Here is a 42057-nt window from a genome sequence, read left to right as displayed (position 1 = left end):
ACGAACCGAGCCACGCGATCCCGAAGATCCAGAGAATACGGCCGACCCATCCAAGCTGGCCTCCTGCCCAGCCTGGACCTTGAATCATGATCCGCAGATATCCGGAATCCCGATTCAGCTAAGAGCGGTCACGCTCTAGGCGAGGTGCGGTGGCGTCTCGCCAGCGGGCCGCGATCGGTGCTCACCGTCGTCGTGTGTAGGTGCCGCTTGGGCCCTTCTGCTCCTAGAGTTCACACGGGCTCGGACGAAACCGGCGCCTGGCCAAGGACTTCGAGACCACGCTCGAAAGCTCAACCGCATGGCTCTTCATGGCTGCCGTTCAGCTCATGACCCGAAGCCTCGCAACCCTCTGATCAATATCAGAAACATTATGAGTCAGACTCTAAGATTAGGTGGTCGCGGGATTGAATGTAGAGACGGTCCGCCGACCGTCCTTGACGTGGTGGAACTTGAAAGCCTCCCCCTTGAAGACGGTGGCGGCGAGGTCGGCGAGAATCTCGGCCTGTCCCCCAAACGGAGCCACGAGCTCGATCAGCCACGCGCGATCGCCGTTCTGCCACTCATCGGGCCGAAGCCTGTTCGCACCAGCCTCGAGCCGCTCCTCGGTCTCTGGCGAAACATAGGCCCAGAGTGCGACGGCCGCAGGCGAGGTCGGCCCGTTGTAGATTCGGAATTGTTCCAATAGCAGGGCCGGCATGCAGAACCATTCCAGGTCCCCGATGAAGAGCTGCTTGTGGCTGGGCGACTGGGTCATGAGCCAAGTCACCTCGCCAAGCACCTGGGACACGGTCTTCTGGGGTTGAGCCGTCGGAGCTTCGGGGGCTGACATTAGGTCTCCGTGCGCTAGAGCGCCGCGACAGAACGATGGGTGGCCGCTGGCTTGTGCCATGACCCCGCAGCCAATACCCCGCCTTCGGAATCCTGGCCACCATGTCGCCAGACGGCCGGCGGACCGCCCGCCTCGTCGACGAAGCCCGCCACCGCTTGGCGCAGGAGTTGTTGGCGGCGCGCGAATTCCGCGTTCGGCGTAGGCGAGGTGGCGCTCTCGCCGGGCCCGACCTCGTCGTGCGCCATCTCCGCCATCAGGGCGGCGAGCGCGCCCTGGCCGAAACCGGCGTCCGCGGTCGCGGACCGCCACCAGCCCGTAGCAGCTCCGCCGCTCGTCGGCGCCTCGCCCATGCCGCCCTCGACCCCGGCGTGACTTGAAGGCGCATCGGGGGCGTCGATCCGGGCCGCAGGCAACCCAGCGGGCGTGCCCCCAACGCTGGCGATGTTGTTGACGGCCAGCCCGACGACGCTGTCGCCGACGCCCGGATCAGTCTCGATCGAAGCTATCGCCGCAGCCGACGACGCGCCCTTGGGCTTGGCTTCGCTCGGCCGGTCGGCCGACGCGGGTTTTGCGACCAGAGCGTCGATCATCGCCTGGTCCGTGGGCTTGAGCTTCTGTTGCTCCTTCCACTCGGCCGCCTTGGCCGGATCGAGTTTGTGCTCCCAAAGCTTCTTGGTCACGGGATCGATGTCGTCGTGATCGGAGAAGTCGACCTTTGCGGCGGCGACAACCTGATCGTAGCTTAGGGTCCGCTCCTTGAGCCCCTTGCTGGGATCGTCGGTCTTTCCCGCCTTGGTCCGGGCGTCTGATTTGGCGTCGTTGGTCACACGGCCAAGCACGCCATCCTCGTCCAGATCGCCCCACTCCTTCTGGTAGGCGCCGGCATACAGCCCTTCGGAATTGATCAGTCTCCGGGCCAAGGCGACGTCATAGGCGGTTCCGCCCTTCCCATCCTTCGTCGTGTAGCTGAGCGTGTTTTGAACGAAGCTCTCGGCCGTGAGATCCTCGGAGTAGCCGGTCGCCTGGCCCTTGAGGTTGATCGAAGTGATGCCCGCTTGGCTCAGGCTCTGGAGCTCGGCCTTCGTGGAGCGGCCATTCTGGTTCTTGTCGGTCCAGACGAGGAGTTTGCCGAAATCCTTGTCCTTGGCGTCCAGGACACCGTCGGCATTGGTGTCCCAGGCGATGAGGCCTTCGAGATCGGTTTTCGCGCCCGTCTTGTCCTGGGTGAACGAGATTTCGGAGAGCTTGTTGATCGATCCGTCGCCGTCACGATCGACGGCTAGGAAGCCCTCGCTCGGTCCGGCCCAGGCAACCCGTGACAGGGCGCCCGATGCGGTCTTGGCGACGACCCGCGTCTCGTTGATTGAGGAAATGTCCAACCCGTCGCCGTCCAGGTCCAGGATGATCGGCGCGTAGTTGGGATAGTTGGAATACTCGATCACGTTCCAGGGCAGATCGAGCTTGCGCAGGTCGATGGCGACCCCACCCGCCGTCACGAATTCGACGACGTTGTCGCCATAGTGAGAGAGGCCGGTGTCGATGTTGAGGTACTTGGTCCCGCCACCCCCGACCAAGACCTTGTTGGAGACCTGGCTGGCGGTGAGACTCGGATTGGCAGCGTCCTTAAGTCCGATATAGAGCGAGCCGTTCATGACCTCGTAAAGGAGATCCTCGGCCGCCACATTGGGGCCGTAGACAATGGTGTCCTCGCCGCCGGCATCGCTGATGTAGTCGAATTGGGCGCTGGAATCCCGATCGACGCCATAGCTGTCGTCGCCGGTCGAGCCGTACATGAGGTCGCTGCCGCGGCCGCCGACAAAGACGTGAGAGATTTGCTCGATGCCGGAACTGCGGGCCTTCATCGTGTCATCGCCGTTCATGCCGAACAGCAGATCCCCATAGCCGGCGGTCCCGTTCATCGTGTCGTTGTTGTCGGTGGACGCCACGCCGTTCAAGGCTTGGTCGAGGTCCAACTTGGCGACGCCGCCCAGGTCCAGCGTCTTCAGCTTCGGCACATTGGCGTTGGCCCAATTGCCGGCGATGCGCACCTTGTCGGTCGTGCCGCGAACGTAGATGTCGAGATAGCCGCCCGCTCCGCCGGCGGTGCCGATAATTAAATCTTGGAAGAGGATGTCCTGGCGCAGAGACAGCGTATTCCAGCCATTCGCATCCTCGTTAATTACGTCGCTGCCGTCGCCGCGATTGAAGATGAAAGTGTCGGCGCCGGCGCCGCCAGCCAGGGTGTCGTTACCCCGTCCGCCGATGAGGACCTGGACTCCGTCTCCGGCCGAAAGGTTGTCGCCGTAGGTGGAGCCCGACACCCCTTCGACCTTGACGTAGGTGTGTCCGGCCGCGAGGCCGCCAGATCCAAACCCGTCGGTAAAGCCTGTTCCGGTATAGCCTCCGATATTCAGCGTCACCCCCGCCGCGGCATCGGCATAGTCGACAAAGTCGCGGCCCTCGCCGCCGTCGAAGATGTCGGCCCCCGCCGTCGCGAGCAGCCAATCGTCGCCCGCCAACCCTTGCACGTGGTTCGCCGCGGCGTCGCCCTTGAGAAGGTCGTTGAAGCGCGATCCGGTGACATGGTCGACATTGCTGAAGGTGTCGCCCTCCGCATCGCCGCCGAACACCTCGTGGGTGCCCAGATTGACCACGACGCCGGCCGTCGAGCCCGCATAGGAGAGCGTGAGATCGGCGGCCACGTCGCCGGTGATCGAATCCGCGCCTGCGCCGCCTTCAAGGATGTCGGCTCCGGTTCGACCGTTGAGAGTGTCGGTTCCCGCACCGCCCTTGAGCACATTGGCGCCGGTCGTTCCGGTGAGTTGGTCGGCGCCGGCGGCGCCCGTGGCGTTCTCGATGCTCGTCCAGGCGTCGCCATAGTAGCTGGTGGACGCGAGATCCACGGTGACGGCGACCGCCCCGAAGCGCTCGAAATTGATCGTGTCGTTTCCGGCGCCGCCGTCCATGTAGTCGTAGACCGCGCCACCATCGCCATTGACGAGGAAGACGTCGTCGCCGCCCTCCCCGGACATGGTGTCGTTCCCGGCCTTCCCGGAGAACGAGTCGTTGCCGTCGCCGCCATAGTGGACGTCGTTCCCCGCCCCGCCGGACAGATAGTCGTCGCCGAGATCGCCATAGAGCGTGTCGTTGCCGGCGCCCCCGAGGGCCACATCCTGGTCCTTCCCGCCGAGCAGCAGGTCGTCGCCCCCGGCACCGTCCAACCAGTCCCAGCCCATCCGACCTTGCAAGGTGTCGTTGAAGGCCGACCCGACCGCGATATCGTCGCCGCCGGAATAGGTGGCTCCGCCGACCACGGCGTAGTCGTCGATCACCAGGCCGGCGCCTGCGCTCGACGCGTCCTTGAAGTTCGCGCCGGCCATATTGGCGGTGGAGTCCCAGGCCAGATATCCGGCGCCCGGCGCGCCGAAGAACTCCGTTGAGGGAAGGAGGATGGAGCGGCCGTCAGGCGCGGCGGCGCTGAGCGGCGCGAACAGGCCGATCCCGAGACCGGCCGGCGCGACGGCGAACTGAATGTTCGACCCTTGCGTCGAAACCTGGATGTCCTCGTAAGCCACGCCGACGCTGGCTGGCTGGAAGCTATCAACGAAGCCGCGGAGGCCGCCATAGAAGTCCGACGCGGCGAATTGGTCCAACTTGAGCTCGGCCGCCCGCAACAGGGTCACGGCCCAGGCCCCGGTGAACGCCGAGGTCGGCTCGGCCTCGATCGTGCGGTTGATCAGCTCGGCGTCCGATAGGTACTTGGTGTATTGGGTCGCGACGTCGAGATCGCCCGAGAGCGTCAGCATGTCGGGCGCCTGGCTGTTCAGCAGGGCCCGCTTCATCAGGAGCTGGCCCCCGACAATCTTCGTATTGCGGAGCGCCGTGAGCGTGCCGAATTCGATGGCCTGATCCGGGGAGCTGAAGTTCGTCTGGACCCCGTTGATCTTGACGTAAAGTGCCGACCCCGTATGGCCATAGCGCTGGTCGGTCGCCAGGCCGTTGAGGTTGGAGACGTATCCTGTCCCTTCGCTCGATGCGATGACCCGGGTCATGTTGTTCAGCGTGTCGCGGGCGGCGACCGCCATCGAGGTGACGAGATCCACGTTGCCGTTGTTGGCCGAGGTGATCGTGCCGAGTTCGTAGCGGGCATACGGCACCTGCAGCACGGTCTCAGCGGAGGCAGACGGCACCTTAGGCTTCTTGCGGCCGAAGAGGTTGCCGATCAGGGCGCCGAGCACGAATCCGACGAGCGACCCGATTCCCGGCGCTATCAGATTGAAGGCGAGCGACGCGGTGTTGAGCCCACCGAGGGCCGTAGAGATGGTGCCGGCCAGCGATGTCGAGATTGCGGCCCAAGCCCCGGCGGACGCGCCGAGGGACGAAAGCATGGCCGCTGCCTGGGTCTGCGGCTTGACGATGAGGGCGCCCAGCTTGGCGCCGAAAAAGGATCCGACCGCATTGGCCACCAAGAGGCCGGCGCCCGGCTGGGTGACCGGCTTGCCGTCGGCCCCGATCAGCTCGGTGCCGTCCGGATTGTAGACCTGGACGCGCTGCGAGAAGAGCTCGTTGGCCTTGAAGCCGCTCCAGATGTTGTCGACGCCGAAGTTCTGAATGTTCGAGAGCGCCGAGCCGACCAGCGAGCCTCCGACGGTGCCGAACAGTTCGGCCCCGAAGCCCTTCATGCCCAGGGCCGTGCCCAGCTCCATCGCCAGGAGAGAGGAAGTTGTGCCGATCGCAGCGGTCTTGAGGTTGGTGAAAAACTCCTGGCCGAAGTCATCGAGCACGGCATCGACCACCTGCTCGACGCTGCCGTTCGGACCCCTCAGTAGGACCGGCTTGTTGAACCCGCCGACCACGATGGCCTGACCCAGGTTCTGCCCGATCGTCTGCATGAAGCTGGTCGAAAGCGTCTGGACCATCGGGTTGCCGCCGCCCAGATAGCTTCCGATCGACGAGCCGAAAATGCCGCCCAGGGTCGATCCCATCTGGTAGGTCGCCGGATCAATCGCGTTGTCCAGCATGAAGTCGTAGTATTCTCGGAGCTTGGCCTTCTCGAACGGCGTTAAGCTGTCGAGGGTCTCCCCTGCGGACATCTTCTGATACTGGCCGCTTACGACCGCGCCCTCGAGGTCGTTCAGGAAGCGGCCAGTTCCATCTAAGAAGCGGCCCGCGCCATCCGTGGCCGCGGCTTCCGCCCGGCGTGCCGCGATCGTCATGTCGAGGACCGGAAGGCCAAGTCCCAGCATGTCGAACAACCGGGCCCGATAATAGAGTTCAGAAGCGTATATTTTCCCCTGGCGGAGATATTCCTGGGGATTGCTGATCATCAACGCAGAATCGGGCGCAAGCGGCGTTGCGTTGAGGAGTCTCGTCTTTACATCGAGTTGGACATTCTTAAAGTCAACAAGAGCTTGAATGGGAATGGTCTGGAGATTCCCCAGAACATCCAATTCGTTCCAGGTTTGCAGAAATACGAAACTGTTGAGGTCGTGGTGGAAATAGGCCTGATCCGTGGCGCGAAGATTGGCGTAGAGCGGGACATCTGTTCCGAGCGTGATCACTTTGGTCGAACCGTCGGTCCAGGTGACGGTGAACGGACCGGGCTGCGTCGTCGCGAAGTAGTTGTCGTAGGTCGCCTTCGTGATGCGCAGGTTGCGCTTCTCCAGTACGCCGAAGGCATAACCCCCGCCGCCGAAATAGCCGAACACCTGAGGTATAGGTTCGTAGCCACGGCTAATGGTGCCTGTCCCGCCGCCAGGTAGGGTCACGGTCGTTTTGCCCGCGGGCATGCGGTTGAACGGCGTCGTGACATCGGCCGAGTAGGGCAGGGGCATGGTCGCGTGTCCCGCGTCTAGCTGTTGGGCGGCAAGGAGGGATCGAGGACGATCGGCGGGTCGGCGAAGGTGATCGCGGCTCGGCCCAAGCGCTGGGGCTTCATGCCGCTGCGTTGGACGACGAAGCCGATCTCTCGCGGCGGAAACAGAGGCGGTTCGGAGATGGCGCCGAGATCGGAGGCGACGAGCGTCGTGCCGGCGGCGTCGGAGCCGACGGACCCGAGGAAGCGCTCATGATCTTCGAGGATGACCTGCGGCCCGCTTGCCCCGACACGCACCACGATCTGCGCGAAGGTCTCAGGTTCGGCCAGGGAGCCCCTGGTGTTCGAAATGAGTAGCTCGCCGTTAGCCGCTGTCCCGACCAGATAGCCGTTGTCGGTCAGCAGATGGCTCGGGAGCGACGGCTCGATGCGAGTCGGCAAGGCCCGGCCTCGCGACAGGTGGCTCAGATGGATGTGCGGATTGTCATCTCGCTGGCCGAGACCAAGGTTTGGCAGGGACCAGCCGATCTCGCCGTCTGCGTCACGGACGGACCGAACCAGCGCGGGCCCTGATCGGAAATAGAGACCGCCCTGCTCGTCGTACGCGATTGTGAGACCGCCCTGATAGGCTTGCTCCGCCAGGCGCGCTTCGCGACCTGTCGCGAGATCGGTTTCGAAAAGGGCCATCGGCTTCAAGGCGCGATTTTCGGGCGGCATCTTGGCCATGCCCGGCGCCGGCGGAGCCAGGACGTCCCGAAAATAGGCGAGCTTTCGCCCGTCGGGAGAAAATGCCGGGGCCGCGTAGAGACGTCCCGGGGCGGAGATGACCCGAACGGCGCGACCGCGAAGGTCCGTGATCCAGATGGCCGATACCCCGGTATACTCGCCGGTGTCGGACGGCAGCGAGGCCACGAACGCCAGCTGCTTGCCGTCCGGCGAAAAGGCGGGTTGGGAGAGTTCGATCCGCCGCTCGGGATGGCTGAGGACGCGGCCCTTGCGTGTCGCGATGTCGACGAGATCGAGTTCGTTGACCGGGCGGCCGGCGGTCGCCGATACGAAGAGCGCGCCATCGGGCGACACCGCCACGCCCTTTCGGAACAGATGCAAGGGCGGATGTCCTCTGTTTTCGGTCAGGGCTCGGGCGCGCACCATGCCCTGAACCGAGTTCCACGCGGGGCTGGCGTCCGATTGCGGCGGATCCCGCCCTTGCGACGGCGCCTCCGCCCGGCAGCCGGAAATGGCCGTACTACTCAAGGCGAGGATGATGGTCCAGGCCGCCAGCCAGGTTCTCGTCAACGTCACGACGAAGCTCCCGGTCGATCACGGTCAGACGCGGGCTTCTGTTCGGTCGGACATGGCCTGGGGACGATCAACAGCCGGCCGGCTTGGCCCGCCCGCGCGCCGGGCTGATAGATGTGCTGAGCACCGCAACTGGCCGCCGCGGGATCATTGCTGGCGCACGCCGTCAACGTGAGCGCCGACAGCAAGGCAGGGGTGAGCGTCCATCGAAACCGGCCTGTGGAGGCGGTCATGGTTCCCGCCCCGCCTCTGACACCGATTTGGCGATGGGGGACCACAGATAGTCGATCACCCTGCGGCGGCCGGTCACGATCTCGGCGGTGGCGGCCATGCCGGGGGAGAGGCGCATTGTTCTACTATTTGTTGCATCGCCGACGCCCGTCAACCGGATTCGCGCGGGAAAGACCAGCCCGCGTTTTTCGTCCACGACGGCGTCGGGAGACACGTGTTCGAGCACCCCCTTGAGCGTGCCGTAGCGCGTGAAGGGATAGGCCTCGAGCTTGACGGCGACCGCGGCGTCGGCTCGCAACGCGCTGATGTCCTTGTTGAGGACCAGACCCTCCAGGACCAGGCGCTCGCCGTCGGGGACGATGGTGATCAAGGTCTGCCCGACCTCGGCGACCTGACCCAAGGTGGTCACCGACACCTCCTGCACGATCCCTGAGACCGGCGCCGTGAGGGTTTGCAGCGCCTGGCGCTGGTCGGTCTTGCGCACCGCCGCACCCCGCGTGGCGACGATGGCCTCCGCCTCGGCCCGTTCCAGGGCGGCCTGGCCGGCAAACCCTTCCGCGATCTGGGCCAGTTCCCGGTTCAAGGACGCGACCTGGGCGAGGGCCTCGTCTCGGCGGGCCTGCTCGGCGCGCAGTTCCTGACGCAGGGCCACCGCGCGCTCCTGCTCTTGGATTAGCCGCAGCTTCGACGAATAGCCTTTCGCCGCCAAGGTCTCGTAGGCTTCCCGTTGCCGCGACGCGAGCGGGATCGTCTGCTCCAGCTTGGCGATATTAGCGTCCGCCAGCCGAACCGTCGCTGCGCCCGCGGCGCGGCGTTCAAGGACGCCGCCTCGGCGCGCCTGGTACTCCCGGATGGACGCGTCGATATCGATGAGGCCGTCGGCTTCGCAGGCCGTCACGCAAGCGGCCGTGAATTGCTTCGACACCGAAGCGATATAGAAGACGGTCTTGGGCGTGAGATGATCCGCCTCGGGGCCGATCCTCGCCCGCCCGATGCTCGTCCAGGACGTCACCTTGTTCCTTGCGAGCACCGCGGCGATGACGCCTGGGCCGGTCTCATCGCGGCTCCATGGCCTCAGATCGAAATCCTGGGCAGCCAAGAGGTCGCAAGCATCCTTCATGATCGCCGCCCCTCGATTTGCGATGTTTAGTATCGACGCTCGGTCGGCATGTCTGCAACGGGTCGCGAACCGGCTTTGTCCGCATGCCGGAGGGCGGGGGTTCACGTGTAAGTGGGTCGGGACGCCTGTGGTCACGAAAGAGGGACCAGCGGGTCGTAGCGCTGGTCCCTAAGTGGCTCCGTCAGGAACCGGTGTTGCTATCGAGCGTCGATCCGCTCCTGAAGCCAGTCGAGCACTTCCTGTTCGACCCACCCGACCCTTCCAGTGCCCAGACGTACCCTTATGGGGAATTGTCCGGCTGCCTCCAGGCGGGCGATGTGCTGCGGGCTGTACAAGACTATTTCGCGAACGGTTTTCTTCGATAGTAGCTTCATCGCGAGCTCCCGTAAGAGAGCGTCGCGACGCCCGGTTAAGCCCGAGCAAGCAACCATATCAGCGCCGTTTCGTACTTGGCGAGCGCCTCGCGTTTCTCGTCGAGTCGGTCGTACCGGTCGTAGATGTCATCGAGAACGGGAGGCGCGTGGTTGATGAGCACCTCCGACACGTCCCGCGAGACCTTCAATCGGGCCATGTTGGAACGGAACGTCCGGCGCAGATCACGGGCCTGCCAGCCGCCCTTCGTCCGCTAGACCACGCGGGGTGCGCGGTAATCACCCACCGGATTCCGCTCGCCCGATGTCTCAACCTGGAGTAAATCTCGCCAGAGTTGCTTCTGGGGATCGTTACAATTATGGGGGTCGCGCGCCCCGCCGATACCGCCGGCGGCAATGACAATTTTGCGGCGACCGACAGCGGCCTTCACTGCCTGGTCCTCCTGCTCGGCACCATCAGATTTCCGCCGACCCGGCCCAGTTGCGACACTCGCTCGGCAAGTCGGGCCCCACCGAACCGCCGGATCTGGTCAGATTGGCCAAGCGGCTTGGCGCGCGGGCCAAGGCGACCCGCGTCACCATCGAAAAGCTGCAGAACACGCCCCTTCCGGCGATCGCCTTGGGCCGGGACGGAGCCTATTTCCTGATCGGCGCGGTGCGGGAAGACGCGGTCCTCGTGCAAGGGCCTGCAACGGCCCCACAGCGCCTTACTTTCGAGGAACTCAGCCAGGTTTGGTCAGGTCAGCTGATCCTCCTGACGACCCGCGCTGACCTGCCGGGTGGCGCGAAGTTCGACGTGACCTGGTTCATCCCGGCGCTGGTGAAGTACCGCGGTCTCCTGGGCGAGGTTCTGCTCGCCTCGTTTGTCCTGCAGCTCTTCGCCCTCGCGACGCCGATGATCTTCCAGGTGGTGATCGACAAGGTGCTGGTGCACCATTCGCTCACCACCCTGGACGTTCTGGCCATCGGTCTGATCGCGGTCGTCACCTTCGACGCGGTGCTCGGGGGCCTGCGCGCCTACCTCTTCACCCATACGACGAGCCGTGTGGACGTGGAGTTGGGCGCAAAGCGTCGGTCATGAAGTCCCGAGAAGCCATTTACGATGTGGATCCCGAGAGCCTCGGCGGCCCATTCAATCGTGAGGTCATAGTTTGTGGTGAACACCCAGGGAGCTGATTGCCCTGGTTGACGACTACCCTGCAGTCGCGCGAGCAGTTGCACGTAGGGTTCGAGGAGTTCCTGTGCTGCCGCGGCTGAACGATCAGCCCAGAGATCGGCATTGAGCATCGCGGCCGCAATTACGGCTCGGCGAACCGAGCTGATGTGAAGATCGCCAAGGTTCTGCTTGGCGATCCAGCGCGACGTGACGAGATTCTCGCGCTCAATAGAACAACCATGCTTGATCCCGACCGTCTCTATGTTGGCCAGCCGCTTGTGCCCGACATCTCCATCACCTCGGCCTTCAGTTTGGGAAGGGCGTGGTGGGTCATGTGCCCTTCGCCCCACCGGCCGGGGAAGAAGTGCGTGGCGTTCCCCGAAGGGAACCCGCCGAGCACGTGCTGGGCGAGAGGCGCGACCGGGATGGAATGATCCCGGCCATTTTTCACGTGGGCTCCGGGGATGGTCAGAATTCCGTCCTTGAGCCACTCGCGGGCGATACAGACCGTCTCGCTGTTCCGGGTGCCCCAGAGCATCATCAGGCGGAACACGGAGCGCGGAAACACTTCTGCAGCGTTCCAGACGGCAACCAACTCCTCATCAGACAGAACCCGGCTGCCCCTATTGTCCCGACTGGGTGGCTCATAACCCTCCATCGGCGAGTGCTTGATGAAACGACGCGGAGGCCGCGTGCACCATCGAAGGAAGGTGCGCACGGCCCGATAGGCGTGCAGCTGTTCGGAAGGACGGTCGGCGAGCTTGTTGAGGGCGCGCTGTACGTCAGTGTCGGTCAAATCCGCGAGCTGTCCTCCATCGAGCGCCTTGAAGTGGAGCTTGAGAAGCCTGCTGACCTGGTATTTGGTTCGCGGTGAGCGACCCTGATAGTTCTCCTCTAGGAACATTTCCCTGGCCTTGGCGAAGGTCATGCTCGCGGCCTTCGGTTCGGGCGCCGTCGAGAGAAGCCGCTTCGCTTCCGCGCGTGCTTCGGCGAGCGAGACTTCGTCGAACTTCCCGATGGTGATGCGCTCACGAGCACGACCGCGCACCACGATGTAGGTCTTGGAACGAAGTCCAACTCGAACGCCGAAGCCCGGCGTCGTCGTGTCCATATACGACACGTATTTGTCGGTGGGCTTGAGGGCCTTCACCGAGAGCTCGGTCAACTTAAGTCGGGCCATCCAATTGGCTCCTTTCTGGCTCACAAATCGAATGTGCAAGAGCCAGAACCCATGTTCTCACATGAGCGGATCCGTAGACCGAAAAGTCAACGGGGATAAGGGATTGGTGCAGGTATGAGCAGCTATGAGAAGCGAGAAATCTAGCTTGGGAAGCTGACGCTCTACCCCTGAGCTACGCCCGCATGCGGTCCGCCTGGGCGGCGGCCGGGGGCGGAACATAGACGGGAGATCGCGCGGGGCCAAGCGCTCTCGTTGACCTTCGCGCGCCCTCGCCGCACCATGGCCTGAACAACGATAACGTAGGGAGGCCGCCATGGCCGACGACGCCACCCCCGACGCCGCCAAGTTCCACGCCATGACCGAGGGCACCCTCGAGGACTGGATGGCCATCGGCCGGGCTGGCGCGCCCTATCGCAACGAACTGCCCGACCGGATGCTGGCCCACCTGAAGATGCTGGAGGCCGATAGCGGCGGCTTCGCCGTCACCCGGCTGGAGCACTCCCTGCAGACCGCCACCCGCGCCTTCAAGGACGGCCGCGACGAGGAATATGTGGTCTGCGCCCTGGTGCACGACATCGGCGACATCCTGGGGCCGTCCAACCACGCCGAGATCGGGGCGATCATCATGAAGCCCTACGTCTCGGAGCGGAACTTCTGGATGATGGACAAGCACGGCATCTTCCAGGGCTACTACTTCTTCCACTATCTGGGCCTGGACCGCGACATGCGCGACCAGTTCCGCGGCCATCCCGACTTCGAGTACACCGCCCAGTTCTGCCACCAGTACGACCAGAACAGCTTCGACCCGGCCTACGAGTCGATGCCGCTGGAGGCCTTCGAACCGATGCTGCGCCGGGTGCTGGCCGCGCCCAAACGCTCGATCTACCGGCGGGAGGAAGTCGCCGACGCCTGACTATTGGATGCGGCGGACCTCGTAGCCCCGGGCGGCCAACAGGGTCGGCAGGCCGTCGTCGCCCACCATGTGCAGGGCGCCGACATTGACCAGATGGACCCCGCCGGGGGCGGCCATCTCGCGCTCCAGGGTCTCCGCCCAGGCGAGGTTCCGGCGGCGCAGCAGCATGTCGTAGAATTCGGGGCTGGCCTGGCGCATGCCGTCCACCAGGCCAGGGCCCAGCCGCGTCATGTCGCCGGCGATCCAGGCCTCCTCCAGGGAGGGCTCGCGGCGGCGGACCGGCGCCGAACGCTCGCGGATCACGTCGGCCAGGTACTGGACCTCCCCCGGTTCGGAGAGGCCCGCGAACATCCGGATCTGGTCCTCCAGGGTCTCGAAGGTCCGCACCGTCTTGGCGGCCTGCTTGGCCTGGCGGGTGACGGCGAGGTCGGCGCCGTCCTCCACGGTCCGGCCGCGCTGGGTCATCGGCTGCGTCGATAGCATCAGGGCGGCGACCCAGGGGCGCAGGCGATCGATCCGCTCGATCGGGACGCGGCTGCGCGCGAGCAGCGGCATCAGCGCCTTCAAGTCGTGACTGGCGAGCTTGCTGCTGAGCCGGCGACCATCGTCGACGCCGTAGCGGGCGACAAGTTCGACGAGGGCGGGCGGATCGGCGGTGGTGAGGTCGGCTTCGAACCAAATAGTCTGCGCGCGGTCGTACGCCGCGTCATAGGCCGGCGTGCGCCAGGCTGCGCCTGGAGTCAGCACATGCATGGCGCCGAACAGGTAGATCTCGGTGTCGGCGTCGCGCGCCAGCCACATGGCCGGGGCCGCGCCAGCCCATCCGGGCAGGAGGCTCAGGAGGAGCGCCACGGCGCTCGAGATCGCCGATAAACGCCCCACAGGCCCCCCTGGGGCTGAAGCCTACGACCAGACCTTGAAGTGCTTTGATAGCTTCAAACCCTGGCGCTGGTAATGCGACCCCTGGTCGCCGTAGAGCCGGGCGGGCTTCTCCGTGAGCGGTTCGTAGACCAGGCGCGCGACCGTCTGGCCGTCCTCCAGCAGGAACGGGGTCTCGTGGCTGCGGACCTCCAGCACCCCCTTGGAGCCGACGGCCTTGGCCTCCTCGGTGCCGAAGCCGGGGTCGAAGAAGCCGGCATAGTGGACGCGGAACTCGCCGACCGACGGGTCGATGGGGGTCATCTCGGCGGCCTGCAGCACCGGGATCTCCACCGCCTCCTTGGAGGCCAGGATGTAGAACTCGCCAGGGTCCAGCAGCAGCTCGCCCCGACGCGGGAACAGCGGCTCCCAGAAATCCTTCGGGTCGTGGCCGTCCACATGGTCCATGTCGACGACGCCGGCGTGGCGGCGGCCGCGGAACCCGGCGATGCCGTCGGTGAGGTCAGAGAGCTCGACCCCCACGCTGCGGATCGAGAGCTTGGGCGGGACGCCCCGCTTCAGGCGAAGCTGGTTCAGCCGGGTGTTGGTCCGAACCAGGATCGAGAAGGTCTGGGGCGCGACCTCGATATAGGTCGGGCCGGCATAGCCCTCGGCCACGTCGTCGAAGGCCACGGAATTGTTGGTCAGAAGCCTCACGAAGACGTCGACCCGGCCGGTGGAGCTCTTGGGATTGGCCCGCGCGGACACCCCCGGCGGCAGGGCCAGGCCCTCCTGTAGCTCGGCGATATAGACGCAGCCGCGCTCCAGCACCGCGCCCTTGGTCAGGTCCAGCTCGTGCATGGCCACGTCGGCGATGCGCTGGGGCACCGTGCGGCCCAGGCCCGGCAGGAAGGAGGCCCGCACCCGCCAGGCGCGCGCGCCCAGCCGCAGGTCCAGGCTGGCCGGCTGGACCTGGTCATGGTCGAAGGGGAGGACGGACGTGATCGCCCCGCTGGCGATCAGGTCGTCGATGGATTGGCAGGGCAGGATGCCGGCGGCGTCCTTGGATGGGGTGTCGGTCATCGGGGCGACACTCGCCGCCCGCTACGAGTCTGGCAAGGCGCAGACCGCGTTCGCCTGCGGGCCGCGACAGTTTTTCCGCTGTGGCGGCGGTCGTTTTCGCCGGGTAGAAGGCCGTGCCCTGTTTGAACTGGAGACCCCCCATGGCCGAAGATCCGCGCGACTGGCAGCAGGAGACCAAGCTGGTGCGGGGCGGCATGGCCCGCTCGCCCTATGGCGAGATCTCCGAGGCGATCTTCCTGACCCAGAGCTTCGCCTATGAGAGCGCCGGCGCCGCTGACAGGCGCTTCTCGGGCGAGGACCCAGGCTTCATCTACCAGCGGTTCGGCAACCCCACGACCCAGATGTTCGAGGATCGCCTGGCCCTGCTGGAGGGCGCCGAGACTTGCCGCGCCACGGCCTCGGGCATGGCCGCCGTGCACGTGGCCCTGCAGGGCCTGGTGCGGGCCGGCGACCACGTGGTGGCCGCGCGCGCGATGTTCGGCTCCTGCCGCTGGATCGTCTCGGAGTGGCTGCCGCGCTTCGGGGTGGACGTGACCTTCGTCGACGCCACGGATATCGAGGCGTGGAAGAACGCGGTGCGCCCCAACACCAAGGCCTTCCTGGTGGAGAGCCCGGCCAACCCGCTGCTGGAAGTCACCGCCATCGGGGCGGTGGCCGATGTGGCCCACGCGGCCGGCGCCAAGCTGGTTGTCGACAACGTCTTCGCCACCCCGATCTTCCAGAAGCCCTTGGCGCTCGGCGCCGACATCGTCGTCTATTCGGCCACCAAGCATATCGACGGCCAGGGCCGGGTGCTGGGCGGGGCGATCCTTGGCGCCGAGCCGCTGATGACCGAAAGCTACAAGGACATCCTGCGCCACACGGGCCCGGCCCTGTCGCCCTTCAATTCCTGGGTCCTGCTGAAGGGCCTGGAGACCTTGGAGCTGCGCGTTCGCCGCCAGACCGAGAACGCCGGCAAGGTGGCCGACGCCATCGCCGCCCATTCCAAGGCCAAGCGGGTGATCTATCCCGGCCGCCCCGACCACCCCCAAGCGGCGATCATCGCCAACCAGATGAGCGGCGGTGGCAATGTGGTGGCCTTCGACCTGGGGAGCCGCGAGGCGGCCTGGCGGTTCCTGGACATGCTCGCCATCGTCGACATCTCCAACAACCTGGGTGACGCCAAATCGATGGCGACCCATCCGTCCACCACCACCCACCGCTCGATGCCCGAGGAACAGCGCCTGGAGATCGGCCTGACCGAGGGCTGGGTGCGGATGAGCGTCGGGCTGGAAGGCTCCGGCGACCTGGTCCGCGACGTCAGCCGGGCGCTGGACGCGGCGTAGGGGTCCGATCTGGCCGGCGAAGCCGGATTCGAACCATGAACCTCACGAACGACACGAACAGGGCAGACCCCGACGGTCGGTGAAGCTGCGCGTTCGTGCTGTTCGTGAGGTTCGTGGTTCCTGCCTTTTGGAGGTTCGCAGCTGCGCCGCCGTCAGCGCCGCGACGTCGTCCTCAGCCAGTCCAGGATCTCCGGGTTCAGCTCCCGCGGGTAGGTGTGGCTGAGGTCGGCGATCTCGCGATAGGTCACCGCGGCGCCCGCCGCCGCCAGGGCCTCGCGAGCCTGGCGCGCCACGTCGATGGGGAACATCCAGTCCAGCTCGCCGTGCGCCAGATGGATCGGCAGGCCCCGAATCCGATCGGGGTCGGCGATCTGGGCGATCATCGGGTGGAATGAGGCGGCGATCGGGGCCAGGTGAGTGAAGGGCGAGTCCCGCTCCAAGCCGGTCACATAGCTGAAGGTCCCACCATCGCTCAGGCCGGTCAGCAGCAGGCGGGCGGGATCGATGTTCCATTGGGCGCGCACGCCCTGCACGATCCGATTGAGGTTCGGGGTGTCGAGGTCGGGGCCCGCCAGGGCCCAGGTCCCTCCGACGGCCGTGGGGGCGATCAGGACAGCCCCGTGACTGCGGGCGTCGCGCAGCCAGCTCCACAGGAAGGCCCGGCCATTGCCGCTGCCCCCGTGCAGCGCCACCACCAGCGGCCAGGCGACATCCGGCGTGTAGGTCTCCGGGACGTACATGGAGAAACCGCCTCGCGAGCCGGGCTCGTTGTCGACGTGCATGACGCCGGTGTCCGGACGCGGCGGCGCCTGGGCGAAACGCGCCTGCAGCTCGGCGTCGCCCCGCGCCGCCGGATCGAGGAAGAAGCGGCTGACCGGGGGCAGGACGGCGGCCAACGGATAGAGCGCCTCCTGGGCGCGCGGCGGGTGGCGCAGGGCGCGGAAGATCGCCTGCAGGTCGCCCGCCTCTCGCAGCTCGTCGAAGGCGGCCAGGGCCTCGCCGCCGGCGGCTTCCAGCGGACCTCGAAGCTGGTCCAGGTTCTCGGGCCAGGCGGCGAGGCGGCCGAGGGCGGCGCGCAGATCGGCGTCCCGCCCCTCGACGGCCTGCATGACCTGCGGCAAGTCCGGCGGGTTCAGGTAACGGGCGACGAAGCCGAGCGCCTCCAGGGCCTGGAGCAGGGCCGGCGCCACGACGGCCAGGTCTTCGAGCTCATGATCTTCCACATCCGCCTCCCGCGCCCGGTCACCCTGACCGCCGAGGCGGCCCTAGGCCAGCCCGAAAACCCGCCGCGCATTGCCGCCCAGGAACAGGTCGCGGGCCTGGTCGTCGAGGCCGAGCTCGTCCAGCCGTTCCAGGCAGCGCTTGGGCGAGAGCATCGGCCAGTTGGTGCCGAACATCACCCGCGTGCGGCCCTGGCCACGCATGAACTCCACCAGGGCGGCCGGCAGCCGGTGGACGCTGTAGGCCGAGGTGTCGACATAGAAGTTCGGGTACTTGCGGGCGAGCGACAGCACCTCCTCGACCCAGGGATAGCCCGCATGGCCGCCGATCACCTTGAGTTCGGGGAAGTCCAGCAGCACCTCGTCCAGATAGGGGATCGGCCGGCCCGGCTCGGAACGGCAGAGGGGACCGGTGTGGCCGATCTGGGTGCAGAACGACACGCCCGCCTCCACGCAGGCCACATAGACTGGATAGTAGCGGCGGTCGTTGGGCGGCAGGTCCCACAGCCAGGGGACGATGCGAACCCCCACGAACTTGCCGCCCGCCGTATGCTCGCGGATAGCTCGGACCGCGCCCATGGGATCGTTGAGGTCGACGCTGACCAGGCCTCGGAAACGGTCGGGCGCGGCGTCGACCATGGCGGCGACCTCGTCGTTGGAGATCAGGTCGCCCTTCGGGCCATGCCAGGCCGACAGCAGGGCGATCTCGACGCCGCCCGCGTCCATGGCCGCCAGGGTCTGGGCCGCGGTGGTGGCCATCCGCTCGCCGGTCTTGCCGGTCCAGCGCAGCAGGGTGGCGAGCCAGGGCTCCTCGGCGAACCGTTGCGTGGGCATCTGAGCCCAGACGTCGACAGCGCCCATGGCGCGGCTCCTTCCATTGCTTCACTAGTGAAGTATATCGGAGCATTGAGCCGCCTTGTCAACGCAAGATAGGGTCGCCCTATGAGCGCCGCCAGCGACCACCGCGTCTTCCACCTGCTGCAACTGGCGGCCCACCGGGTGAAGACCCACGCCGATCGCAACTCGCTGGCCAAGGCCGGGGTGACCGCCGCCCAGGCCGCCGTCCTGCACGTGCTCTCGCGCACCCCGGGCGCCACCCAGCGGGTGGTGGCCGAGCAACTCCAGCAGCAGGAGTCGGCGATCACAGCCATGGCCGCGCGGCTGGCCGACGCCGGCCTGCTGGTCCGCACCCCCAGCGCCGTCGACCGCCGGGCCTGGGCGTTGAACCTGACCCCAGCGGGCGAGGCGGCGCTCAGCGGCTTCCGCGCGCCGCTGGACGAACTCAACGCCACGCTGACCGAGGCCCTGGGTGGCGACGCCCAGGTGGACGCGTTCGCCCTGTCGCTGAAGGCCATACTGGACGCCGATCTATAAGCTCCACTCGTGAAGCACATCATGGCATGATCCAGGCGTCGCGCGAGATCACCCCATGTCCCGCACAGAGTCGCTTCTCGGATCCGCCGCCTTCCTGATCCTGGCGCCCGGCACGATCGCGGGACTACTGCCCTGGCTGATCCGGCGGTGGTCACCCCCCTCGCCGCTGCTGGAAGGACCGCTGCCGACGCTGGCAGGCGTCCTGCTCTGCCTGGCCGGTCTCGCGGGCCTGATCGCTTGTTTCCTGCGCTTCGCCTGGCAAGGCCGCGGCACGCCGGCGCCGATCGCACCGCCGGTGGTCCTGGTGGTCACCGGCCTCTACAGGCACGTGCGCAATCCGATGTACGTGGCGGTGACAGCCCTGATCCTCGGCCAGGCCCTGGTCTTCGCGAGCCCCTGGACCCTGGCCTATGGGGCGGTCATCTGGGCGCTCTTCCACGCCTTCATTCTGACATACGAGGAACCAACCCTACGGCGCAGCTTCCCCCATCAGTACGGCGCATATGTGAGCAATGTCCCGCGCTGGCTCCCGCGCCTGAAACCCTGGAGTCCTCCATGAGACCCGCGCTCGCCGCCTCGATCCTGGCCCTCGCCGCCACTCCGGCCATGGCCCAACCCGCCACTCCGGCCACGATCCCGACTATCTATGTGATCCACTACAAGACCGGTCCCGCCTGGCTGGTCGGCAAACCCTTGCGCGACCAGCCGATGGGGCCGCACGGCGCCTATATGCGAAAGCTTTTCGCCGAGGGCCGGATGCTGGCCGCCGGGCCGACTGTGGACGCCGAGGGCGCCGTTCCCCTGGTCGACGGCGGAGTGATCCTGCTGCGCGCGGCCAGCCTGGACGAGGCCAAGGCCGTCATGGCCGCCGACCCGGCCATAACCGCCGGCCTATTCGTCGGCGAGGTCCGCACTTGGCGGGTGGCGTTCTCGAAGGGCGAGCCCCTGGCGCCGCCTTCCTAGAGCAACGGGGGCCTAGGCCGCGGCGATGGTCTCGGGCTCGACCACATAGACGGTGGAGCAGTACTCGCAGGTCACCCTGATCTTGCCGTCGGGCTCGACCATGTCGGCCTGTTCGTCGGCGCCGAACGAGCGCAGCACGCCCTCGATGCGCGTCTGCGAGCAGCGGCAGAAGGCCTGCAGGGCCTTGGACTCGAACACCCGCACCCCGTCCTCATGGAACAGGCGGAACAGCAGGGTCTCGGCCGAGATGGTCGGGTCCAGCAGCTCGTCCTCGCCGATGGTCTCGAAGAAGGCCTGGGTGCGGCGCCAGGCTTCGCCGTGGGAGCCGCGCGCCTCGTCCTCGGCGATGTTCTGAATCAACATGCCGCCCGCCCGCCAGTGTGGCCCATCGCCGGCGTCGGCCTGGCCCACCGCCAGGCGCACCCGGGTGGGGGTCTGCTCGGACTGGGCGAAGTATTGTTCGGCGCAGAGCGCCAGGGTCTCGCCCTCGATGGGGGTGACGCCCTGGTAGCGGTCCATGTCCGCGCCCTGGTCCACGGTCATGATGAACACCCCGCCGCCCAGCAGGGTCTTGGCGCCAGGACGGATGAAACCCTTGGCCGCCTCGGCGACGGCGTCTGGGTCGAAGCGGCAATAGCCGCGCAGGGCGCCGGAGGTGTCGTAGTCGGCCACCACATAGCGAACCGGGCCGTCGCCCTGGGCCTGGATGATCAACCGGCCCTCGAACTTCAGGCTGGAGCCCACCAGGCCCGCCAGCGCGCAGGCCTCGCCCAGCAGGTTGGCGACCGCTTCCGGATAGGCGTGGGCCCTGAGGATCGTGTCGACGGCCGGACCCAGGCGTACCAGACGTCCGCGCACGGTTTCGCCCTCGATCTGGAACGGGGCGACAAGGTCGTCAGGAGCGATGGGCAGCGGCGAGTTCGGCATGGTGCGGGGATATAGGGCGACGAGCCCGCGTTTGCGAGCGCGGCGTTCCGTCGCCCAAACCGACTGAAGTCCTACCCGATCTTCCCGAAGCACCAGGCCAGGATCGACTTCTGGGCGTGGATGCGGTTCTCCGCCTCGTCCCAGACCAGGCTGCGCGGACCGTCGATGACCGCGTCGGTCACCTCCTCGCCGCGGTGGGCCGGCAGGCAGTGCAGGAACACGCTCTCCGGTGCGGCCAGGGACATCAGGGCCCCGTCGACCTGGTAGGGCTCGAGCGCCTCCAGGCGTTCGTCATGGTCGGTGTCGCCCATCGACACCCAGGTGTCGGTGATCACGCAGTCGGCGCCCTCGACGGCGGCGCGCGGGTCGTCGGTGGCCTCAACCTGGCCCTGCTCGGACTGGGCGCGGGCCAGGTCCATGAGGTCGGGATGGTAGATGGCCGGGCTAGCGATCTTCAGCCGGAAGCCTAGCTTTGGGGCGGCGTGGATGAAGCTGGCGCAGACATTGTTGCCGTCCCCGACCCAGGCCAGGGTCTTGCCGGCCACCGGCCCGCGATGCTCCTCGAAGGTCATCAGGTCGGCGAGGATCTGGCAGGGGTGGCCCTTGTCGCTGAGCCCGTTGATCACCGGGATGGTCGAGGCGTAGGCCAGCCGCTCGACGTCCTCGTGGCTGTTGGCGCGGATCATGATGGCGTCGACCATCCGCGAGAGCACCTTGGCGGTGTCCTCGATGCTCTCCCCGCGACCGAGCTGCATGTCGCTGGCCGTGGAAATGATCACGTCGCCGCCCAGTTGGCGCATCGCCGCGTCGAAGGAGAAGCGGGTGCGGGTCGAGTTCTTCTGGAAGATCATCGCCAGGGTGCGTTCCGAGGCCGGGGCGTCGGGGTCGACGCGGCCCTGGGTCCAGCCGCGGCGGGCGGCCTTGCGGGCGGCGGCGTCATCCAGGATGGCGCGCAGGTCGGCGCCGGAGAGCCGCCAGAGGTCGACGAAATGTCTCACGGGTTGGGTCATCTGATCCCCCCAAATGCCGCTCGACCCCGGTGAGGGCCGAGCGGAATGTCAGCTTTGGTCCCCGCTTTCGCGGGGATGAGCGGATTTGAGTCTCAGGCCGCGGCCTTGGCCTTGGCGCGGGCGGCGTCGCAGGCGCGTTCCAGACGCTCGACCGCCTCGCGGGCCTCGTCGAGAGTCAGGTTCAGCGGCGGCAGCAGGCGCACGCAGTTGTCGCCGCCACCAGCGATCAGCAGGTTCTGGTCGCGGGCATGCTGCATCATCTCGCGGTTCGGGGTGGCCAGCTTCAGGCCGATCAGCAGGCCCTTGCCGCGGATGTCGAGGATGACGTCTGGATAGCGGTCCTTGAGGCCGGTGAACTGCTGATTGAAGTAGCCGGCGACCTCGCGGACGTTGGCCAGCAGCTCGGGGCTGGTCAGCTCTTCCATGGAGGCGAGCGCCACGGCCATGGCCAGCGGATTGCCGCCGTAGGTCGAGCCGTGCGAGCCGACGCTCATGCCCGAGGCGGCCTCGGCCGTGGCCAGGCAGGCGCCCACCGGGAAGCCTCCGCCCAGGGCCTTGGCCACGGCCATGATGTCGGGGGTCGCGCCCTGCGCCCACTCATGGGCGAAGAGCTTGCCCGTCCGGCCCAGGCCGCACTGGATCTCGTCGAGGATCAGCAGGGTCCCGGTCTCGTCGCAGAGCTGGCGCAGGTCCTTGAGGCTCTGTTCGGACAGCGAGCGGGCGCCGCCCTCGCCCTGGACGGGCTCGATGATGATCGCCGCGGTGGTCGGGCCGACAGCGGCCTTCAGGGCGTCGAAATCGTCGAAGGGCAGCTGTATGAAGCCCGGCATGCGCGGGCCGAAGCCCTCCAGGTAGCTGGCGTTGCCCGAGGCGTTGACCGCCGCCAGGGTCCGGCCGTGGAACGAACCATCGAACCCAATGATGTCGATGCGTTCCGGATGGCCCTTGGACCAGTGGTACTTGCGCGCGGTCTTGATCGCGCACTCGATGGCCTCGGCGCCGGAGTTGGTGAAGAAGGCCACGTCCAGGCCGGTGGCCTGGGTCAGCACCTTGGCGAGCTTCTCCTGGCCCGGGATCGTGAAGACGTTGGAGACGTGCCAGAGCTTCTCGGCCTGGTCTTTCACCGCCTGGACCAGCTTGGGGTGGGCGTGGCCCAGGCCCGTGGTGGCGATGCCGGCCATGCAGTCGAGGTATTCCTCGCCGTCCGTGGTGTAGAGACGCGCGCCCACGCCTCGTTCGAACGCCAGCGGGGCGCGGTTGTAGACGCCCATGATGTGGTCGTTGGGAACGGTCGCGGCTTGGGGCGCGGTCTTTTCGGACACGGGGTAACCCTCCAAAACGGAAGCATCCCCGCCGCTTGAGCGACGGGGACCGGAAGGCTTGGCGTTTTCGGCTTCGAACAGCGGTCTGTCAATGTTCGGTTCGAACTTCAGGCGACCAGCCCTTGGCGCTCGAGCTCCGCGAAATCGTTGGCCGGCAGGGTCGGCCGCGCCGCCAACTCGATCACCGCCGCATAGGCCTCCGCCGGCGCGCCCGCCTTCATGCCGCCGAGCAGGCCGGTCCGCTCGGCGGGGTTCATCGCCGGAAGCATCAGGCGCATGAATGCGATGACCTCTTCCGGCGCCAGCGATCCAATGATCGCCATCTCGATCCCCGCCAGTTCCTGATCGGTGAACAGGGCGCAAAGCTTCGGCCAGATGATCGTTTCTTCCTGCCGCATGTGCTCCAGGTCTTCGGCGACGAAGCCGCTGAAGGCCAGGTAGAGCACCCGGCCCAGCATGGGCTGGTCGGCGGGGGCTGCATGCTGCACCGCGCAGATGGCGATGGCCAGGCTGTCGAACCGCGCCCGGTGATGGTCGTGCTGGGCGTCGAGATCGATGGTCGCGCCCGGCGCCCGGGCCTCCAGCGCGGCGTGGATGTGGGTCTCTTCGTGGGCCAGGTGCTTGGCGCCCAGCGCCAGGTGGGCGGCGAGATCGGCCAGCAGCTCGTCCTGGTCGCCGGTGAAGTCGGCGCGGCCGAGGCGGGCGGCCATGTCGCCATGGGCGAGCCGCAGCCCCTTGTGGACTGGACCATAGATGTCCCAGCGGCCCGCGACGGCCTGGGTGAGGAATTCGGTATCGGACATGGGGCGTCTCATCATCTGGCCGCCCGGAAGGCGTCGCGGCGGCGGGTTTCGATGGATGCTGTCTAGACGCGGCTCCCTGAGCCTTCATCCTAAATGGTTCCTATCGAGCGAACGGCGTTCCTAAGATTACGCTATGCGGCTACTGTTGCGGTGAACCGCAATGGGGTGGCGGCGCGTGATCGACCAGGTCTTGGCGGCCTTTGTTCAAGGCCCGGTGATGATGATATTCGCGACGCGAAGCGCTGCCGGCCTTCCGGCCGTCGGCCGCGCCATCGGCGCCCGCGTGACGTCCGGACGCGACGCCATCGACATCTTCGTTTCCCCGAGCCAGTGGGCCGACGCTCTCAGCGGCGTCGCGGTCGGTTCGCAGATCGCCTTCACCGCCTGCCGGCCCTCCGACTACAAGACTTTCCAGTTCAAGGGCGAGGTCCTGGACGTCACACCGATGGACGGGGCCGATCAGGCGATGGCCGAACGCTATGCGGACGACATGACCAGGGTGCTGCTGGATCTGGGCGTGCAGCAGCCGCAGATCGACCACTGGCTCACCCGCGTCGGGCTGGTGAGGCTGAGGTTGCAGCCCAGGTCGACCTTCGCCCAGACCCCGGGCCCCGGAGCCGGCGCGCAACTCGCCCAGGTCGCGCCATGAGCATGCCCCTCAGCACCATCCGCGACTGCCTGGAAGGCGTGATCCCGTCGATCGTCGCGACTCTCGACGCCGCCGGCACGCCCAACGTCTCCTACCTCTCCCAGGTCTATCTGGTGGACGAGACCCACGTGGCCCTTTCCAACCAGTTCTTCTCGAAGACCGTCGCCAACGTGAAGGCCACAGGACGGGCCGCGGTGGTGGTCGTCGACGGCAGGACCGGACAGCAATACGCGCTCGACCTGGCCTACGAACGATCGCTGGGCGAGGGCGAGATCTTCGAGCGCATGGCCGCCCAGCTCAAGGCCATCAGTTCACAGCACGCCGTGGGCGAGGTGATGGCCCTGCGCAGCGCCGACCTCTATCGCGTCCTCGACTGCCGCAAGGTGCCCGGCGCAGCGGTGACCACCGCCGCAAAGCAGCCGGATCTGGCCCATGACGGAGAGCGGCTGGCCTTGGCCGCGCGGCTGGCGGCGGCGGTCGCCGCCCAGTCCGACGCCGACGGCATGATCGACCGCACGCTCGACGGACTGACAAGAGACCTCGGCTTCGCCAACGTCATGGTCCTTTCGCTGGATGAAGGCGCTCCACGCCTCACCACCCTGGCCAGCCGCGGCTATGCGGTCGGCGGGGTGGGCTCGGAGGTGGCGCTGGGGGATGGCTCCATCGGCATCGCCGCGGCGACCCTGCGAGCGGTCCGCCTCAGCGACATGAGTCGTGGACGGCGTTTCGCCGAGGCCGTTCGAGACTCTGCCGAGATCGATGCCGCGCGCTTCATTCCCCTACCCGGGCTCGTGGAGCCCCAGAGCCAGCTCGCCGCGCCGATGATCAGCCGTGGCAAGGCGATGGGCGTGCTGTTCGCCGAGTCGCCCGAACGCTTCGGCTTCACCGGCGAGGACGAGGACGCCCTGACCCTGATCGGCGCCCAGTTGGCGGCAAGCCTGCGCCTGGCCGAACTGGAGTCCCGCGAAACCGCCTCCGCCGTCGCCCCGCCATCGGCCGGCGCCGGGGATGACCTCGGCGCCGGGAGCTTTCGGGTGAGGTCCTTCAGCTTCGACGACAGCGTGTTCATCGACGACGCCTACCTGATCAAGGGCGTGCCAGGTCGGCTGCTGTTTCACCTGTTGCAAGTGTTCGTGGAGACGGGACGGCGCGACTTCACCAACCGCGAAATCCGGCTTGAACCCAGCCTCAGGCTACCCGACCTGAAGGATAACCTCGAGACCCGGTTGATCCTGCTGCGCCGGCGGCTTGACGAGAAGGCCGCCCCCGTCCGGTTGATCCGTCCGGGGCGCGGCCAAATCCGGCTGGAAATCCAGGGGACTCCGCGCCTCGAGATGGCGGGGGGCGGCTAGGCTGACGCGGCGCCGAACGCCCGTCAGGTCGCGCCCTAGGTCTTCAGCTTATAACCGGTCTCGAACATCCACAGGCAGGTGAAGGCGAAGGCGATGACCAGGCCCGCGGTCATGCCCATGCCCGCGATCAGCGAGCCCTCGGCGTGGCCGATGAAGCCGTAGCGGAAGCCGTCGATCAGATAGAAGAACGGGTTGAAGTGGCTGGCCGTGCGGAACGGCTCGGGCAGCTTGTCGACCAGGTAGAAGGTGCCTGACAGGAAGGTCAGCGGCATGATGATGAAGTTGGTCACCACCGCCATGTGGTCGAACTTCTCCGCCCACAGACCGGCCATGATGCCAAGGAAGCCCAGGATCAGGGCCGCGCCGATCCCGAAATAGAGGATCGCCCACAGGTGGACGATCGGCAGGCTGGCGAAGGGCAGCACCGCCAGCCAGGTGACCGCGCCGACCACGACGCCGCGCGTCGCCGCGCCAAGCGCGAAGGCGCCGACCTGCTCAAGCGGGGTAAGCGGCGGGGTCATGAAATCGCCGATCAGGCCGTTGAACTTGGCCTGCAGCAGCGACGAGGACGAGTTGGCGAAGGCGTTGTTGAGGATCTGCATCATGATCAGGCCCGGCGCCACGAAGGTCGCGAAGGGGGTGCCGTGGATCGGCGGCGCCGCGCCGCGCACAGCCACCACGAAGACCATCATATAGAGCAGGGCCGTGACCACCGGCGCGGCCAGGGTCTGCATCCCCACCTTCCAGAACCTGCGGATCTCGCGCAGGTAGAGGGTCGAGAAGCCGGCCCAGTTGAAGCCGTGATAATCGCGCGGCAGGGGCGGAATGACCGCAGGGGCGTCGGGAACATCCTTCATGTCCGCCGATGTGCGCTCGCCGCGCGCAGATCGCAAGGGTGCGGCGTGAGGACGCTACATCTTGTTCCTGTGGACTAAGCGTGTGGCGCCTATTGTGGCCGTTAGGGATTTGGTTACGATATCTAGTAGTTGATGGAGCCCGCAAAAGCGTGCTGCCACAAGATGTTGATCCCGGACACCACCGCGGGGGCGGCGCCGGGATGTTGCCAAAACGGTGGAGGCCAGACATGGGTTGGACCGACGAACGCGTCGAGAATCTGAAGAAGCTCTGGCAGGACGGCCTGTCGGCCAGTCAGATCGCGAAACAATTGGGCGGGGTGACCCGCAACGCCGTCATCGGCAAGGTCCACCGCCTGGGGCTCTCGGGCCGCGCCACGCCGTCCAAACCAGCCCGTCCGGTGTTCAAGGCGCCGCGTCCCGCCCGTCCGGCGGTCCAGCCCGCCGCGCCGCGCCGCCTGGCTGAGCCGGTCAGCGCCCAGAACATGCCCGTCCCCTCGCCCGTCCGCTATGTCGAGGAAGCCCCTGGCACCGCCACGGTGCTGACCCTGGGCGCCCACATGTGCAAGTGGCCGATCGGCGATCCGTCCAGTGACGGCTTCACCTTCTGCGGTCGCCGCCAGGACGACGGTCCCTACTGCATGGAGCACGCCCGGGTGGCCTATCAGCCGGCCCAGACCAAAAAGCGCTCAGGGGCCAACGAACTGGCCCGCTCGCTGCGGCGCTACATCTAGTTCACTTCCGGGGGGATGGGTCGAGGGCGCGTTCACACTGAAGGGCGATGCGTATCGTCGCCGAACGCGCCCCACCTATTTTGAGGCCCCGCTGAGCTAGGGGGTTGGGTTTGCGCCCGACCCCGCTACCTTCCTCCCCGATGACCGACGTCGACACCGACTCCAACGCCAAGGCCTATTCCGTCTCGGAGCTGGCCTTCGCGCTCAAGCGCACCTTGGAGGACGCCTACGGCTTCGTGCGCCTGCGCGCCGAACTGTCCAAGGTCACCCACCACTCCAACGGCCACGTCTATCTGACGCTCAAGGACGAGCGCGCGGCCATCGACGGGGTGGTGTGGAAGGGCTCGGTCCGCAACCTCTCGGTCCGGCCCGAGCAGGGGCTGGAGGTGATCGTCACCGGCAAGATCACCACCTATCCCGCCGGCTCCCGCTACCAGATCGTCATCGAGACCATGGAGGCGGCCGGGGTCGGCGCCCTGCTGGCCCAGCTCGAGCGGCTGAAGGTCAAGCTGCAGGCCGAAGGCCTGTTCGAGACCTCCGCCAAGCGCCCTCTCCCCGCCATGCCCGCGGTGGTGGGAGTGATCACCAGTCCCACCGGAGCTGTGATCCGCGACATCCTGCACCGCATCCGCGACCGCTGGCCCTGCCGCGTGATCGTCTGGCCGGTGGTGGTCCAGGGCGAGACCGCCGCCGCACAGGTCGGGAACGCCATCGCCCGGTTCAATGCGCTGGAGCCCGGCGGGCCGGTCCCCCGACCGGATATCATCATCGTCGCCCGTGGCGGCGGCTCGGTGGAGGACCTCTGGGCGTTCAACGACGAGACCCTGGCGCGGACCGTATTCGCCGGGACCATCCCGCTGATCTCGGCGGTGGGCCACGAGACCGACACCACCCTGATCGACTTCGTCTCCGACCGCCGCGCGCCCACCCCCACGGCGGCGGCGGAAATGGCGACTCCGGTGCTGGCCGAGCTGCGCGCCGGAATCGCCGATCTCTCGGCGCGCTTGCACCGCGGCGGCGGCCGGGCGGTTGAGGATCGCCGCGGCCGGGTGGAGAACGCCGGCCGGGCGCTCGCCCGCGTGCCCGACCTGGTGGAGATGGCCGCCCAGCGCTTCAACCTAGCCGCCAGCCGGCTGGGCGCGGGACTGTCGCGCAATGTGGCGGCCCATCACACGGCCCTGGTGCGGGTCTCCTCGCGCCTGTCGCCAGGCCTGCTGCTGCGGCCGCAGGACGTGCGCGCCGACCGGTTGGGCCGCCTGGCGATCCGGCTGCGCCCGGCCATGGATCGCGGGCTGGAGCGCGCCGGCGAGCGGCTGGTGAGCCTCGGCAAGCTCTACGCCTCGGTGAACCCGGACGCGCCGCTCAAGCGCGGCTTCGCCCGGGTCGAGCGGCCGGACGGCTCCCTGGTTCGCGAGGGCGGGTCGCTGGCCAGCGGCGAGGGCGTGCGTCTGGTCTTCGCCGACCAGACCCGCGAGGCGACCATCGACGGAACGCCCAGCGCCGCGCCGCCGACGCCCAAGCCCGCGCGCCCGGCGCGGAGCCCCACGATCCCGCCCGCCCAGGGCGATCTTTTCTAGACCCGACCGTCTCGCGGGCGTTGAATTCCGCCATGCAGCGCCACGCCATCCGCCTCAGCATCCGCGGTCGCGTCCAGGGCGTGGGCTATCGCTGGTGGGCCACGGAAGAGGCGCGGCGGCTGGGGCTCGACGGCTGGGTGCGCAACCGGCGGGACGGCTCGGTGGAACTCCTGGCCATCGGACCGGAAGCCGCGGTCGAGCAGCTTGTCGCGGCCTGCCGCAGCGGACCGCCGTCGGCCCGGGTGAGCCAGGTCGAAACCACCGGGGCGCAGGACGACGGCAGCCGCGGATTCCACGACCAGCCGACCCTATGAGGCGGGGCGACCTGTTCTAAACCGTCTCCGGACGCTAGAATGCCGCTCATGAACGCTCATGATCGTGACCTCGCCGGCCAGCCGGCCGACCTCGCCGTCCTGCACTATGGCGATGGCGAATTCGTCGTCCTCAAGCCTGGTCGCTACGTGCTCTGCGCTGTCACCAAGGCCAAGATCCCGGTAGAAGCCTTGCGCTACTGGAACCCCGCGCTGCAGGAAGCCTACGCCACCCCGGCGGAGGCCACGGCCCGATGGAAGGAACTCAACCCCTGAACCGCCGGGCGGCGCTCACGGGGCTAGCGACATTCGCGCTGGTCGGACCGGCCTATAGCGCCCCGCCCCGCCTGGACCTCAGCGGCCGCTACCAGCAGGGCGGCTTCGCGCTGGGCCGCACCGCGCCCCGCGCGCAGATCTTCCTCGACGGCCAGGAGGTGACCCAAGCCTCGGCCACCGGCGCCTTCGTGGTCGGCTTCGACCGGGACGCGGGCCCTAACGCCGTGGTCCGCGCGGTCGCCCCCGGGGGCGAGAGCGTGCGGACCCTGTCGATCGCGCCGGGCGACTACGACATCCAGCACATCGGCGGCCTGGGCGGGCGCAGCACCCGCAAGGCCAGTCCGGAGCTGGAAGCCCGCATCGCCTGGGAGACCCGGCGCAAGCGCGAGGCCTTCGCCAGCCGCGCCGAGCGCGAGGACTTCACCGGGGGGTTCGTCCTGCCGGTCGCCTATACCCGAGTCTCGGGCCGGTTCGGCGGCCAGCGGATCTTCAATGGCGTACCGCGTCCCCCGCACTATGGGATCGACCTCGCCGCCCCGCGTGGAACGGCCGTCTACGCCCCGGCCGGCGGGGTGGTGACCCTGGCCGAGAACGGCCTGCTGTACGAGGGCGGCCTGATCACCATCGACCATGGCCAGGGCCTGGTCAGCGCCTATCTGCACCTGTCGCGCATCGACGTCCTGCGCGGCCAGGTCGTGCGCCAGGGCGAGCTGATCGCCGCGGTCGGCGCCACCGGCCGGGCCACCGGTCCACACCTGTGCTGGCGGGTGCTGTGGCGCGGCCGGCACATGGACCCGATGCTGATGGTGGGCGCCCGAGCGCCGGCCTGAAGCCATCCATCGTTGTTCGCCGAGGCGAAAAACCACCTTAGGCGCGTGATCGAAGGCTTCTCCCCTCTTGCGCGCGACTCGCAGTATCATAAACCATCGCGTGTATCGTTGCCTCTCGGACCGTGCGGTGATTCACTCGCGAGCGACGCGAAAACTCTTTGTTGAAAACTTGGTGATTGCGGGCGGTCGATGAGGCGGGGTCACGGAGACGTCGGCGAGCAGCGGGAAGCCCACCCCGCCAAGCTGGCCGTCGCCTCGGCGCTCGGCGCCTTCCTGTTCCCGCTCCATGCCTTCGCGGCCACCGAACCGAACGCGGGCGCCCTTGCGGACCTGGGCCGGCTCTCGATCGAGGAACTGGCGAATATCGACGTCTCCTCGGTGTCGAAGACCGACCAGCCGTTGAGCGACGCCCCGGCGGCGATCTACGTCATCACCCATGACGACGTCATGCGCTCCGGCGCGACGAACATCCCCGACATCCTGCGCCAGGCTCCGAACCTGCATGTGGCGCAGATCACCGCCAGCAGCCACGCCATATCGGCGCGGGGCTTCAACGGTAGCGCCGCCGACAAGCTGCTGGTCCTGATCGACGGACGCAGCGTCTACACCCCGTTCTCCCACGGGGTGTTCTGGAACGCCCAGCACGTGCTGCCGGAAGACATCGAGCGGGTGGAGGTGATCGGCGGGCCCGGCGCGACCCTCTGGGGCGCCAATGCGGTCAACGGGGTGATCAACATCGTCACCCGCCGCTCGAGCGAGACTGAGGGCGGGGTGCTGGAAGTCGGCGGCGGCAATCTCGAGCAGCGCGCCAGCCTGCGGTACGGCGGAGCCCTTAGCGAGGCCCTGACCTATCGCGTCTATGCCGACGGGGTCGACTACGCCCACAGCGAAACCGCCGCCGGCGGGGACGCGCGGGATGGCTGGCGGCGACGCCAGGCCGGGTTCCGGCTGGACTGGTCGGGCTCGGACGACCTGATAACCCTGCAGGGCGACGCCTATCGCGGGACAGAGCAGGTGGCCGCCTCCCGCCACCAGGAGATTTCCGGCCACAATCTGACCGCCCGCTGGACCCACCCGACCGGCGGCGGCGGGACCCTGCAGGTCCAGGCCTATTATGATCACCTGGAACGCACCGTGCCTGGCCGGTTCGACAACCGCCTGAGCACCTACGACCTGGATGTGCAGCACAGCTTCTCATGGGGCGAAGCCCATCAGATCGTCTGGGGCGGCGGCTACCGGATCACCGACGACCAATTCCCGATCACGCCCACGCCGCCGCGCACCCAGTTCTTCGATCCTGTCGGCCGCCGGCAGGGCCTGGCCAACCTGTTCGTCCAGGACACCATCGCCCTGACCCCGGCGCTCAAGCTGACGCTCGGACTGAAGCTCGAGGACGACCCCTATACCGGGGTGGAGCCGCTGCCCACGGCGCGCCTGTCCTGGAAGGCCACCGACACCACCCTGATCTGGGCCGCGGTCTCCAGGGCCGTGCGCGCGCCATCGCGGCTCGACCGCGACTTCGTCGAGCTGACCGGCCTGTCCAGCACCTCAGCCGTGCGGCTGACGGGGCGCGACTTCCAGCCCGAGACCGTGATCGCCTACGAACTCGGCTATCGCGCCCAACCCTCGGCGCGGAGCTCCGTCTCCATCTCCGCCTTCTACAACGTCTATGACGACCTGCGGAGTTTCGAGTTGACGGGCGGTAGGTTGCCGATCGTGTTCGACAACCGGATGGAGGGCGAGACCTACGGCGTCGAGGCCTGGGGAGTCTATCAGGTCGCCGACTGGTGGCGGCTCTCCGGCGGCGCCAACTGGCTGCGCAAGCGCCTCCGCTATGAACCGGGCTCCAGCCAGATCGTCGGCACGCAGATCGCCGGGAACGATCCGACGCACCAGGCGTCGATTCGCTCGATGATGGATTTCGGCCATGGGGTCAGCCTGGACCTCGACCTGCGCAGGATCGTCGCCCTGCCCAACCCAGCGTCACCGGCCTACGCCGAGCTCGGCGCGCGGATCGCCTGGGCGATCTCGCGATCGCTTGAGGTCTCGCTCACCGGGGCCAATCTTCTGAACGACCATCATTCGGAGTTCGGGACGGCCAAAGCCAACGTCCAGATCGGCGCCACCGGCGTTGAGTCGGCCCGCAGCGTCTTCATCGACTTGCGATGGAGATTCTAGCCATGGCGTTGCGGAGCCTCGATCGCCTGCGGCCCGCAGTCCTGCTGGCCCTGATCTGCGCGATCGTCTCCGGCGGTCCTGGACGGGCCCAGGCCAGCGCCTCCGAATCCGCCGTCAAGGCGACCTATCTCTACAAGTTCGCGCCCTTCGTCCGTTGGCCCGCCTCGGCCTTTCCATCCCAATCGAGCCCCTTCCATCTTTGCGTCGTGGGGAACGATCCGTTCGGCACGGTGCTGGAACAGGCGGTCAGCGGCCAACATCTCGACGGGCATCCGATGGCCGTCCGCCGGCTCCGAAGCGCGGAAAGCGGCGCCGGATGCCATATCCTCTATCTCGGCGACGCCGCTGGCCGGTCGTCGGCCGACACGCTTCGCAACATCAAGGGCGCACCGGTCCTGACAGTCTCGGACCAGAGCAAGGCCGTCCGCGGGGCAGTCATCCAGTTCATCGTCAAGAACGGCCGCGTCCGCTTCGATATCGACACCAGCGCCGCCGCCGCCAACGGCGTGACGATCAGCTCGAAGCTCCTGAGCCTCGCGGTCTCCGCCAGGCCTGGAGGGTAGGGATGAAGCTGATCCCGCGCCCAGATGCCTGGAAGCAATGGCGGCCCGGTCCGCGCCTGGTGATCGCACTCGCGGTTGGTCTGGTTCTCGTCGGGCTGTCCATGGCCGTCTACAACGAGCACGTGGCCGGGGGCCAGAAGCTCCGCGCCGTCACGGTGCAGGCCGACATCCTGTCCGGCAGCGTGACCGCGGCCCTGGCCTTCGACGACCGCCTGGCGGCGCGCGAATATGTGGCGGCCCTAAGCGCCAACCACGACGTGGAGGCTGTCGGGGTCTACGATCTGCAGGGCGGCCTGGTCGCCGGCTATTCCCGCGCCGGGTCGGAACTGCCCGCCACGAACCGGGTGGGGCCGCCCGCCCTGATCGGCGACCGACTGGTGGTGACGCGGCCGGTCGCCCAGGGCGCGACCCGACTCGGCTCGGTCTATCTGCGAACGATCAGCGAGCCGTTCGCCCGGCGCGCGGCCCGCTATGGCGGCATCGCCATGTTGATCGTCATGGCCTCGCTGGTGGTGATCGTACTCGGCGTCTCAAACTCGTCCCTCGCCGAAGCCCACCGGGCGCTGCGAGCCGAGATGGAGGAGCGCGGCAAGACCGAGGAGGCGCTTCGGCGCAGTCAGGTGATGGAGGCGGCGGCCCAACTCAGCCTCGCCACCGAACGCGGTCGCGCGGCGCTTCGCCAGTCCGAGCAGCAGTTGGAGTTCGCGCTGCAGGCAGGCCGTCTGGGGAGTTGGGAGCTGGACCTGGAGACCCGCCGCCTGGCCGCCTCGGCCTTCTTCCGCGCCAATTTCGGCTTCGAGGCGGACGAGCCCGTCGACCGCTACGAGCAGCTCTTCGCCCGGGTCCATCCGGACGATCGCGAGCGGCTGCAGCGCGCCGTGGACCGGGCCGTCGCCCTCGGGTCGGACCTGGAGACAGAGTGTCGGACGCTCGCCCACGACAGTGAGGTCAAGTGGGTCCAGATCCGTGGCCGGGCCGTCTATGACGACCGCGGCTCTCCGGTTCGCATGGCCGGGGTGTCGCTGGACATCACCGAACGCAAGCTCGCCGAAGAGCGACAGCGCGCCCTGCTCGACGAGCTGAACCACCGGGTCAAGAACACCCTGGCGACGGTGCAATCGATCGCCATGCAGACCAGCCGGACGGCGGAAACGGTGGCGGCGTTCGAGGGGGCTTTCCTCGCGCGGATCGGCGCGCTCGCCCGCGCTCACGACCTGCTGACCGAGGTCGCGTGGGACGGCGCGTCCCTGACCAGGGTCATCAGCCAGACGCTCGAACCCTATGTCGGCCAGGGCCAGGCGAACCGTGTCAACCTCACGGGCCCTGACGTCCGTCTGGGCCCGAACGCCGCCGTCACACTGACCATGGCCTTCCACGAGTTGGCGACCAACGCCGCCAAGTATGGCGCGTTCTCGACCCTGGCGGGCCAGGTGCACGTCAAATGGGACCTGGACAGCTCGAGCGACCCCGTTGCGGTCGAGATCGACTGGCGCGAGGTGGGCGGCCCGGCCGTCACGCCGCCGGAACGCCGCGGCTTCGGCTCACGGTTCATCGAAAAGGGACTCGCGCGCGAGTTCGACGGCGAGGTTCAACTGATCTTCAACCCGGAGGGCCTTCGCTGCCGCATGCGCTTGCCGCTGTCCCCCAAGCTGCAGATGGCCGCGTAGGCGCCGTGGGCTCCGCGCTCACAGGGCTCCGCCTGCTGATCGTCGAAGACGAGGCGATGGTCGCCATGATGATCGAGTTCATGCTCACCGACCTCGGCTGCGTGGTGGTGGACGTCGCCGGTACGGTGTCGCGCGGCCTCGCCCTGGCCGGAGACGAGGCGCTGGCGCTCGACGGCGCCATCCTCGACGTCAACCTTGGCGGGGAGAAGGTCTATCCGGTCGCCGAGGCGCTTCGCAGCCGGCATGTGCCGTTCATCTTCTCGACCGGCTACGGGATCGACGGCATTACCGAACAGTTCGCCCAGGTCCCGGCCCTGGCCAAGCCCTACGAACAACAGACCCTCGAGAACATGCTGCTCACCACGCTCCTCCCTGGAGCGTCACCGACCAGGGACGTCGCGCGCTAGGCCTGTCCGGACATGATTTTGCTGTCGTCCGGGCGCCAGATGGGTTTGGCTACACCCTTGGCGGCCCCGCGCCGCGCATCATTCCGGCGTCGCGTCATGCTTGAACCCAAGAAGCTGAAAAAGAGCGAATCCCTGGAGATTCGCATTCCACATCCGACCAAGCAGGCGTTCATGGCCCGGTGCCGGTCGGACGGCCGCTCGGCCAGCGACACCCTTCGCGCCTTCATCGAGCGCCACCTGGACGGCGAGGCGGCCCGCCCGGCTCCTCGCCGGCGCCGCCACCTGATCGCCGGAGCGATGATCGCTGCGGCGGTCGGCGCCATCGCCCTGCCCTCGCTCGCCCGGCCCAGCGCCCAGAGCGAATTCTCACGCCTGGACGCCGACGGCGACGGCCGGGTCACCTTCCGGGACCTGTCGCGTTTCGACCGCGACCGCGACGGCGCGATCAACTTCGAAGAGTATTGCGGAGCAAGCGCCCCGCCCCGGCGATAGGTCTCATCGCAGGGCCTGGAAGGCGCGGTCCGGATCGAACCGCATCACCCAGGTCCAGGGTTTGAAGATCTCGGCGCCGCCCCGCCACGACAGCAGGATGAACCGCGCCTTGCCCATCAGGTTGTCGGCCGGGACGAAACCGACCCCGACCTCGCTCGGCCAGCGGCTGTCCAGGGAGTTGTCGCGATTGTCGCCCATGACGAAGTAACGGCCCTCCGGCACCACATAGACCTCGGTGTCGTCGCCGGGCCGGCCCGGTCCCCGATCGAAGGTCGTGTAGGTCTGGCCGCTCGGCTTGGCCTCCTGCTCGCGCATCACCGTCAGGCCCGGCTCGCCCGGATCCTCGACCGGACCCAGCGGCGTCCGCGCGATGGGGACGCCGTTGACCGAGATGGTCCCGCCGACCACCTGCACCCGGTCGCCCGGCAGGCCGATGAGCCGCTTGATATAGGTCTCGCGCAGGTCGCGGGGCAGTTTGAACACCACCACGTCGCCCCGTTTCGGCGGCTTGCCCATCATCCGGCCGGCCGGCAGGGGCGGGCTGAACGGGATGGAGTGGCGGCTCCAGCCGTAGTCGAACTTCGAGACGATGATGTAGTCGCCGGTCAGCAGGGCCGGCTCCATTGAGGCCGTGGGAATGGTGTAGGGCTGGAAAAGGATCACCCGCAGGACCAGGGCGATCAACAGGGCCACACCGACGGTCTTGAGGGTGTCGGCGACCTCGGCGGCGAACGACTTGGCGCCGGCGGGGCCGGCGTCGCGGGTGGAAGCGGTCATGAAGCTCTCGCCGAGGCCAATCGAAGGCCCCTTCGATCGGCCCATCGCGCCGCCGCTTCAAGCCAGGTTATGTCCGGACGTCGGCCTCGTCTGTCCGGACAGGCTCACCGCGCGCGCCTGTAGACCTCGCTGGGCCAGCGCCTGTGGGTCCAGAACCATTCGGCGGGCCGTTCCAGCACCTGGGCCTCGATGAAGGCATTGATCCTGCGCACGCCGGCCTCGATGTCGGCGGCCATGTCGCCGGTCTTGGTGAGCTCGATCGGGTCGTGGACCACCACGCGGAAGCGGGCCTTGTGCTTGCGCTGCACCGACATGGGTTGCAGCACGGTGTCGAACCGCAGGGCCAGGCGCGAGGGGCCGGGCGCGGTGTGGACGGTGCGGCCGAAAAACGGCGCGGCCACCCCGCCGTTGAACTTCTGGTCGTTCATCAGGGCCACGGACTCGCCTCGCCCCAGGGCGGCGAGGAGTTCGCGCGCGCCGTCGCCGCCCTTGGGCGCGAAATAGCGGACCCCGTAGCGGAAGCGATAGTCACGGACCCGCGCCTCCACATGCGGGTTGTTCATCGCCCGATAGGTGATCTGGCTGACCACCGGCGAATTCACGATCACCGCGGGCATCACCTCGAAATTCGAGAAGTGGCCCGAAACGAACACCACGGGCTCCTTCTTGGCGGCGATCTGCCGCAGGCGGGCGGCGTTCACCACCTCGACTCGATCTGGATCTCCGATGATCCGGTCCATGATCAGCAGCTCCAGGAAGGTGCGGCCGGTATTGTCCCATTGCGCCCGCAGCAGGCGGCCGACTTCGGCTTCGGAGGCCTGGGGAAAGACGATCCTCAGGTTGGTCTCGGCCACCCGATGGGCGCTGGTCAGCGGGCCTAAGGTCTTGAAAAACCAGGCGCCGAAGTCGGAGACCGTGTCCACGGGCAGGGTACGGGCGAGCAGGATCACCGCATCGAAGGCCATGGCCTCGAGGCGCCAGAGGAAATCCTGCCATCGCGAGGGTCCAGCTTGGGTCATCCCCCTCTACTAGTCGCGTCGTTCCCCTCCGTGCAACGCGAACCCCGCTCGCTTGGCGCGCGATTTGCGCGATCCAGCTCAAGCCGTTTCGTTTTGGGACGGCTCCAAGCAGATGCGAGGGGGCGATATGGAGCCCATGGGCAACAACATCGACGTTCACCTGGGCAAGCGTCTTCGCCGGCGTCGCCGGCTGCTCGGCCTGACCCAACAACAACTGGCCGGCGCCTGCGGCGTCCGGTTCCAGCAAATCCAGAAGTACGAGTGCGGCGCCAACCGCATCTCCGCGGCCCGCCTGTGGCAGCTCTCCGAAGCCCTGGAAGTGCCGGTCGGCTACTTCTACGACGGCTTCGCCGAAGCCGCGCAGCGCGAGACCGCGGGCGAAGGTGAAGCCGGCGGCGAGATGTTCGCCCGCAAGGAAACCCTCGACCTGATCCGCGCCTACTACCAGCTCGGCGAGCGTCCGCGCCGCCGTCTCCTAGACCTCGCCAAGTCGCTCAACGGCGACCATCCCATCGCCTGAGCCAACGCGACATTGGCGACCCGCGGGCCCTGGGGGGGGATTTCGCGGGGACCGGCGGCGGGGTAAAGCGGGAGCCATGCCCGACTCCAACCTCGCCGCCGGCCGTCTTTCTGAGCTGGACAGCTTCCTGATCGAGCTCAACGCCGCCTCGGCGGCCGCCATCGAACCGCTGTTCCGCGCCGACCACGGCCTGGAAGACAAGGGCGGAGCCAAGGGCTTCGATCCCGTCACCGCCGCCGACAAGGGCGCGGAGGCCGCCATCCGACAACTGATCTCGCAGCGCCATCCCGAACACGGGGTGATCGGCGAGGAATACGGCGAGGATCGCCCGGACGCCGAGTTCGTCTGGGTGCTGGATCCCGTCGACGGCACGCGGGCCTTCATCGCCGGCCTGCCGCTGTGGTGCACCCTGATCGGCCTGCGCCACCAGGGGAAGCCGGTCCTGGGCTCCATCGGACAACCCTATCTCGGCGAGCTCTATATCGGCCATGCCGGCGGTTCGCGGCTGATGTCGCGTGGCGGGAGCCGGCCGCTGAGGGTTAGGCCCTGCCCCAAGCTCACCGACGCCATCATCGCCACCACCGATCCCGAGGGCTGTTTCGACGGGCCGGAGCTGGGCGCCTGGACCCAGGTGCGGGCGGCGGCCAAGCTGGCGCGGCTGGGCTGCGACGCCTACGCCTACGCCATGGTGGCGGCCGGAACGATGGACATGGTCATCGAGGCCGGCCTGAAGTCCTGGGACATCGAGAGCGCCATTCCGCTGATCGCGGGCGCGGGCGGCGTGGTCACCGACTGGCGCGGGGCGCCGGTCGGCCAGCACGGCGGTCAGATCGTCATCGCCGGCGACCAGGCCTGCCTGGATGAGGCCCTGGTCGCGCTCCGGCGGTCGGCGAAATAGCTACTTCTTCGGCGCCGGCTTCTTCGCGGCGGCGGGTTTCTTTGCGGCCTTCGGAGCCGGCTTGGCCGCGGCGGGCTTGACCACCTTGGCGGCGGCCGGCTTCGCGGCGGGCTTGGCGGGCGCCTTCTTCGGCGCGGCGGCCTTGGGCGCGGACTTCGCGGCAGGTTTCGCAGCCGCCTTCTTGGCCGCGGGCTTGGCCGCAGCAACCGGCTTCGCGGCGACTTTGGCGGGAGCCTTCTTCGCCGCGACGGGCTTGGCGGCCGCTTTCGGCGTCGCGGCCTTGGCCGGGGCCTTCTTCGCGACCGGCTTGGGGGCCGTGGGTTTCGGAGCCGCAGCTTTCGGCGCGGCAGCTGCGGGGGCGGGAGCCGGAGTGGGAGCCGGAGCGGCGGCAGCCACTGGAGCGGGCGCGGGGGTCGGCGCGGCGGCGGCCGGCGCGGCGGCGGGAGTCGGGGCGGGCGACTTGCCCGTCAGAGCGTCGAACGCTCGCAAGAAGATGTTCCGCATAGTGTCCGTCTCCATCAGGATTTCGTGGTAGGCGCCCGGCACGTCGAGGAACTCGCCCTTCGGCAGTTTCGCGGCCACGGTCCGTTGCGCATCGTTGTCGATAAGCTTGTCTTCTTCCGCCGAGCAGATGACGACCGGAATCGCCACGCTTTTCAAGTTCCCTGCCTGGCCGAGATAGGCGGTGGCTCGGAAGGCGAAGTCGAGCCAGCCCCAGGTGGGGCCGCCCAGCGCCAGTTCCGGATGGGCTGCGACCTGCGCCTGGGTCCGCGTCCAGCGGGCGCGGTCATGGGTAAGCACATTGGTCTCGAAGGTCTCGGGCGCGCTCGACGGCGGCCGGGCATAGCGTCCGGCGCGGCCGATCAGCACGTTGAGGCCGGCCAGGCCGCGCGCGATCGCCAGGGGGATATTGCCGGTGCGCACGCCCAGCATCGGAGCCGAGAGCAGGGCGCCCTCGAAGTGCTTGGCCTGGCCGTGGGCGAGCGCCAGCAGGGTCAGGCAACCGCCCATGGAGTGGCCGAGCGCGTACCAGGGCTTGGGCAAGCGCGGGCCGTAGGCGGCCAGCAGGGCCTCGTAGTCGCGCAGGAAGGCCTGGTAGCCGTCGGCGTGGCCAGCCAGGCGGTCCTGCAGGTCGCGATGCGACAGCCCCTGGCCGCGCCAGTCGTGGGTCAGCACCACGAAGCCGCGGGCGGTCAGTTCCTCGACGACCTCGAAATACTTCTCGATGGGTTCGGTGCGTCCGCCGCTCAGCACCACCGAGCCCACGGCCTTGCCCTTGGCCGGGAACAGGGCCGCGCGAAGGCGGACGCCGCCGGCGCCGCTGAACCAGTCGGCCTCGCCGCCCTGGGGGATCGGCGCAGTGGGGATGGCGATGAGGGGAGCGGTCACGGTCGTCTCATCCGAGCTTGGAGAACAGCGCTTGCATCTGCGGCTGCAGCGACATGGCCAGGCCCATGTCCGACAGCTTCAACCGGCCGGTCATGACCGCGGTCATGGGATCGAGCTGCCGGCGGCCAAGGGCCTCCAGATCGGCGTGCTTGACCGACACGGTCAGGTCAGCGGGCTTGTCCTCATTGGTGACCGCGTCGCCGTCGATATGGATGAAGCCTTCGCCGCGCAGGTCGATCTTGAAGCTCTTGCCCAGGCCGGCGTCCTCGCCGACCGCGGCCTTCACACGCTGCGTCAGTTCCTGAAGGGTCGCCATGCGGGGATCGTCTCTCACGGGGAAGTGAGCGGCACCTTCGCCCCTGGCGCGCGGCAAGTAAACGGCGCCGCTAGGGTTTTGGCGACGGCGCCCGTCGATCGCTCGGTCTAGGACGGCGCGGCCGCCGGTGCGGGGCAGGTGTCGGAGATCCGCTTGGCCTCGGTCGTCGCCCGGCCGCTGAGCGGTAGGCCCGACCAGGAGGTGTCGATATCGGCCACCATCTTGAAGGTCGTGGGCGAATAGGAGCCGGTGGCCTCCAGCAGGGCGGTGTGGCCGTTCTTGGTGGCGCACTTGCCCTTCAGCGTGATCTTGCCGCCTTTGAAGATCCGGGTGGGATAGTCGCATTTGTAGTGGCGATTGGACGGCCCCATCATGAACTTCTGCACCTCCGAGGGGGTGATGCAGCGGGTCTCCTTCTTGGTCTGGCTGATCACCGCGCTGACCTTGTTGGTCACCTCCCAGTAGCCCGGAAGGATCGCGCCATCCTGGGCGAACGCCGGAACGGCGAAGGCGCCGGCGACAAGGGCTGCGAAGAGGGTCGTGCGGAGCATGCCTGGCCTTTAGCGTGAAGCGTCCGTGTCGTTCTAGCCCGGACAAGATGGCCCATTTCTGACGTCGGGCGCGAGGTTCTGTTCATCTAGGGATGACAACCCGGGCTTGCACGCGCATAGTTGCGAACGCCTCGCAAGTGGAGAGCCGCCATGAAGACGCTGGACCTCGCCGATCTCGACCGGATCTACCGGCCGCCCGGCAAGCTCGTCCTGGAGAAAGCGCTGCCCCATGTGGAGAAGCACGGGAAGAGCTTCATCGCGCTCTCGCCCTTCTGCGTGGTGAGTTCGGCCGGACCCGACGGATCGATCGACGTCTCCCCGCGCGGCGGCGAGCCGGGCTTCGTCCATGTCAGCGAGGACGGCGCGACCCTCCACCTTCCCGACCGGCCCGGCAACAACCGCCTCGACACCCTGCGCAACCTGCTGGGCGGCCCGGGCCGGATCGGGCTGATGTTCATGATCCCCGGCTTCGACGATGTGTTCCGGGTCAATGGCCGGGCCTCGGCCACCGACGATCCGGCGTTGCTCGACCAGTTCGTGGAGTTCGGGAAGACCCCACGCCTGGTGGTCAGCATCGCGGTGGAGGAGGCCTACTTCCACTGTCCGAAGGCGATCATGCGCGGCCGGCTCTGGGACCCTGAGGCCCAGGTGGACCGGGCCACCCTGCCCTCCGGCGCCGAGATGGTCATGGACCAGCTCAACATGGGCAAGCCGACGGTCAGCGATGAGCAGATCATCGAGAGCTACAAGACGCAGCTCTAGAGCATGACCGTTTTAGCATGGAGCGTAGCCTGAGTTGACGAGGTAGTTGGCGCACTCGGTTGGGGTGAAGTGGTCGAGGAGTTGGCCGATGCGGCGCCAGGTGGCCTCGACGGTGCGTTCGGCGGCCTTGCGCAGC

41 protein-coding genes and 1 pseudogene are annotated in these 42057 nt (G+C 67.7%); 22 read left to right on the top strand and 20 right to left on the bottom strand.

Annotated features, from left to right (window positions below):
- Nucleotides 1–239: 239 nt before the first annotated feature.
- A pseudogene (locus Q8Q88_RS08520) lies at nucleotides 240–353 on the top strand (IS5/IS1182 family transposase); the annotation flags it as partial.
- Between the two features lie 35 nt (nucleotides 354–388).
- On the opposite strand, the gene Q8Q88_RS08515 reads toward Q8Q88_RS08520, so the two are convergent.
- From Q8Q88_RS08515 to Q8Q88_RS24740, 5 genes are all read right to left on the bottom strand, one after another.
- A complete protein-coding gene (locus Q8Q88_RS08515; RefSeq protein WP_305674764.1) occupies nucleotides 389–829 on the bottom strand; it encodes a toxin-activating lysine-acyltransferase in 441 nt (146 codons plus the stop codon).
- A gap of 14 nt (nucleotides 830–843) precedes the next feature.
- A complete protein-coding gene (locus tag Q8Q88_RS08510) occupies nucleotides 844–6663 on the bottom strand; it encodes a calcium-binding protein (protein ID WP_305674763.1) in 5820 nt (1939 codons plus the stop codon).
- 17 nt (nucleotides 6664–6680) lie between these two features.
- Nucleotides 6681–7946 carry a hypothetical protein gene (locus tag Q8Q88_RS08505; protein ID WP_305674762.1) on the bottom strand — a complete coding sequence of 422 codons (1266 nt, stop codon included), beginning with the start codon at nucleotides 7944–7946 and terminating at the stop codon, nucleotides 6681–6683.
- Nucleotides 7947–8172: 226 nt separating this feature from the next.
- The gene (locus tag Q8Q88_RS08500) at nucleotides 8173–9294 is read right to left on the bottom strand and encodes an HlyD family type I secretion periplasmic adaptor subunit (RefSeq protein WP_305674761.1); all 1122 of its coding nucleotides are present in this window, start codon (nucleotides 9292–9294) and stop codon (nucleotides 8173–8175) included.
- Between the two features lie 197 nt (nucleotides 9295–9491).
- On the bottom strand, nucleotides 9492–9668 hold the full coding sequence (locus Q8Q88_RS24740) for a helix-turn-helix transcriptional regulator (RefSeq protein WP_371129833.1): 177 nt from the start codon (nucleotides 9666–9668) through the stop codon (nucleotides 9492–9494).
- A gap of 427 nt (nucleotides 9669–10095) precedes the next feature.
- On the opposite strand from Q8Q88_RS24740, the gene Q8Q88_RS08495 reads away from it, so the two are divergent.
- Nucleotides 10096–10746, top strand: a complete 651-nt coding sequence (locus Q8Q88_RS08495; RefSeq protein ID WP_371129834.1) for a cysteine peptidase family C39 domain-containing protein — start codon at nucleotides 10096–10098, stop codon at nucleotides 10744–10746.
- Between the two features lie 334 nt (nucleotides 10747–11080).
- Here Q8Q88_RS08495 and Q8Q88_RS08490 read toward each other — a convergent pair whose 3' ends face one another.
- Nucleotides 11081–12001: an integrase family protein gene (locus tag Q8Q88_RS08490; protein WP_305674760.1), complete on the bottom strand. Its 921-nt coding sequence runs from the start codon at nucleotides 11999–12001 to the stop codon at nucleotides 11081–11083.
- 313 nt (nucleotides 12002–12314) lie between these two features.
- Here Q8Q88_RS08490 and Q8Q88_RS08485 point away from each other — a divergent pair, with 313 nt between their 5' ends.
- Nucleotides 12315–12914: an HD domain-containing protein gene (locus Q8Q88_RS08485; RefSeq protein ID WP_305674759.1), complete on the top strand. Its 600-nt coding sequence runs from the start codon at nucleotides 12315–12317 to the stop codon at nucleotides 12912–12914.
- On the opposite strand, the gene Q8Q88_RS08480 is transcribed toward Q8Q88_RS08485, so the two are convergent.
- Both Q8Q88_RS08480 and Q8Q88_RS08475 read right to left on the bottom strand, forming a co-directional pair.
- Nucleotides 12915–13766, bottom strand: coding sequence for a TraB/GumN family protein (locus Q8Q88_RS08480; RefSeq protein ID WP_305674758.1), 852 nt, complete (start codon nucleotides 13764–13766; stop codon nucleotides 12915–12917).
- Nucleotides 13767–13817: 51 nt separating this feature from the next.
- The gene (locus tag Q8Q88_RS08475) at nucleotides 13818–14855 is read right to left on the bottom strand and encodes a 2'-deoxycytidine 5'-triphosphate deaminase (protein WP_305674757.1); all 1038 of its coding nucleotides are present in this window, start codon (nucleotides 14853–14855) and stop codon (nucleotides 13818–13820) included.
- Between the two features lie 140 nt (nucleotides 14856–14995).
- Here Q8Q88_RS08475 and metZ point away from each other — a divergent pair, with 140 nt between their 5' ends.
- Nucleotides 14996–16180 carry an O-succinylhomoserine sulfhydrylase gene (gene metZ / locus Q8Q88_RS08470; RefSeq protein ID WP_305674756.1) on the top strand — a complete coding sequence of 395 codons (1185 nt, stop codon included), beginning with the start codon at nucleotides 14996–14998 and terminating at the stop codon, nucleotides 16178–16180.
- 152 nt (nucleotides 16181–16332) lie between these two features.
- Here metZ and Q8Q88_RS08465 read toward each other — a convergent pair whose 3' ends face one another.
- Entirely contained in the window at nucleotides 16333–17403 is a 1071-nt protein-coding gene (locus Q8Q88_RS08465) for a hypothetical protein (protein WP_305674755.1), read from the bottom strand.
- Nucleotides 17404–17445: 42 nt separating this feature from the next.
- The gene (locus Q8Q88_RS08460; RefSeq protein WP_305674754.1) at nucleotides 17446–18261 is read right to left on the bottom strand and encodes an amidohydrolase family protein; all 816 of its coding nucleotides are present in this window, start codon (nucleotides 18259–18261) and stop codon (nucleotides 17446–17448) included.
- A gap of 81 nt (nucleotides 18262–18342) precedes the next feature.
- Between Q8Q88_RS08460 and Q8Q88_RS08455 the strand changes: the two genes are divergently transcribed.
- The 3 genes from Q8Q88_RS08455 to Q8Q88_RS08445 are packed head-to-tail and all read left to right on the top strand — an operon-like array spanning nucleotide 18343 to nucleotide 19737.
- Complete coding sequence (locus tag Q8Q88_RS08455; RefSeq protein ID WP_305674753.1) at nucleotides 18343–18774, top strand: MarR family winged helix-turn-helix transcriptional regulator; 432 nt, start codon at nucleotides 18343–18345, stop codon at nucleotides 18772–18774.
- A gap of 55 nt (nucleotides 18775–18829) precedes the next feature.
- Nucleotides 18830–19333, top strand: a complete 504-nt coding sequence (locus tag Q8Q88_RS08450; RefSeq protein WP_305674752.1) for an isoprenylcysteine carboxylmethyltransferase family protein — start codon at nucleotides 18830–18832, stop codon at nucleotides 19331–19333.
- Nucleotides 19330–19737 carry a YciI family protein gene (locus Q8Q88_RS08445; protein WP_305674751.1) on the top strand — a complete coding sequence of 136 codons (408 nt, stop codon included), beginning with the start codon at nucleotides 19330–19332 and terminating at the stop codon, nucleotides 19735–19737. Before Q8Q88_RS08450 ends, Q8Q88_RS08445 begins: the two co-directional genes overlap by 4 nt.
- 12 nt (nucleotides 19738–19749) lie before the next feature.
- On the opposite strand, the gene Q8Q88_RS08440 is transcribed toward Q8Q88_RS08445, so the two are convergent.
- From Q8Q88_RS08440 to Q8Q88_RS08425, 4 genes are all read right to left on the bottom strand, one after another.
- Entirely contained in the window at nucleotides 19750–20664 is a 915-nt protein-coding gene (locus Q8Q88_RS08440; RefSeq protein ID WP_305674750.1) for an Hsp33 family molecular chaperone, read from the bottom strand.
- Nucleotides 20665–20735: 71 nt separating this feature from the next.
- Complete coding sequence (gene argF / locus Q8Q88_RS08435; RefSeq protein WP_305674749.1) at nucleotides 20736–21674, bottom strand: ornithine carbamoyltransferase; 939 nt, start codon at nucleotides 21672–21674, stop codon at nucleotides 20736–20738.
- A 92-nt stretch (nucleotides 21675–21766) separates the two neighbouring features.
- Nucleotides 21767–22945, bottom strand: a complete 1179-nt coding sequence (locus Q8Q88_RS08430; protein WP_305674765.1) for an aspartate aminotransferase family protein — start codon at nucleotides 22943–22945, stop codon at nucleotides 21767–21769.
- Nucleotides 22946–23103: 158 nt separating this feature from the next.
- The gene (locus tag Q8Q88_RS08425) at nucleotides 23104–23799 is read right to left on the bottom strand and encodes a hypothetical protein (RefSeq protein WP_305674748.1); all 696 of its coding nucleotides are present in this window, start codon (nucleotides 23797–23799) and stop codon (nucleotides 23104–23106) included.
- Between the two features lie 175 nt (nucleotides 23800–23974).
- Here Q8Q88_RS08425 and Q8Q88_RS08420 point away from each other — a divergent pair, with 175 nt between their 5' ends.
- Complete coding sequence (locus tag Q8Q88_RS08420; protein ID WP_305674747.1) at nucleotides 23975–24448, top strand: hypothetical protein; 474 nt, start codon at nucleotides 23975–23977, stop codon at nucleotides 24446–24448.
- A complete protein-coding gene (locus Q8Q88_RS08415) occupies nucleotides 24445–25800 on the top strand; it encodes a GAF domain-containing protein (RefSeq protein WP_305674746.1) in 1356 nt (451 codons plus the stop codon). The genes Q8Q88_RS08420 and Q8Q88_RS08415 overlap by 4 nt, the downstream gene beginning before the upstream one ends.
- A gap of 35 nt (nucleotides 25801–25835) precedes the next feature.
- Here Q8Q88_RS08415 and Q8Q88_RS08410 read toward each other — a convergent pair whose 3' ends face one another.
- Entirely contained in the window at nucleotides 25836–26657 is an 822-nt protein-coding gene (locus Q8Q88_RS08410; protein ID WP_305674745.1) for an ABC transporter permease, read from the bottom strand.
- A gap of 227 nt (nucleotides 26658–26884) precedes the next feature.
- On the opposite strand from Q8Q88_RS08410, the gene Q8Q88_RS08405 reads away from it, so the two are divergent.
- The 10 genes from Q8Q88_RS08405 to Q8Q88_RS08360 all read left to right on the top strand — a co-directional run bounded on the left by Q8Q88_RS08405 (nucleotide 26885) and on the right by Q8Q88_RS08360 (nucleotide 35689).
- Entirely contained in the window at nucleotides 26885–27388 is a 504-nt protein-coding gene (locus Q8Q88_RS08405) for a GcrA family cell cycle regulator (RefSeq protein WP_305674744.1), read from the top strand.
- Nucleotides 27389–27528: 140 nt separating this feature from the next.
- Entirely contained in the window at nucleotides 27529–28965 is a 1437-nt protein-coding gene (gene xseA, locus Q8Q88_RS08400; RefSeq protein WP_305674743.1) for an exodeoxyribonuclease VII large subunit, read from the top strand.
- A gap of 32 nt (nucleotides 28966–28997) precedes the next feature.
- Complete coding sequence (locus tag Q8Q88_RS08395) at nucleotides 28998–29279, top strand: acylphosphatase (protein WP_305674742.1); 282 nt, start codon at nucleotides 28998–29000, stop codon at nucleotides 29277–29279.
- Between the two features lie 48 nt (nucleotides 29280–29327).
- Nucleotides 29328–29552, top strand: a complete 225-nt coding sequence (locus Q8Q88_RS08390) for a DUF2093 domain-containing protein (RefSeq protein ID WP_254835950.1) — start codon at nucleotides 29328–29330, stop codon at nucleotides 29550–29552.
- Nucleotides 29531–30382, top strand: a complete 852-nt coding sequence (locus Q8Q88_RS08385) for a M23 family metallopeptidase (protein WP_305674741.1) — start codon at nucleotides 29531–29533, stop codon at nucleotides 30380–30382. Before Q8Q88_RS08390 ends, Q8Q88_RS08385 begins: the two co-directional genes overlap by 22 nt.
- A gap of 189 nt (nucleotides 30383–30571) precedes the next feature.
- Complete coding sequence (locus Q8Q88_RS08380) at nucleotides 30572–32560, top strand: TonB-dependent siderophore receptor (protein WP_305674740.1); 1989 nt, start codon at nucleotides 30572–30574, stop codon at nucleotides 32558–32560.
- Nucleotides 32561–32562: 2 nt separating this feature from the next.
- Nucleotides 32563–33123, top strand: a complete 561-nt coding sequence (locus Q8Q88_RS08375; protein WP_305674739.1) for a YfiR family protein — start codon at nucleotides 32563–32565, stop codon at nucleotides 33121–33123.
- Between the two features lie 2 nt (nucleotides 33124–33125).
- Entirely contained in the window at nucleotides 33126–34790 is a 1665-nt protein-coding gene (locus Q8Q88_RS08370; protein WP_305674738.1) for a sensor histidine kinase, read from the top strand.
- 5 nt (nucleotides 34791–34795) lie between these two features.
- Entirely contained in the window at nucleotides 34796–35197 is a 402-nt protein-coding gene (locus tag Q8Q88_RS08365) for a response regulator (protein ID WP_305674737.1), read from the top strand.
- Nucleotides 35198–35293: 96 nt separating this feature from the next.
- Nucleotides 35294–35689: an EF-hand domain-containing protein gene (locus Q8Q88_RS08360; RefSeq protein WP_305674736.1), complete on the top strand. Its 396-nt coding sequence runs from the start codon at nucleotides 35294–35296 to the stop codon at nucleotides 35687–35689.
- A gap of 3 nt (nucleotides 35690–35692) precedes the next feature.
- Here the strand turns inward: Q8Q88_RS08360 and lepB are convergent, their stop codons facing one another.
- Both lepB and Q8Q88_RS08350 read right to left on the bottom strand, forming a co-directional pair.
- Entirely contained in the window at nucleotides 35693–36466 is a 774-nt protein-coding gene (lepB, locus tag Q8Q88_RS08355; protein ID WP_305674735.1) for a signal peptidase I, read from the bottom strand.
- Nucleotides 36467–36570: 104 nt separating this feature from the next.
- The gene (locus tag Q8Q88_RS08350) at nucleotides 36571–37485 is read right to left on the bottom strand and encodes a lysophospholipid acyltransferase family protein (RefSeq protein WP_305674734.1); all 915 of its coding nucleotides are present in this window, start codon (nucleotides 37483–37485) and stop codon (nucleotides 36571–36573) included.
- 127 nt (nucleotides 37486–37612) lie between these two features.
- Here Q8Q88_RS08350 and Q8Q88_RS08345 point away from each other — a divergent pair, with 127 nt between their 5' ends.
- Together Q8Q88_RS08345 and hisN are read left to right on the top strand one after the other, a co-directional pair.
- Nucleotides 37613–38005 (top strand): helix-turn-helix domain-containing protein, encoded by a 393-nt coding sequence (locus Q8Q88_RS08345; RefSeq protein ID WP_254835948.1) that lies wholly within the window; start codon nucleotides 37613–37615, stop codon nucleotides 38003–38005.
- 76 nt (nucleotides 38006–38081) lie between these two features.
- Nucleotides 38082–38903, top strand: coding sequence for a histidinol-phosphatase (gene hisN, locus Q8Q88_RS08340; protein WP_305674733.1), 822 nt, complete (start codon nucleotides 38082–38084; stop codon nucleotides 38901–38903).
- On the opposite strand, the gene Q8Q88_RS08335 is transcribed toward hisN, so the two are convergent.
- The 3 genes from Q8Q88_RS08335 to Q8Q88_RS08325 all read right to left on the bottom strand — a co-directional run bounded on the left by Q8Q88_RS08335 (nucleotide 38904) and on the right by Q8Q88_RS08325 (nucleotide 41159).
- On the bottom strand, nucleotides 38904–40292 hold the full coding sequence (locus tag Q8Q88_RS08335) for an alpha/beta fold hydrolase (protein ID WP_305674732.1): 1389 nt from the start codon (nucleotides 40290–40292) through the stop codon (nucleotides 38904–38906).
- A gap of 7 nt (nucleotides 40293–40299) precedes the next feature.
- A complete protein-coding gene (locus tag Q8Q88_RS08330; protein ID WP_305674731.1) occupies nucleotides 40300–40608 on the bottom strand; it encodes an SCP2 sterol-binding domain-containing protein in 309 nt (102 codons plus the stop codon).
- Nucleotides 40609–40715: 107 nt separating this feature from the next.
- Nucleotides 40716–41159 carry a DUF3617 family protein gene (locus tag Q8Q88_RS08325; protein ID WP_305674730.1) on the bottom strand — a complete coding sequence of 148 codons (444 nt, stop codon included), beginning with the start codon at nucleotides 41157–41159 and terminating at the stop codon, nucleotides 40716–40718.
- Between the two features lie 150 nt (nucleotides 41160–41309).
- Here Q8Q88_RS08325 and Q8Q88_RS08320 point away from each other — a divergent pair, with 150 nt between their 5' ends.
- On the top strand, nucleotides 41310–41921 hold the full coding sequence (locus Q8Q88_RS08320; RefSeq protein ID WP_305674729.1) for an MSMEG_1061 family FMN-dependent PPOX-type flavoprotein: 612 nt from the start codon (nucleotides 41310–41312) through the stop codon (nucleotides 41919–41921).
- Nucleotides 41922–42057 lie beyond the last annotated feature (136 nt).

The organism is Phenylobacterium sp. (genome assembly GCF_030697925.1).
Classification (GTDB): Bacteria; Pseudomonadota; Alphaproteobacteria; order Caulobacterales; family Caulobacteraceae; genus Phenylobacterium.
Note: the sequence above shows the minus strand (reverse complement) of the source record. Positions and strands in the feature narration are given on the sequence as shown.

Excerpts from the sequence above, each read along its gene's own strand:
- Q8Q88_RS08515 (WP_305674764.1), bottom strand. The coding sequence starts at position 829 with ATGTCAGCCCCCGAAGCTCCGACGGCTCAACCCCAGAAGACCGTGTCC.
- Q8Q88_RS08510 (WP_305674763.1), bottom strand. The coding sequence starts at position 6,663 with ATGCCCCTGCCCTACTCGGCCGATGTCACGACGCCGTTCAACCGCATG.
- Q8Q88_RS08500 (WP_305674761.1), bottom strand. The coding sequence starts at position 9,294 with ATGAAGGATGCTTGCGACCTCTTGGCTGCCCAGGATTTCGATCTGAGG.
- Q8Q88_RS24740 (WP_371129833.1), bottom strand. The coding sequence starts at position 9,668 with ATGAAGCTACTATCGAAGAAAACCGTTCGCGAAATAGTCTTGTACAGC.
- Q8Q88_RS08490 (WP_305674760.1), bottom strand. The coding sequence starts at position 12,001 with ATGGCCCGACTTAAGTTGACCGAGCTCTCGGTGAAGGCCCTCAAGCCC.
- Q8Q88_RS08485 (WP_305674759.1), top strand. The coding sequence starts at position 12,315 with ATGGCCGACGACGCCACCCCCGACGCCGCCAAGTTCCACGCCATGACC.
- Q8Q88_RS08475 (WP_305674757.1), bottom strand. The coding sequence starts at position 14,855 with ATGACCGACACCCCATCCAAGGACGCCGCCGGCATCCTGCCCTGCCAA.
- metZ (WP_305674756.1), top strand. The coding sequence starts at position 14,996 with ATGGCCGAAGATCCGCGCGACTGGCAGCAGGAGACCAAGCTGGTGCGG.
- Q8Q88_RS08460 (WP_305674754.1), bottom strand. The coding sequence starts at position 18,261 with ATGGGCGCTGTCGACGTCTGGGCTCAGATGCCCACGCAACGGTTCGCC.
- Q8Q88_RS08455 (WP_305674753.1), top strand. The coding sequence starts at position 18,343 with ATGAGCGCCGCCAGCGACCACCGCGTCTTCCACCTGCTGCAACTGGCG.
- Q8Q88_RS08450 (WP_305674752.1), top strand. The coding sequence starts at position 18,830 with ATGTCCCGCACAGAGTCGCTTCTCGGATCCGCCGCCTTCCTGATCCTG.
- Q8Q88_RS08445 (WP_305674751.1), top strand. The coding sequence starts at position 19,330 with ATGAGACCCGCGCTCGCCGCCTCGATCCTGGCCCTCGCCGCCACTCCG.
- Q8Q88_RS08440 (WP_305674750.1), bottom strand. The coding sequence starts at position 20,664 with ATGCCGAACTCGCCGCTGCCCATCGCTCCTGACGACCTTGTCGCCCCG.
- argF (WP_305674749.1), bottom strand. The coding sequence starts at position 21,674 with ATGACCCAACCCGTGAGACATTTCGTCGACCTCTGGCGGCTCTCCGGC.
- Q8Q88_RS08430 (WP_305674765.1), bottom strand. The coding sequence starts at position 22,945 with ATGGGCGTCTACAACCGCGCCCCGCTGGCGTTCGAACGAGGCGTGGGC.
- Q8Q88_RS08425 (WP_305674748.1), bottom strand. The coding sequence starts at position 23,799 with ATGTCCGATACCGAATTCCTCACCCAGGCCGTCGCGGGCCGCTGGGAC.
- Q8Q88_RS08415 (WP_305674746.1), top strand. The coding sequence starts at position 24,445 with ATGAGCATGCCCCTCAGCACCATCCGCGACTGCCTGGAAGGCGTGATC.
- Q8Q88_RS08410 (WP_305674745.1), bottom strand. The coding sequence starts at position 26,657 with ATGAAGGATGTTCCCGACGCCCCTGCGGTCATTCCGCCCCTGCCGCGC.
- Q8Q88_RS08405 (WP_305674744.1), top strand. The coding sequence starts at position 26,885 with ATGGGTTGGACCGACGAACGCGTCGAGAATCTGAAGAAGCTCTGGCAG.
- xseA (WP_305674743.1), top strand. The coding sequence starts at position 27,529 with ATGACCGACGTCGACACCGACTCCAACGCCAAGGCCTATTCCGTCTCG.
- Q8Q88_RS08395 (WP_305674742.1), top strand. The coding sequence starts at position 28,998 with ATGCAGCGCCACGCCATCCGCCTCAGCATCCGCGGTCGCGTCCAGGGC.
- Q8Q88_RS08390 (WP_254835950.1), top strand. The coding sequence starts at position 29,328 with ATGAACGCTCATGATCGTGACCTCGCCGGCCAGCCGGCCGACCTCGCC.
- Q8Q88_RS08385 (WP_305674741.1), top strand. The coding sequence starts at position 29,531 with ATGGAAGGAACTCAACCCCTGAACCGCCGGGCGGCGCTCACGGGGCTA.
- Q8Q88_RS08380 (WP_305674740.1), top strand. The coding sequence starts at position 30,572 with ATGAGGCGGGGTCACGGAGACGTCGGCGAGCAGCGGGAAGCCCACCCC.
- Q8Q88_RS08375 (WP_305674739.1), top strand. The coding sequence starts at position 32,563 with ATGGCGTTGCGGAGCCTCGATCGCCTGCGGCCCGCAGTCCTGCTGGCC.
- Q8Q88_RS08370 (WP_305674738.1), top strand. The coding sequence starts at position 33,126 with ATGAAGCTGATCCCGCGCCCAGATGCCTGGAAGCAATGGCGGCCCGGT.
- Q8Q88_RS08360 (WP_305674736.1), top strand. The coding sequence starts at position 35,294 with ATGCTTGAACCCAAGAAGCTGAAAAAGAGCGAATCCCTGGAGATTCGC.
- lepB (WP_305674735.1), bottom strand. The coding sequence starts at position 36,466 with ATGACCGCTTCCACCCGCGACGCCGGCCCCGCCGGCGCCAAGTCGTTC.
- Q8Q88_RS08350 (WP_305674734.1), bottom strand. The coding sequence starts at position 37,485 with ATGACCCAAGCTGGACCCTCGCGATGGCAGGATTTCCTCTGGCGCCTC.
- Q8Q88_RS08345 (WP_254835948.1), top strand. The coding sequence starts at position 37,613 with ATGGAGCCCATGGGCAACAACATCGACGTTCACCTGGGCAAGCGTCTT.
- hisN (WP_305674733.1), top strand. The coding sequence starts at position 38,082 with ATGCCCGACTCCAACCTCGCCGCCGGCCGTCTTTCTGAGCTGGACAGC.
- Q8Q88_RS08330 (WP_305674731.1), bottom strand. The coding sequence starts at position 40,608 with ATGGCGACCCTTCAGGAACTGACGCAGCGTGTGAAGGCCGCGGTCGGC.
- Q8Q88_RS08325 (WP_305674730.1), bottom strand. The coding sequence starts at position 41,159 with ATGCTCCGCACGACCCTCTTCGCAGCCCTTGTCGCCGGCGCCTTCGCC.
- Q8Q88_RS08320 (WP_305674729.1), top strand. The coding sequence starts at position 41,310 with ATGAAGACGCTGGACCTCGCCGATCTCGACCGGATCTACCGGCCGCCC.